The sequence below is a fragment of the uncultured Paraglaciecola sp. genome (assembly GCF_937123705.1).
Lineage (GTDB): Bacteria > Pseudomonadota > Gammaproteobacteria > Enterobacterales > Alteromonadaceae > Paraglaciecola.
This window is the reverse complement of the sequence record NZ_CAKZKO010000210.1, coordinates 1-51,966: the sequence shown is the minus strand read 5'-3', so window position 1 is coordinate 51,966 and position 51,966 is coordinate 1. Positions and strand designations below refer to the sequence as shown.

Genomic DNA, 51,966 nt, shown 5'->3' with positions numbered 1-51,966 from the left:
CAAAATTTACCCTCGCGTTTTCTCTTAACTTCTGTATAATTCGCGCCCTGCCCAGTTGCCCCCGCTTTGGGAAAGCGGATGAATCATACGACTCGAAGGGGTCAAGGTATTGATTTTTAGCGGTTTTGTGTAGCAGTCGGTAGTAAAATATCGAGCGCAAAACTAAGTAACGATTATTTATATATTTCGGGTATTTTTAAATGAAAACTTTTGTTGCAAAGCCAGAAACGGTAAAACGTGAATGGTACGTGGTTGACGCCACAGACAAAACTCTTGGTCGTTTAGCGACTGAGATTGCTAGCCGTTTACGCGGAAAGCATAAGCCAGAGTACACACCTCATGTAGACACTGGTGATTACATAGTTGTGATCAACGCTGAGAAAGTCACTGTTACTGGCAACAAAGCCAAGGGCAAAATTTACTATTCTCACTCTGGTTACCCAGGTGGTCTTAAAGACACTACGTTTGAAAAGCTTCAAGCTTTCAAACCAGAGATGATCATTGAAAAAGCGGTTAAAGGTATGTTGCCTAAAGGTCCACTTGGACGCGATATGTTCCGCAAAATGAAAGTCTTCGCTGGTCCTGAGCATAAGCATGCTGCTCAGCAACCTCAAGTCTTAGACCTTTAAGGAGCATTACAGATGGCAGATAATCAATATTACGGCACTGGCCGACGCAAAAGTTCTACCGCTCGTGTTTTTCTTCGTGCAGGTAGTGGCAACATTGTAGTTAATCAACGTCCTCTTGACGTATTCTTTGGTCGTGAGACTGCACGTATGATCGTGCGTCAACCATTAGAATTAGTTGAAATGACTGAAAAGTTTGACCTTTACATCACCGTTGCCGGTGGTGGTATTAGTGGTCAAGCGGGTGCAATTCGTCACGGTATTACACGTGCCTTGATGGAATTTGACGAAACACTTCGTCCAGCATTACGTAAAGCGGGCTTTGTTACTCGTGATGCACGTAAAGTTGAGCGTAAGAAAGTGGGTCTTCATAAAGCACGTAAACGTCCACAATTCTCAAAACGTTAATTGTACGGCGTCAAGCTTTTTTCAAAAACCCAGCTTTTGCTGGGTTTTTTATTGCCTATGTTTTGTACAAATTTCAACCTTCTTAGAAATATTTAGAAAAAACCTTGTTAAGTCTCGGTATTTATTCATTTTATTGATGATTTCCTTGTCTTTTACATGGGTTTTCTTTTATCATTTTCGGTTAATAGCAAAACTTTATTTTTTAGCTCTTGTACCAGTCACATGAACTATTAAGTGTTAGTCAAAAATTAACCCTCGGAGAGTAGTGGATGAGCAATGTATCTTTAGATGCCCATGATACGTCTGTGACCGAAAACCAACCCGTTAGTAGTAATAGACGCCGATTCTTAACGGTGGCGACTTCTGTAGTGGGTGGTGTCGGTGTAGTCGGTGCTGCGGTGCCTTTTATCGCCTCATGGAACCCAAGTATCAAAGCGAAAGCGGCTGGTGCTGATGTTGAAGCGGATATCAGTAAAATCCAACCCGGTCAGCTGATCAGAGTGATCTGGCGCAGCAAGCCTGTGTGGATCGCCCGTAGAACCCCTGAATTACTTGCCTCATTATCTAGTGTTGAAGATCAACTTAAAGATCCAAACTCCGATGAAGAACAACAACCCGCTTTTGCGAAAAACCAATATCGCTCTCTCAAAGAAGAGTATTTGGTGTTAGTTGGCATTTGTACGCATTTGGGTTGTTCACCACAACATTTAAAAGACGGTGCCTTTGCCGAATACGTTGAAGGTGTGCCAGAAGGGTTTTTCTGCCCTTGCCATGGTTCTAAATTTGATATGGCAGGTAGGGTTTTTCAAAATGTACCCGCTGGTTTGAACTTAGTGGTACCGCCTTATATGTTTTTAGACGACAACACTATTTTGATTGGTTCCGAAGAAGGGGCAGCATAAGATGTGGAAAAATTTGATGGACTGGGTTGAGTATCGTCTCCCCATAATGCGCGTTGCTAATATGCACGCAATCCAATATCCGGCACCACGAAACATGAACTTTTGGTACATGTTCGGCTTTTTGGCCACCATAGTATTAGTGAACCAAATTGTAACAGGTGTGTGGCTCACCATGAGCTACAACCCAACAGCTGAAGGCGCTTTTGCTTCAGTTGAATATATCATGCGCGATGTGGAATTTGGCTGGTTGCTGCGTTATATGCACAGTACTGGTGCTTCAGCATTCTTTATTGTGGTATATCTACATATGTTCAGAGGCATGATTTACGGTTCTTACCAAAAACCTCGTGAGTTATTGTGGTTGTTTGGCATGTTTATTTACCTTGCCCTTATGGCAGAAGCCTTTATGGGTTACGTATTGCCTTGGGGTCAAATGTCATACTGGGGTGCACAAGTAATCGTTTCTTTGTTTAGTGCTATTCCTGTCATTGGTCCTGATTTAGTGATTTGGATCCAAGGTGACTATGTTATCTCGGGTGCTACGCTAAACCGCTTCTTTGCATTACATGTTATTGCGCTACCCCTAGTGATAGTGATTTTAGTGTTCTTACACATAGTGGCACTACATGAAGTAGGCTCTAATAACCCTGACGGCACTGATGTTAAGCGCAAGAAAGGTTCTTTAAGTGAAGATGAAAAAACTAACTTCAAAATTCACGAATATTACACTGATAAATACGACATCGTTGACGATATCGTGCCTTTCTTCCCGCACATAGTGTTAAAAGACTTAGTCGGCTTTAGCTTCTTCTTGTTGGCTTTCTGCTACATCATGTTCTTTAACCCGGAAATGGGTGGTTACTTCCTTGAGCATCCTAACTTTGAGATTGCTAACCCATTGAAAACCCCAGAACATATCTTCCCAGTGTGGTACTTCACGCCTTTCTATGCGATTTTGAAAGCCGTACCTCATAAGTTAGGTGGTGTTATAGCGATGTTTGCAGCCATTATTTTCTTAGCGTTACTACCTTGGCTTGACCGCGGTAAAGTGAAGTCTTGGCGTTATCGTTGTGGCCTGCACAGATGGAACCTGATTGTTTTTGGGATAGTGTTTGTTTTTCTAGGTTACTTAGGTGGCACACCACAAGAGTCGTGGAAAATTGTTGCATCGCAAATCGCCACTATCATGTATTTTGGTTTCTTTGTGTTGTTGTATATATACAGTAAAAACGAACGCACTATGCCAGTTCCTGCGAGGATTACAGAATGAAGAAGTTAATTTTTGTATTGGCGTTTTTGCTACCTATGGGCGCTATGGCCGCAGGCGGTAACGTGCATCTTGATAAAGCTGAATATGACTTAACAGATAAAGCCTCTTTGCAAAACGGTGCAAAGTTGTTTATGAACTACTGCTTAGGTTGTCACCAAACTCAATACCAGCGCTACCAACGCACTTTTGAAGACTTAGGGATCCCTGTAGATCTGGGTCAAGAAAACTTGCAATTTACTGGTGAGAAGCCTGGCGAGCATATTAAAAATGCGATGCCTAGTGAGTCTGGCGCTAAGTGGTTTGGTGCGCCGCCTCCCGATTTAACACTCGTTGCCCGCGTACGTGGAGCCGATTGGATCTATACCTATCTGAGAAGTTTCTACGCTGACGAAAAATCTACTTTTGGGGTAAATAATTTAGTGTTCCCAGATGTGGGCATGCCTCATGCGCTTGAAGAGTTGCAAGGTGTACCCCGTAAAACCATGGAAAAAATGCTCATTGACGGTGAGATGGTTGAGCGTTACGTGGGCATAAAAGCCGATGGTAGCGGTGAATTAAGTGCAGCCGAGTACGACACCGCAGTGTTAGATTTAGTTAATTACCTGGTTTATATTGGTGAACCATCACGTTTACAGTCTGAGAGCATCGGGCGCTGGGTGATGGTATTTTTACTAGTATTATTGGTATTGGTATATTTACTTAAGAAAGATTATTGGAGAGATGTACACTAATTCAGCAAAACTTTATGTAGAATTTGGTGTATAATCCGCAAAATTTTTGAAAGGGGCTATATATTTTTATATATGCCCCTTTCTTTTCCGTTTTTAGCTAGCTGATTACCTGTGAATAGCTAATAAAAGCACTCAGCATAGCTGCTAAGCTTAATGCGATTATGTACGACATTTAGGAGAAATATAGATGGCTGTAGCCGCCAATAAACGTTCAATCATGACGTTGTTTTCAGACACAATAGATATATACAGTCACCAAGCGCGAATAGTGTTAGCCGAGAAAGGTGTAGGCGTAGAAATCAGCTTTACCGATCCTGCTGAATTGCCTGAAGATCTACTCGAACTTAACCCCTACGGCACTGTACCTACACTCGTGGACAGAGAGTTAGTGTTATATAACTCTCATATCATTATGGAATATTTGGACGAGCGTTTTCCGCATCCACCTCTTATGCCGGTTTACCCTGTATCCCGTGGTCAAAGTCGTTTGACTATGCATAGAATTCAAAATGACTGGTATGTCTTAGCCGAGCAAATTTTGGCTAATAAGGGCGATTTAGATGCGGCTCGTCAAGAGCTTCGTGAAGCCTTCTTATCCTTAGCACCTTTATTTGCTGAAACCCCTTACTTTATGAGTGAAGAGTTCAGCTTAGTCGATTGCTATTTAGCGCCGCTATTATGGCGTTTACCTGCTTTAGGCATCGAATTGACTGGTGCAGGAAGCAAAGACGTAAAAGCCTACATGAAGCGTATGTTTGATAGACCATCTTTTATTGCGTCTTTGACTGACCAAGAACGTGAAATACACAACCCACTATAACGGGCAGCAGTGATATGACACCAAATCAGCCATATTTATTCCGTGCGTTTTACGACTGGATTGTAGATAACGATCTCACCCCATATATAGTGGTCGATGCGCATTATGCAGGCACACAAATTCCTCAGGAGTTTGTTCAGGATGGTCAAATAGTGCTGAATATATCGCCAAACTCTACAGGAAATTTACAACTGGGTTTAGAACACATCATGTTTGATGCCCGCTTTGGCGGTGTACCCAGAAATATAGTGGTGCCTTGCCCAGCGGTATTAGCTATTTATGCTAAAGAAAATGGCGCGGGTACGGTATTTACCGTAGAGGAAAACATCGGTTCAGATGAAATTGAAGAATCGCCGTTACCTGAAGCACCGCCTAAACCTAAGAAAGGTAAACCAAGGTTAACGGTTGTTAAGTAGTCACTTCTCTGGATAAATAGTTAAATATAAAAAAAGCGCAGTAGCGCTTTTTTTGTCTATTAAAAATGTCGGGTCAAGTGATTAATTGTTAGGATGAATTGGTATAAGCACTTATTTATGGAGAATGGTATTACGTCATTCCCGAGTGCTTCTATCGGGAATCGCTTTTAGCTCCACGAAATTCGAAATTAAAACCTAGTCTATCACTTCAACCCCATTATCACTGCCAACCAGCACTATATCTGCGCCGCGATCGGCAAATAAGCCATTAGTTACCACGCCGACTATGGCGTTAAGTTGCCTTTCAAGCTCAACGGGATTGAGTATGGTTAAGTTATGTACATCCAAAATTACATTACCGTTGTCGGTAACTAGGCCCTGACGATATACAGGATCGCCGCCCAGTTTGACAATTTCTCTGGCCACATAAGAACGTGCCATAGGGATCACTTCAACAGGGAGTGGAAACTTTCCTAGCATTGGGACTTGCTTAGTATCGTCGATAATACAAATAAACTTCTCAGCTACTGCGGCAACGATTTTTTCGCGGGTTAAGGCAGCGCCTCCGCCTTTAATCATATGTTTATGCTTAGTTATCTCGTCAGCCCCATCAACATAAATATCGAATTTGTCGACTGAGTTTAAATCGAACACTTCAATACCTAAGGCTTCTAAACGTTTAGTCGACGCTTCAGAGCTAGAAACCGCACCTTGAATTTTGTGTTTCATGACTGCCAGAGCATCGATAAAGTAATTAACAGTTGAACCTGTGCCAACGCCAACTACGGCTCCTGCTTCTACATATTGTAATGCTGCTTGAGCGGCAGCTTGTTTCTTATCATCTTGTGTCATCTGTGAGGATCTTTAAAACGCTGTGGGGGCCATAGTGTAACCTATGGGCTAGGTGACATGAAAATATTGTTCAGGAGTCGCAATGCCATTGAGTGGAATATCCCAACTATCGGTATTCAATAGCGGTGCTTGTTGACAGCTATGGGCTAATCCAATTAGCCGGGTAGGTAATACATCTCGAACAATTGGCGCTAAGGTTCGGTCGTAATATCCGCCACCCATGCCTAGTCTATTGCCAGTCTTATCGAAGGCAACCAAGGGAGTAAATAGCAATTCAATAGTGGCCAAAGGACAAATATTTGTGGTGGTGATAATGGGTTCGTCGATCCCGTAGCGGTTCTTTCTCATGGGCGAATGGGCGTGATATTCAACAAATAACAAATGCCCTTTGCTAAAAGGGTGTAATACCGGTAATAACACCCTTTTGTTGTGCTTCCAGCAATAGTTAATAATGGCCCTTGGATCAACTTCACCATCGTTTGCGATATAACAAGCGACTGTGGTTGCTTGAGCTAAGGAAGAGGTCTCAAGACAAATCGATAGTATGTGTTGCGCCGCACTGCATTGTTGTTGCTTGGTTAGTGCTTGACGCTTTTTACGGAACGCTGAGCGAATGGTTTGTCGATTCATACACATTATGAATTGGCCTTGCTTAGGGCAAGGCCAAAGCAGACTAAAGGCTGTAAGTGTCTAAGTACAGCTGAGTGAGACGCTCATTGTTAACCTTAGTGGCTACATTGATGGTTTGTGCTTCAAGCCAATCTGGGCTAGTTGTGGTATTAGGCAAAGCAACAGTTGTTTGACCTATATTAAGAGGATCCGTAGATACTCTGGCATGACCGTTTTTTAACTCAAATAAGCTAGGGTCAATTAGGTGCGCAATAGGCATGGCATCGTGGAAGAAACACACATCTTCTTCGCGATTTTGCGAGTAAAATTCCACGTAAAATTGCGCCGCATCATGTACAAACCCACCTAACTTAGGGTTGCCTTCTTTCAGTTGAGTTAAGAAGTTTGGAGTGAATGGGCAAGAGTTAGTGACATCGAGTCCAAACATATTTAGCTCCCAAGAGGCGCCAAATACAATTTCGGCGGCGTAGGCGTCATTCCAAATATTGGCCTCGGCAACAGGAGTCACATTGCCGGGAACAAAAGCAGCACCGCCCATTATAGATACTGCTTTAAGTAACTTAGGTAACTCGGGCTCAAGGCGTAATGCCAAGGCCAAATTACCTAAGGGCCCAATAGCCACTACTGTGATTTCACCTGGATATTGGCGTGCCATATCCACAATAAATTGCGCCGAACTGCGCGGGTCGAGCTCGCCTTTAGCGGCCGGAAAGTTGATATTGCCAAAACCATCATCGCCGTGTACGAAATGGGCGTAACCCGATTCTTTACCTACCCAAGGCATACCCACACCTTTACAAACTGGGATATTTTGCTCTGCTAGAGCGCATAACGTAATGGCATTTTTAGCGGCCATTTCAACAGGTACGTTGCCATATACAGTAGTTAACCCTAGTACTTCAATTTCGGGATGTTGAAAGGCAAAGAAAATTGCCATTGCATCATCAATGCCGGGATCAGTATCTAGTATTATTTTGTGGCTCATGTAAGGTCTCCCGAATAAGTTATTGTTTAGCAAGAAAACGGTTTACGTCTTCTTCTTTAGGTATTGATTGCGCCGCGCCTTCTTGCATTACTGCTAATGCTGAGGCCGCACAGGCCCGTGATAGTGCAGTTTTTGAATCCACGTGATTACTATAAGCAGATAAAAAATACCCAATAAAGGTGTCACCTGCTGCTGTAGTATCAGTTGCGTCAACTGTAAATGCCGGCACGTCAATAGTGCTGTCTTGTTTTAGCATACGTACCCCAGCTTTACCCAAAGTGATAAGCACTTCGGCATGTGACCACTGATTGCGAAAATAATCTTCCATTTTTTCTATATCTTGCTGCCCAGATATTTCTTCGGCTTCAACTTCATTCACAATTAGTAAATCAATACATTGATGTGGTAAGTGCTTGACTGATTCAGTCATAGGCGCTGGGTTAAACGCGACTTTTAGACCTTTATCTTTTGCTTGGGTTAATACTTGGTCAATATTACTGGTCTCATTTTGCGTTAAGACCCAATCGGCAGGCTTAGTATTATCTAATGCTTTTATGATGTCCTTTGAGGTCATCTCATGGTTGGCACCGCCAAACAAAACGATGGCGTTTTCTGCAGAAGGGGTGACTTGAATAATGGCATGTCCGGTAGCTACTTCGCTACAAGTTACGTACTTACAATCAATGCCGTCGCGGATCATGCTTTGCTTAAAAGACACATCCGTTTCATTAATTTTACCAACATGTCGCACTTCAGAGCCTGCTCTAGCTAAGGCGATAGACTGATTTGCACCCTTGCCACCTAATAAACATTGGTAGTTGGATGATGCAATGGTTTCACCAGGTTGAACAAAGTGCTCTACTTGATAAACATGATCGATGTTGATTGAACCAAAGTTGATAACGGCCATAATGCGCTGCTGTGCCTCTCGTTTTAACCTGATGACGTGAAATTTATTCTAGCTGAATAAATTTCAATAAGAACCTCTAATTTAAAAGCTGACCATTTGGTCTGGATGTGATTATAGGGATTTTTATCCTTTGGGCAAATTTATCTACGCAAATAGGCGAGTGAGCTTATGGATAATGCCTGTTTTAGCAACATAAGGAGCGGTGTTGGTTAAAAATAACCTTACGGAAACCGTTGCCCCATGGCCCCATGGCCACCAAGCAGCCATCACTGTTGGCTGATACTCAATATTAGTGCTGAATAACTTTTGCTGCTTAACGAGTTTCGAAAACACACCTGCATAATGCCTGACTTCGTCAGGTGCTTTTTTAATAGACTTAGCATCCCATTGCATTGGGAGCACCTGTTGTAAGGCGATTAATACTTGGTCTTGCTTATCTACTGAAAATTCAGCTAGCATCACTTGATGAAAGTCATCGTATTTCCATTTAACAATAGGATCCAAGGCATCTACTACATCTTTTCCTTCAGCTTGTATTTGTTCTTCTTGACTCATATGACTGCTACGCTTAATCCATTATTGATAGTTTGGGCGCCTCCCAAAATGCCGCTGTTCGGTGTAAGCCCGTGAACCGAAAGTTCAGGGCGGAAGTGTCATCGCTACCTTAGGCTTCTTGATACTAGCCAAGCTTGCGCAATAGTAGTGGAATCAACTCCCTAAGTAAAAAGCATCGGCCAGGGACATAACTAAACTGGCAAACACCCCAGGAGGCAAAAACTGTTTGCAGTTTCGCTTACGAATAAGTAGACAACAAACAAAGCCATTATAATCTGTTACTAGGCAGATATACTAGCGCTATCGTTCACACTAATATGTATTTGCCTACTTGACAGTGGTAGCATTGTTTTGAATAACAATTGAGAGATCACTTTGAATACATCAAGCAACCATTTCGATACCATCACTACGTTACTTGAACGTAACGATATTTTAACCTCTGCTGCCGAAATTCAGGGGATGTTTTGCGGCATGTTAGGGGGTGGAATGCCTTTGGAATGTCAAGATTGGTTAGAGCCATTGTCTGACTTTATTAATCAGGGTGAACCCTTTTCTAAAGAAGTTATAGACTCATTCCGAACCCTATTTGACAGTACATGCCAGCAGTTAGTTGAAAGTGACTTTGCCCTAGTGTTGTGTTTGCCAGAAGACTCCACACCCATTAATGAACGAGGCCAAGCATTATTAAACTGGGTACAAGGCTTTATGCTCGGATTTGGCTTACATCAAGACGATTTAACTGGCTGTTCTGATGACGTTAAAGAAGCATTAGAAGACTTTGCTGAAATTGCCAGAATGGACGATGAAATGGCCGAAGACGAAGAGTCAGAGCAAGCGCTATTTGAAGTGATGGAATATGTAAGAGTGACCGCAATGTTATGTTTTAACGAACTAGGCAAGTCACCCGAGCAGCAACAAAGTGAGCCTAAAACCGTTCATTAATCAATTTAGCTGAATCCTTTTGTTAAATACTTAGAGTGAGTCACATCCTTGCCTTTAGATAATACTGAATTTTTAACGCGCCAAAAGCATGTACTGCAATCCATGCAGCCCAATAGTATTGCCATAGTTCCAGCATCTAGCTTAGTCACCCGAAGTAGCGATACTGAGTATCCTTTTCGGCAAGACAGCTATTTTCATTATTTATGCGGTTTCCCAGAGCCAGATGCGTGGCTGCTGTTAACGAACCACCAACGATATTCAAATGGCATGGGTATTTTATTTTGTTTAGATAAAGATCCAACAATGGAAATTTGGCATGGTAGACGAATCGGTCCTAAACAAGCCAAGGGAGATTATGGGGTAGATTTAACTTTTGCTGTTGATGAATTAGAACAGCGACTAGAAGATATTATTGATGGTCATCAACATTTGTATTTTGCAGCTGGGCATAACCGCCACGCCGATGAAGTGGTTTCAACAGCACTGCAAAGCTTGCGAAATGCGCCTAAACAAAGTAAACAGGCACCGGCTAGCAGCATTGACTTGCGATTAATTTTAGATGAAATGCGTTTAATTAAATCTGCCGCTGAAATAGATTTGATGCGCCGTGCTGCAGCTATTTCTACCCAAGCTCATATTCGTGCTACGAAATTTGCCACTTCGGCTAAAAATGAATACCACCTCGAAGCAGAAATTCATCATGAATTTGCCATGCAAGGAGCAAAATATCCGGCTTATGGCACTATTGTTGGAGCAGGGGACAATAGTTGCATTTTGCATTACACCGAAAATAATCAAGAACTGAAAGACGGCGACTTAGTCTTAATTGATGCAGGTTGTGAATGGCAAGGTTATGCATCGGATATTACCCGTACATTTCCAGTTTCTGGACAGTTCTCAGTTGCGCAGAAGCAACTTTATCAATTGGTATTAGACGCGCAATTAGCGGCCTTTGAGGTGATCAAACCGAATAATACTATTGCCCAAGCTAGCGAAACGGCTATTGCCGTGATCACTCAAGGCTTACTTGAACTAGGTATTTTACAAGGAGAATTGGCTGATAATATTGAACGGCTAACGTATCGTGAATTTTATATGCATGGGTTAAGTCATTGGTTAGGTCTAGATGTACATGATGTAGGACATTACAAAGTAGATGGGCAAGATAGACCCTTGTTAGCAGGTATGGTACTAACAGTTGAGCCGGGCATTTATATTGCCCCCGATGCAGATGTTGAAAGCAAGTGGCGAGGTATTGGCATTCGCATAGAAGATAATTTGCTGATCACCAGCAACGGGTTTGAAAATTTAACCGAGGCCGCGCCAAAAACCATTGATGCTATTGAAGCGCTGATGAAAAAGAGTCACTAAGGGTATGCAAACATTCGATATTGTTATTGTAGGCGGCGGCATAGTAGGTTTAACCCAAGCTCTCGCATTACAACAAAGCGGATTGTCAGTTGCAGTGGTTGATAGCCATGTAAGTCAAGGTATGCCTAGCGGCGACCCTCAGTTGCGGGTTAGTGCACTAACTCTAGCCACAGAAAATATTTTATCAAATCTAGGGGCTTGGCAGAACGTCGATCTGAACAGGTTATGCAGTTACCAAGAGATGCTGGTTTGGGATCAAGACAGCTTTGGTAAAATTGAATTTTCGGCAGCTCAAGTTCAACAACAGCAACTAGGTCATATTGTTGAAAACCAAGCCCTAAGGCATAGTCTATGGACTCAAGCGCAAAATTGCAGCCATATTGCCTTGCTTGCCCCTAAAAAAATCAAACAATTGGCTTTTGGTCAGCACGAGTGTTTTATTACTTTAGACGATGATCTTCAAATAAGTGCTAGATTGGTTATTGGGGCAGATGGCGCTAATTCTATCGTTAAAAAGCAAGCAAACTTAGCGCAAACATTTTGGGACTATGATCAACATGCCATAGTCGCAACCGTTAAAACAGAATACCCACACCAACATACTGCACGGCAAATTTTTACGCCGACTGGCCCATTAGCATTCTTGCCACTATGGGATGACCATCTTTGTTCTATTGTTTGGTCACAAGATGAGCCTAAAGCCAGCGAGCTGTTGAAATTACCGAAAGAGGAATTTAACAAGGCTCTTACAGCTGCTTTCGATAGTACTTTAGGGATGTGTGAGCTTGTGAGTGACACAAAAAGCTATCCCCTTAAAATGCGTTACACTCGGCAGTGGGTAGCTAATAGAGTCGCCATTATTGGAGATGCTGCCCATACGATCCATCCATTAGCAGGGCAGGGTGCTAACTTGGGTATATTAGACGCTGCGGCATTGGCTGAACACATTATTAAGTTAGTCAAACAAAACAAGGATTTTGGATTGGCAAAAAATCTACGACCCTTTGAGCGCTGGCGTAAAACCGAAACGGTCAAAATGGTGGCGGCGATGGAAGGATTTAAGCGTTTATTTGCTGGAGATCAAGCGGTTAAGAAATTAATTAGGGATACTGGTTTACGTTTGGCTAATCGCTCATCATTTGCCAAACAAAAAATAATTCAACATGCTATGGGTATTGAAGGCGAACTGCCAAAACTAGCTAAGGTACTTAAGACGGGTAAGTTTAGCTAATGTTTTACGCCTAAACGGCTATGCTATGTATTTGCAAAAAGGAATATTCAATGAATCAGATTATTATTAGCATTTTTACTCTCTGCCTTGTTGCTTGTAGCGCGCATCAAGCTTCTGCTCCCGAAGATAGTAAACGGCCGCATAAACAAGACAGTTACTCGGGGATTGAAGGATCAATTCAAAAGCAAAAAGATCAACTATACAAAACCAATCAAGCCAATAAGCTCAAATGTCAAGACGCGCGTTTGGATTTAGTGAATGCCGAAGCCGAAGGCGATCTTAATCTCATTCGCCAGGTCAAAGCTAAGGTGCAAAAACTCTGTGTAATAGAGAAGTAGTAAGGAAAACCTATAGTGACCCCAGCTGTTAATAGCGTTAAGCAAGCTAAGATTACATTTAAATTGCATCAGTATGAACATGATAATGCTCACGATTCTTTTGGAATGGAAGCGGCAGAAAAACTAGCTATTGAGCCTGCTCAAGTGTTTAAGACTTTAGTGGTTAAATTGGACGGGAAAGAGTTGGTGGTGGCAATTTTACCGGTTAATACTATGTTAAGTATGAAAAACTTGGCTAAGGCTTGTGGTGCCAGAAAGGCTGAAATGGCCGAAAAAACCGAAGTGCAGCGCAGTACCGGCTATGTGCTAGGTGGGGTAAGTCCCCTTGGGCAGAAAAAATCTCTGAAAACAATCATCGACCAATCCGCAAAACAGCATCCTACAATTTATGTGAGTGGCGGTCGTAGAGGATTAGAAATAGAGTTATCGGCGCTAGACCTAGAAACCCTCACTCGCGCATTATTTGCACCTATTTCTCAAATAAGCTAGTTTTCAATGCAAGTTGACGTTTTGAACCTTCATTATCAAGAAGATCGACAGGCCCAGTATCTATTGTTTTTACTCGACAATTACGTACTTTATCTTATGAATAAAGCGCGGTAATCATGTTGGAGCTATTTGGTTATTCCCTTAGTTATTTGAGCCTGGCGCTGCTATTTTTAGTGGCGTTTTTTATTGGCATGGCAAAAACCGGTGTACATGGTATTTCAATGTTTGCGGTGCCATTATTGGCTATTATGTTTGGTGGCAAAGGCTCTTCAGGCCTTATGTTACCTATGCTAATTATGGCCGACTTATTTGCTGTTAAGTATTACCACAGGCACGCTAACTGGGGGTATTTATTCAAACTGTTCCCATCCGCAGCAGTCGGGATTGTAGTCGGTACTTGGGTAGGCAATGAAATTGATGACCAAGTATTTAAAACGGTCATGAGTGTCATCATTTTTATTAGTTTAGCCATAATGTTATGGGTGGAAAAAGACCATAAAGATGCTATTCCCGACTATTTATGGTTTGCCTTGCTGATGGGGTTATTAGGCGGCATTACCACTATGGTAGGCAATTTGGCTGGTTCGATTATGGCGTTGTATTTGCTGAGTATGCGTTTACCTAAAAATGAGTATATTGGCACTGCAGCGTGGTTTTTTCTGGCGATTAACCTTTTTAAAGTACCATTTCATCTCTTCAGTTGGCACAGCATTGATACAAACACATTTCTGCTTAACTTAATTTGTTTACCGGCTATAGCATTAGGAGCGTGGAGTGGTATTAAAATTGTTAAACGCATTCCCGAAAAATACTATCGATGGTTAGTGATTACTATGACAGGTGTTGCATCTATCTTTATGTTGATTTGATGTATACGAGCTACCTGATGTGTAATTTACTATTGGGTTAATGGCTTGAAGCCCAAAATAACAGACACTAACGCATAATCATTTTCAGTCGTCAAATTTCTGAAAAACGGTTTTATGATGACTATATAATTCCTAAGAAATTGGGACCGATCTTAACACTTTAGTTTTTATCGGCTTTGCTCCATAGTTAGCCGTAAATACTTTCAAATCTAACCAAAAACAACCCCCTTTTGTGTCGACTATTTTTACAATATCAATCTTGGTCCTTGATTGATTTGAATTTCAATTTTTTAACCTATTGTAAATAATAAGTTTTTATTTTCTGGTATAAAAATTGCCGTTTTTTCCTTGCTTAAAACATAACCGAACAATTCAATAAGGATTTTATTATGGCTTCAATAAAACTAGCGGTTATATCTGCATTAATGTTATTGACGAGTATAAACTTATATGCAACTCCAATTTACACATACTATACTCCAACCCTTACAGGGGTGGGCGGCTCAGTACAATATGAGTTTAATTTCAACGATGCAAGTAATGACTTATCTCTACTGTGGACTGAGTTGGACTCTATTAATTATTCTTTGGATGGTGGGGCATGGGCAAGTGCCACATTTCAACATTCCCTTGGCAATTTCGGTTTTAATATAAATAGCTCTTCAGAATTGGTGTCGTTTTCTGCTGGTTACATAAGCGTTGTGGGAAGTTCTGCTAATACTTCTTGGCAGATTGGTACAAGTGTTGATGGTAGTACTTCCATGCTTACTCAAGGATTTTGCTATTACAATGGTTGCCAAGAAGTGTTTGTAACAGACATTAATTTAGCATCCATAAATGTTCCAGAACCATCAGGACTAGCCCTTATGTCACTTGGTGTTCTGGGTTTTATGGTCACTCGTCGTCGTAAAACCAAACTTAATATTTGCTAATTCAACTTGGCAGTAACTTTGCTGCCATTTTAATTACCGGGGCGAAGCGATTGAACTCACAGTCGATTGCTTTGCCGGCTGTAAAATATCAAACATTATTGTTAAACAACCCAGCCAAAATCTTAAGTTTTTACCAAGCATCAAAATTATTTAAAACTTCTTTAGCCCAAATATCATATTGCAAATCGTTAGGATGCAGTAAGTCTGGCATCACTGACTCTAATAACGTGCCGTCTTCAGTTAGAAAATGATGATTGATGTCTAACCAGATTACTTGCTTGCCATCGGCAAATTCTTTGAGCAGTAAATTTGTCGCATCCACTCGTCGACGCATAGGTTTATTGGTATTGCGACTACGGGGAAATATCGCCATTAGGATAATTTTGCTATGGGGGAGGCGCTGTTTTAGTTCAGTTAAAATTGCCTCTACCCCAGCGGCAATGTCTTGTGGGGAGTCGAGGCGATGGCCGGCGTTGTTGGTGCCTATTAACAGCACTACAGTTTTTGCTTCTAGGTTGGCAATTTCACCTTGTTGAATGCGCCAAAGTAAGTGCTCGGTTCTATCGCCTGCATAGCCGAGATTACACACTTGAAGATGTGCAAAATGTTGTTGCCAGCTTTTTTCGCCTTCTACTTCCCATGCGTGGGTGATGGAATCACCAAGGAATAAAATATCCAAGGGCTGATGAATAATTTGGATCTCTGCAAGCTTTTGCTGGTGGCGGGTTTGCCACCAGTCTTCGTTTCTACTGGTGGCGATTGTCGCTAAAGGTTGAGTCACTCTTAGTTGGCTTTTTGAGTCGAAATCCAATCGTTAATTACGTCTTCTAATACAGCCATGGGTAAAGAACCTTGGCCAATTACCGTATCGTGGAAACTGTGTATATCAAACTTTGCTCCGAGTTGTTGTTCGGCTTTAGCACGCAACTGGCGAATTTTAATTTCGCCCATTTTGTATGAAAGGGCTTGCCCCGGCCAAGAGATATATCGGTCGATTTGGTTTTCTACCGATTTTTGAGTTAAAGCCGTATGTGCAGCTAAGTAGTCGATGGCTTGTTGACGACTCCAGCCAAACGCATGGATGCCGGTATCTACAACTAAACGCAAGGCGCGCCACATTTCGTAGCCTAAGCGGCCGAAATCGCTGTAAGGATCTTGGTAGAAACCTGCTTCTTTTCCTAAGCGCTCTGAGTATAATCCCCAGCCTTCACCGAAGGCCGAATGGCTTAATGTGCGTCTAAAGTCTGGTACGTCTAATTCCATGGCGATGGCATTTTGTAAGTGATGTCCGGGTACCGCTTCATGCAAGCTTAGTGCTTCAAGGTTGTAAAGGGGTTGCTCTGAAGGAACAGAGGTTAAAAAGTAAGTGCCGGGTGTTCGACTATCTGGTGGCGGCATATAAAATGCGCCTCTATTGGCCGTACCTTTTATGGTAAAAGTATTGCGGGGTAACTTGCCAAAAAAGCTGGGTAATTTTCCATACATTTGCATAGTGATAAAGGCGGTTTTCTCTAGTACGTCTTGTTTATCGACCGCGTAAAACTGTGGATCAGTCGCCAAAAATTGTAAAAAATCTGCAAAACTTCCTTTGAAACCTACTTGATCAATGATTGCCTGCATTTCAACTCGAATTCGTTTTACTTCACTCAACCCTAAATCGTGAATTTGTTTAGGCGTGTCTGCTGTGGTGGTGTAATAATTGGCGGTATAAGCGTAATAATCTAATCCTCCCTTAATGCTAGAAATTCCCGGTTCTTTACGACAATTCGCCATGTATTCATCGACAAAAAAGTCGTAAAAGTTTTGGTAAGCTGGGATGACAGCTTCTGAGATTAGTTTAATCGCCTTTTTGCTGTAATGGCTTTTTTGTTCATTGCTAAAAGTACTTGGATAACGGTTGAATGGTTCAAATATGGCGCTGTCTTGTGGATCGCTAACTATGTGGGCGCTAATCGTTTGCTGGTAATCCTTAAAACTTTCACAGTGATGCACATAGCCGGATTGTATTCCTGCTTTCATCAAGTTGATATTCTCTTGATTAAAGCGTGGATAGTCGGCCAGACTGACTAAAAAATTATCGTAATCGCTGCGCGACAAAAACGCCATATTTGCAGGTGCTTCAGCAAAGTAGGTATGCCAGCCACTTAAAAAATTTATCGGGAAATATTTATCTTGGTATTGGTGACTAAGGGCTTCAGTTTCTCGTTCATATTTAAACAAGCGGTAGTTCATAAGCTGATCTGGGTTTAGCGCTGTTGCATTAATATTTTCAAGCGCTTTTAAGACCTGTTTGTTGTATGTTTCGCGCCTTTCAATGGCTTGTGGGGTCCATTCAGCAAGTTTTCCATTGGGTTTCCAACCATCTGGGTCGGTGCGGAAAAAGACCTTCTCATGTTGCGCATTTTGCCAGTGTTGCTCGGTGATAGTTGCGAGATCTTTATTGGCATCTGCAAACAAAGTAAAGCTCAGTGCCGAGAGTGTTAATACGGCTAATATTTTTTTCATCAAATTATTCTCTTGGTTTTATTTTAAATAGGAAGTGGTGCCAATTGGCCTATAGGCGAGGACAACGAATCTGGTGGTATCGTAAACCATTTAATGCCTTTGTCTGTCATGTAAACACAATCTTCTAAGCGCACCCCAAACTCTCCGGGTAGGTATATACCAGGTTCATTAGAAAAACACATGCCTGGTTTTAAGGTTTCGGTTTCGCCATGAACAAAATTTACCGGCTCATGACCTTGCATGCCTATGCCGTGCCCCGTTCTGTGGGATAAACCTGGCAAGGTATAATCTGGACCTAAACCTTGTTTGACATAATAGGCGCGCACTGCGTCGTCGATTTTTCCGGCTGGAGTGCCTAGAGTGGCTGTTTCAAAGGCAATTCGCTGGCCTTGTCGTACCATATTCCAAATTTTATGTTGCTTTTTGCTTGGTTCACCAAACACAAAAGTACGACTAATATCTGATTGATAACCTTGTACACTACAGCCGCAATCCATCAGGACAATCGAGCCTTCGCGAATGGTTTGTTTTTGCTTAGTGCCATGAGGATAGGCACTGGCTTCATTAAACAGCGCCATATTCCAAATGCCACTGCCGCCTAAGGCTGATTGTGCTGAAGCCATTAGGTTTTTCACCTCACTCTGGCTCATACCGAGTTCGAGCTGTGCGTAAACATGGGCATAAGCTGCCAGAGTGATTTCGTTGGCCTTGTGCATCAGTTGCAGCTCGTGAGCAGACTTAAACATGCGGCAGCCTAAAGTAATAGGTTCGGCGCTGGTATCTTGCATACTAGGCAATAACGCCATAGTGCCGCGCTGTACAAAATAACGCACTGTATCTTCAAATGCGATGCTGCCATGCTTGATCTTTCTATCGGCTAATATTTGTTTAATGCGTTCAAAAGGGCTTTCATGCTCTTGCCACACGCGTACATCTTTACCCACTGCTAGACTTTCGCGAATGCTTGGCTCTTCAAAAAACGGGCAAACTACTGCAATCTCGCCTTCTTTAGGAATAACTACAGCGGTAAGCCTTTCACTGCGCCACCATTGAATGCCAGTAAAATAATCCATTGCGGCACCGGGTTCTAAAATTAAGGCGGCGATATTGTGCTGTTGCATCAATGACTGAGCTTTGGCAATGCGTGCATTTCGCTCAGTTGCTGAGATAGGAACCACATCATCTGTTAGTTTTTTTAAAGGTGCGCTGATACTTTTATTCGCTGCGGCTGACGCAATTGCTCCATGACCTAATGGCAACACCGCAAATGCTGCGCCAGAGGCTTTTAAAAACTGTCTTTTACTAAATTTCATGGTTTGGCCTTTAAGTAGATTGCTTTAAGTCAATGCGCTTAGTAGCTTAGTAGCTTAGTATGCTTGCACTCCAAATTTCAACAGTAAGCGCGGTAAGATATCATCCAAATTTTGTACATCTTCTGGGTGTAATTCAATTAGCTTTAAGCCATATTTTTTATAGATGGCGTGTTTTATTTCTTTGCGGGCTAGATACTTAGGATCATCATCATTATCCCAGTACTCAATATAAACATTGCCTGTTGGAATATAGAAATCGCAGTATATATCCTCTGCTATAGGTAACTTGCGTTCATAAGCGTGGACAATTTCTGCCATATATAGCCAGTTATCTATCAGCTTTTCTGCCTTGCAGCGTAACTTATGCCCGTCGGTTGCACTATATATGGCCTGAATTTTTGTCCTGATATCTATTGCAGAGGCTAGCTGGTGGCTGTTTTCTGTTGATACGGATAATCGAGTGCTGGCGCCGCTAATATCATTAATAGAGCTTAGTAATAATGTGGACTGAGAAATGGTTGCTGGCCACTTTACATAGGGGATACCAGAACGAGAATCTTCACTTTGGATTGCGCCTTGCTTGGCTCCTTGTTCAGTCATGATCCATCCTTTTAAACTCTTGCTGATCCATCCAAGCTCTGAAAAGAGATGATTTAATTTGTTTGCCGAGATATCAAATTCTTTAGCTATCTTGGTTGAACTGATTAAGGCTACCGGCACATCGGGGCTTTGGTGAGTAGGCAATTGCCTAAGGTTAAAGTCTTCTGGCCACTCAATGTAATCCCCCAATTTTGTTGAGGATTTGATCCTGCCACCCGCCAGCTTGCCTTTAGCCGTTAACGCCCATTTATCTGACTCGCGCACAATAAAGTTAACTTCTTTAAGTTTAACGAAAAGTGCTTTTGGCTCAAGCTCAAGACGTTTGGCCGTTGCTGTAGTCGAAAAATATTTGATGGTTCAGCCTGTTATCAAAATGTGGAACAAATAGTGTATCCGAATAGATTACATTAAGGCAGTAAAACTCATCTTGGGCTGAGTGGTCACTTCGTTATACGTATTAATGGTATAACCATCATTATTCTATTGTTGTGATGTCATGGCATAAACCGAACGATAAGTGTGAAGTTTGTTACCATGGTGTTTTGTCTCTTGTTCAGCCGCGCGTTCGGCGGCTTCTTTTATCATCTCGGCCAACTTTTCAGTTAACATTTCTAGACGTTCTTTTTGCTGTTTTGTGGGAGTCTCTAGGCTTTGCAGTGCTTCAATATCTTTTTTGAGTTCATCGAGTTTCTCTTTGTCAACGCCGATTTTATTTGCCAGTAATTGCTCCATAACATCAGCTAAGAAATCATGAGTGCTGTGAGTTGAGTTTTCTGCCACTTGGCTAGTTTTTGCCGCCAGTTTGGCATTGTCTTGCACCGCCGATTGTGTTTTTACCTGCTCTGTTTTTTGCCCTTGGTACGGATGAGATATGGCTGAACCCGTGTTAATTTGCATAATTAACTCCCTATAAACTGAGTGGTAACAAAGCTGCGAACTTATATTGCAGCAATTTTGATACCAGAAAGTACCGAATGAGATAGGCATGAGAAGTGCATTGGTTTTATTGGCACGGCCAAAAAAAAACCGGCTGTCGCCGGTTTCTCAATTATCTTTTAAAAGCTCGAAGCCTAAACCCTAAACTGCTGTACTGAGCTTTGGAGTTCTTCTGCAAGCTTCGCAACTTCATGGCTAGACTCAGAGGTTTGATTGGCGCCTATTGTGGTTTCTTCAGCAATATTCACAATATTTTCTAATTTTTCACTGATTTCTTGTGATACCACATTTTGCTCGCGAGCAGATTGTTCTATTTGGGTGCTCACATCAAACGCTTGGTGCACGGCTTCTGTAATAGATTCTAGAGCAGAAGTGGCATTTTCTGTTTGCTCTACACAAATTGTAGTTTGTTCTTTACCTTGATTCATTACTGCTACAGCTTTTTCGGCGCCGCTTTGTAATACTTCAATCATAGCGTTAATTTCTTGGGTAGACTGTTGCGTACGACTTGCTAGTGTTCTCACTTCATCTGCCACAACCGCAAACCCGCGGCCTTGTTCACCTGCTCTAGCCGCTTCTATCGCCGCATTGAGTGCTAGCAAGTTTGTTTGATCGGCAACCCCTCGGATCACATCTAAAATACCGCCTATGCTAGCGCTGTCTTGGTGTAACTTGTTAATCACCTCAGCTGCTTCTTCCACTTCTTTAGCTAATACCAAAATAGTACTCTTGTTTTCTTCTGAAATTGCTTTGACTTTTTCAGCTTCGGTATCAGCATGCTTTATTTGGTTTAGGGTGTCTTCGGCACTTTGAGTCACAATTTGTGAGGTACTGTGCATTTCAGTAGTGGCGGTAGCAACTTGCGCAACTTGTGATTTTTGATCTTGAATCGACTGGGTTGTTTGTGCTGTTACCGCAGAAGTTTGTTCGGCTGCAGCCGCTAATTGCGCCGCTCGGGAACTGATACCTGAGATCAACGATTTTAAGCTGTCGATAACATTGTTGCAGTTTTTGGCTAAGTCCCCAAATTCATCCTGTGCAGAGTCATCAAGTTTACGGGTTAGATCACCCGTAGACACGATATTGAGCATTTCGTTTACTTTGCGTAGTGGGTTGATTATGGCCAGTACTGTGCCATAGGCAATACCTGCAGAAATCAGTACTGAAATTAAGCCAATAATAATAGTGGTGTTTTCTCCCGTACTGACCGCACTTGCTACATCTTGTTTTGCTTGTTGCGCGACAGTGTCGGCTAATTCTAATAAATCATTAAGCTTTTCGGCAGCATTTTCTATATTTTTTTCTGACGCGGTGTAAGCAATACTGGCCTGCTGGCGGCTGTTTAAACGGTTAATCTGCGATTGGAGCAGACCGTTAGGTGAGGACATGGAATCGGTGACATCTGCAATGAGTTCATCCAATTCGCTTAATGTACCGCTGCCGTCTCTGTCGCCTGCAGTCGTTTTGATCCGATCCATTTTGTCTTTAATTTGCCCAATTACAATTTCAACTTCATTGCCTATGGTATCAGCTCTGACTAACGTTTCTGTCTTAACGTATTCTGCACCTACTGTTAGCAGAGACATAAGATTAGATTCAAGACTGTTGGCGAGATTAGATGCTTGATACAATTGATTATCATCTTGTACTTCGTCTAAATCTGCAAAATCAACGATTAATGTAGAGCCGTCGTCGGCGTTATCTTCGATATTACTAAGGACGTCTAACACTTTATTTCCAAATTCTAAGTAGGCCCTTTTGTTGTCGAATAATGCATTGACATTTTCAATGTATTGTCGATAAATATTTTCAGACTCAACCAAAGACTCTCGTAGATTTCTTTCTTCACTGACGACACTTGTGAGGGTGCGTAATTCGTTATCGAAATTACTTTGGCTTTCATCAAAGGCCGCTTTTTTGGTTTTCAATCCTTGTAGTGTAGTTTCGTAATAGGCTTCTGTGGTGAGACGCCCCATATTCAAAAACGACACTTTTAATTGACTGCTACCACTAACGGTAGGTAAGGCTAAAGTATTAACTTCATCTGTTGCACTATCTATCTGGTACAAGCTTGATACTGCCACTACTCCTAAAACTATTAATAGCAGTGTAATAATCCCAAATCCACCGACGATACGTGTAGCTACAGTAATTTTCATATAATGGCCTTAAATCAAGTTAGCAGTATTGTTACTACTTTAAATATTTCTATAAATTGACAGCTAACAGCAACCAATTGGTAAAATCAGTGCTCACTATAACTGACTGAGCATCAAATTTGCAGTGCCTCAATAATTTATATCGCTTTAACTTATCGACAAAGGCTGTTTAATCTTTATAGGGGATGCTTTGTTGTTTGCCAGTGGATATATCCATCAGAGTCATACTATTTCCCCATACATAACCGGTATCTAGCCCACAAAACTGTTGATTGTGGGTGTTTCCATGTAAAGCCGCCCAATGTCCAAACACGACTTTTTGGCTTGCTTTAAGTTTTTTATTGGTCACGTTAAACCAAGGTGTTAAGCCTTCCGGTGCCAGTTCTGGAGGGGCTTTGCACTGAAAATCAAGGGCGTCCTGATTCTCTATGTAACGCATCCGAGTCATAGCGTTAACGATAAAACGTAAACGTGTTGTACCAGATAATGACTTATGCCAAATTGAGGGCTGATTGCCATACATTTCTGATAAAAATACTTTCCAATCTTTGGCTTGCAATTGATCACTGACTTCTTGGCTGAGTTTCAGAGCTTTTTTAACTGACCATAGTGGGTATAACCCCGCATGGGTGATTAATGTGTCTGGATTAGCCATTAACGCTAGGGGTTTAGTTCTTAACCAACTAATATGGGATTTGAACTTAGGGCTATCAATTAAAGTATCGAGCTTGTCACTAGATTTTGCTTGGCGAATGCCCGCGTAAATGGCCAATAAATGCAAGTCATGATTACCTAAAACTGTATCAAAACTGCTGCCTAAGGAATGCAAGTAATTCAGAGTATCGAGAGGTTGGGGGCCGCGACCAATTAAGTCGCCAACTGCTATTAATCGGTCTTTTTTAGCCGTAAAAGCAACTTTTTTAAGTAACCGCTTTAATCCACTAAGACACCCCTGAATGTCTCCAACAATATAAGTGGCCATAGTTCAGGTTAATTAACAAGGTGTGGTACAGCTAAACTAAACATATCTATCGCGGTTTGGAATGTTTCGCCGTTTTCTAGCCTCATCTCGTAAAACCCCTCCATTGTTCCCACTGGCGTATCGAGAATGGCACCACTGGTATACTGAAATGCTTGACCTGGCAAAATATGGGGTTGTTCTCCTACTACGCCAGCACCTTGTACTTCTGTTTTCTTGCCGTTGCCATCGGTAATCAGCCAATAACGATTGAGTAGCTGAGCAGATTGCAGCCCAGCATTGTGGATAGTAATTTTGTAAGCAAACGCAAATTTGTCATCATCGGGTAGCTGATTTTTCAGATATTGCGTTTCAACATTAACGTTAATTTTATTTACTTGTTTCATGGGGTCGTTGCTATAGCTAACTTCTGGGGGCTATTCAAAAGAGTCTACCGCATTGGCGATACGTGCATACTGTTCTAAAGACAAATTTTCGGCTCGTAATTCTGGGTTGATATCTAAGTCGATAAGTTGCTGTTCACTTATGCTTTCTTTTAGGCTGTTGCGGATGGTTTTCCGTCTTTGGTTAAATGCCTGAGCACAGACTTTATGTAGGGTATCTTCATTCTTCAATGAGACAGGCTTTTGTTGGTGAGGTATAAGCCTTACAACCGCTGAGTCAACTTTTGGTGGGGGATTAAACGCACCTGGTGGCACCTGTAATACTGGAATTATCTGGCAGTGATACTGGGCCATAACAGACAAGCGTCCATAATTTTTGTTGCCTGGACTGGCTGCTAAACGATTCACCACTTCTTTTTGCAACATAAAATGCATATCTTGTACTTTATTGGCAAATGAAAATAAGTGGAACATTAATGGCGTTGATATGTTGTAGGGTAAATTGCCGAAGATGCGCAACGGTTGCTCATCCCTTAACAATTGAGAAAAATCGTATTTTAAGGCGTCGGTTTCAACTATTGTCAACTTCTTAGCGATAAAAGGATGGGTTCTTAACCTTGCAGCTAAATCTCTATCAAGTTCAATGACAGTCAATTGCTCTATTAACTCACAAACAGGCTCGGTTAACGCCCCTAGTCCTGGGCCAATCTCAACCATGTGTTGATTTTGTTGCGGTCCTATGGCGGTGACTATTTGATCGATCACATAGTTGTCATGTAAAAAGTTTTGACCAAAACGTTTTCTGGCTGTGTGTCCTAAATGTTGTTTACTCATTGTTTTTTCGCCGCTATTGATATGGCTTGTTTGATGGCAAGGTTAAAACTGCCAACATCTGCCTGGCCTGTACCAGCTAAGTCTAACGCCGTCCCATGATCGACAGAGGTACGAATAAAGGGTAGACCTAAGGTAATGTTTACTGATGCACCAAAGCCTTTGTATTTTAATACGGGCAGTCCTTGGTCATGATACATGGCTAAAACAGCATCTGCTTGCTCTAGGTATTTGGGGTTAAAAATAGTATCAGCCGCTAACGGCCCAGTGATGTTTAGTCCTTCGGCTCGCAACGCATCTAAGGCAGGATTAATGACAAGAATTTCTTCCTTACCAATATGGCCATTTTCACCGGCATGGGGATTTAAACCACACACAAAAATACGGGGTTTTTTGATACCAAACTTCAGCATTAAATCGGTATTAACTATGTGCAGAACTTTGTGCAAACGTTCAAAAGTAATGGCTTTTGATACATAGGCCAAGGGAATATGAGTAGTGGCAAGCACAACTCTAAGGCCTTCTGTTGCTAGCATCATAACCACATCATTGGTATTAGATTCGTAAGCAAAAAACTCAGTATGTCCACTAAAAGAAATACCCGCTTCATTAATAATGCCTTTGTGCACCGGGCCTGTGACAACTGCATCAAACTCACCGTCTAGATTTTTCTTACAGGCTTGGCGCAAAGTTTCCACAACATAGTGACCATTTTCGCTATCTAGTTGGCCGCAGATAACCTTTGCCTTAGTTTTAATATCCACCAAAAATATATGCCCAGCCGGTAATGTGTGCTCAAGGCTCTCGTCATAGGGAACAAAGGTAATATTTAACTGCAGCTGCTCAGCTCGTTGTCTGAGCATGTCGCCATCCGCAAAGACAACGAGCTGCGCTGGCCACTCTTGCTGGGCGACAGTGATAAGTAAATCAGGGCCTATGCCCGCAGGTTCACCAGGGGTTATGGCTAATTTTAATGGTTTCAATTACTTGCCTTGCTGGGGGAGAACTTCAATATAGGCACTGGCGCGTATTTCCCGTATCCAAACATCAGATTCTTCTGCAAATTTACGTTGAAATAATAGCTGGTAGGCTTTGTCTTGTTTACGCTGTTCGGTTGCATCCCCGATGCGTTTACCGGTTAATTGCATAAGATGCCAGCCGTGTACTGATCGCACTGGCTGGCTGATTTCATCGATCTCTAGTTGAGCTAGGGTGTCTTTGAATTCAGGCACATAAATATTGGGGTCTGCCCAGCCCAAGTCTCCGCCTTTCAGTGCTGAGCCAGGATCCGCTGAATGCTCTTTGGCTAAGGCCGCAAAGTCTAGTTCCCCCGCTAAAATTTTCTCTCGAAAATCCTTAAGCATATTCTCCGCTTTTTCGTCACTTAAAATAACAGTGGGCTTAATTAAGATATGTCGTGAATTAACTTCGGCCACTTCTATTTTCTCTATGCCTCGGAGATCTTTAATTTTCAGGATATGAAAACCGGCGCCACTTCTAATGGGTCCTATTAAGTCATCTTTAGATTTTTTCTGTACTGCTTCGGCAAATAAGGTCGGCATAGAGTTAATATTCATCCACCCTAAATCTCCCCCTTCTAAAGCCCGAGAGCCTCCCGAGGAAGCTGTGGCTATTTTTGCAAAATCTGATCCATTAGTGAGCAGTTCAATTACTTTCTCAGCACGGGTTTTCGCCTTTTGGATGTCGTCATCCGTAGGCTCGGGTGGAAATTCTATTAAAATATGCCCCAAATTAAATTCTGCTTGCTGGTCGCCTTGTTCATCAATGAGTTTGACAAGATTATTGATCTCCTGTTCGGTGATGTATACACGGCGACGTACATTGGCTCTGCGTACTTCTCCAAGAATAAGTTCTTTGCGGATTTCTTCTCGGTAGGTGTCGTAAGTGACGCCTTCTTTAAGAATTTTGGCTCGAAATTGGGTCATGTCCATTTTCTCGCCTCGAGCAATGTTTGCTATGGTTTGTTCTAACTGAGGATCGCTTACCTGAATGCCCATACGTTCAGCCAACTGCATTTGTAAATTGTCAATAATAAGCTTTTCAATTGATTGAGTGCGCAACACGCGATCTGAAGGCAGGGTTTGCTGGTTAAGCGCTGCGTTTCGTTTTACAACAGAAATTAATTCTTCAATTTGGCTTTCTAACACAACACCTTGATCAACGATCACAGCGACGCTGTCTAACAATTCAGGGGCTGCTGCTGTCTTGAATGATAAGATAGAGCTGATTATAAAGGCGACGACTAATACTTTCATGGTTATCTATACTTTTTTAGTTATTGGCGTTTTTACATACGCCCGTGAGTGTGTCGAAAAGGTTTGCAACGATTAGTTGGTTGAAACCCAAATTAGTTCAATAAGTAGGGGCGTCTGTATCCAAACAAACCTTCTCTCAATAAGTTTCGTGTGGTGAAGTATACATGAAAGCCCGATTCAAATTCATTGGTACTTTGCGCCCCATTTACATCGAAACGGTTGCTTAAATTTCGCTGCGCCACAAGGCTAACAGTCCAGCAACAGGATTCATATTGCAGGCCAGCGTAGCTTTCTACTGTTCGATTGCGTTCTAAATCATGGTACCAGCGACCTACCCATTGCCAATTAGTACTAAGGGGCCAGCTGGCCGTGATGCCTACTTGACTAATTTTTTCAGCAGATAAATCTCTGACATAGCGGTGGTTTATTTGCATGATTTTATTTTTAGCAAGTTGATATTCTAGAGACAAACTACTGCGTTCAATTTTATCAGTGACAGTCGATACTTGTGCTTGAGTGTGCACATACCACTTACTGCCAATTTGCCAGTCCAGTTCGGCAGCGAGTGCTGAACGATCATCATCTTTAGTGGCGTCAAGCACTTGATTATCTTCTAAATAGAATATTTGTCCAAGGCTAAGCTTAAATCGTTCTTGGTTATTTTTATCGATGAATCTTGAGGTCATACCTAAGGTTATTTGATTATTGTCGCTGATGCGATCAAGGCCAGTAAATTCTTGGCCTCTGAATAACCCTGAAAAATCATTGAATAAACGGGTGGTGTCGTATTGACCAATGTTACTTTGATCTTTGAAGCTGGTATACAAATATTGGATTTTGGGTTCAAAGGTATGAGTAGCTTGCGCGCCAAACCAAGTTGCCGCTCTTTCGAATGCTAGTGAGCCAAAAATCTTGGCTTGACCTAAGGTGCGTGATACGTCTTCTTCAAGGGCTAAGTTTTGGATGTTCTTTTGTTTGTAACGTGTATGCAATACAGTGGCTTCTGCTAAAAATTCGCTCCACTGATTTTGAAATGGGTAGCGCACTGTGGGCGCAATATGAAAACGTGTTGCTGTAGGGCTATCGGTTTCACTATTTTCAAAATAGGCGAGTTCGGAGTGGATTTGAAATTCTGCACCTAAGCCAATTGGGGTTAAATAATTCAGTCTCACTTCGGGTAAGGCGCGATAACTATCTGGATGGTCACCTAAAACTTCAAAGTCTCTAAATTGCGCTGTGACATCTAATTTTTGTGAAAAATAGCTTAAGCCTAAGGTTTTATAGAGATGAGTATCGGCCCGATTGTAATAATCTGAGCCAAGATCAACTATGTAATTATCGTCACTTAATCCATTAATATCGGCGTTAACGCGCCAATTTTGACCCACTTGACCGCTATGAACTAATCGATAAAAATAACGTTCGCTGTTGTCGTTTAGATCCTGATCATTTGGTAAATATTCAACATTTGCTTGCCCTGAATGTTGTTGAGTTAAATATCTGAATTCAGTTTTAAGCTGTAGTCCTCGGTCAGTCATTAATCTTGGGGTAAAGGTTAAATCATAATTGGGGGCAATATTCCAATATACCGGCTGTTCAATGCTCACGCCGGTGGAGCTATTGCTGGAAATCGACGGGTACAAAATGCCTGACTGTCTTTGATCGTTTATAGGAAAGGAAAAATAAGGTAAATACAGTACAGGTACGTCTTTAATATAAAATCGCGCGTGCTTCACTACGCCTCTAGATTGATTAGGTGTGATTTCAATATTACTGGCCTGAATACGCCACACTTCGTCATCTACAGGGCAGGTTGTAAAACTGGATTCAATAAGATTAATACCTGTACTTTCACCCAAACTAATTTTATCGGCTTTGCCGTGACCTTGAACATTATTTAGCTGGTATAAAGATCCTTCAATAAGTAGTTCATTTGACAGCCTATTGAGCTGTACATTTTGGCTGGAGACAGTGATGTTGTTGTCTTGAAAGCTGACGTTACCTGTGGCGCTTAATGTTTGAGTTTGACTATTAAGTAATGCATCATCAGCTTTGATTCTTGCATGGATGCTGTCAATTTCTACTTTGCCTTTGAATTGCGCAAAGGTATCTTGATTAATTTCGCTATATTCAGATTTGACTTGAATTTGCCCTTCAACTAACGAATTTTTAAAATTCGGCCCCACTAAGGGTACAAAACAGGCTTCTTGAGCATCGGCTAGCCCAGTCGTCATCAATAGAAGACAAATAAGTAAGCATTGTTTGTTTTGTATACTAGACAAGTACAAAGTGACCTAAAGTTGCATTTAAAAGAGGCAGTAAAAGCATAATTTTAAAGGTTTCAATGGGATTTACCAGTAAACTTGCAAAAAAAGCCATATTTCGCCATTCTTGAGTTTCATTCAACGGCCAACAATGCGTAATCATAAGAGATACCTTTGAAAAAACAGTTATCAAGTAAGCAACTTCGCCAACAACAATTACGCACTTGGATTAACCAAAGTACAGACTATGACTGTGATGTGCTTGAAATAGTTGCAGGCGATGCGGGGTTTCGTCGGTATTTTCGATTTGCATCGAATAACCAAACATTTATTGCGGTTGACGCACCTATAGAGTTTGAAGATGCCAGCAAGTTTATTGCCGTAGCACAGAGCTACCGAGAAAAAGGTGTGAAAGTACCTCAAGTATATGCTTATGATTTTGCTCAGGGTTTTTACATTCAACAAGACTTTGGTAATCATATGTTTAGCGACGTATTGTCAGTGGACTGCTGTGATCAGTTGTATCCAAAAGCACTCGCTAATATTCCTATAATACAAAGCTGTGTATTGACCCAGTCGGGCCCATTGCCAGATTTTGATGCTGAGTTTATAGACAGGGAGCTGAGTATTTTTCCCGAATGGTTATTGGATAAATATTTGCAGTTAAGCCTTACTCCTTCAGAAAAATCTATGCTGAGTCAGGCTTTTGAATCCATCAAGAATGCTTGTTTAAGTCAACCAAAGGCGGGGATGCACCGAGATTATCATTCACGCAATTTAATGCTGCTAGAAAATGATGAGATTGGTGTGATTGATTTTCAAGATGCGGTAGTTGGGCCCATTACTTATGATGCGGTATCGCTTTTAAGAGATAGTTATCAAGATTGGCCACAACCCAAAGTGCTGCAGTGGCTAAAAAATTGGCATGGTGAATATTACTCTCAGTATTCTTGGGCCGAATTTAAAAAATGGTTTGATTGCGTGGGAATACAAAGGCACACCAAAATTGCAGGTATTTTTGCCCGTTTGTATTTACGTGATGATAAATCAAGTTATTTGTTTGATATCCCCCACACCCTAAATTATTTGATTGCTGAAACGGTTCAGTATCCAGAATATGGTGATTTTAGCTATTTTGTTCAAGAGCGAGTGTTACCCAGTGTGTTGCAAAAATTGCAGGTGAGTAAGCATGAGACTTAATACCGCTATGATCCTTGCAGCTGGAAGAGGCGAGCGTATGCGGCCTTTAACCGATGCAGTGCCTAAACCTTTGTTAAAAGTCAGAGGGAAATCATTAATTGAATACCACCTTGAAGCGCTTAAGCAAGCTGATTACCAGCGAGTGATTATTAATCATGCATGGCTGGGTCAACAAATTGAAAGTGCAATTGGTACAGGGAAACGATTTGGCCTAGAGATAGTTTATTCTCCTGAAGTTGCAGCACTTGAAACCGCTGGTGGGATTATCAATGCTTTGCCCTTATTATGTCCGAACGACCATCATGAGGTCTTTACTGTGGTCAACGGTGATATTTTTACTGACTTTGATTTTGATAAACTCCCCGCACATTTTCCAGATGGTATTGAGGCGCACTTGGTTATGGTAAATAACCCTCAGCATAATCCTGATGGGGATTTCTACTTGGATAACCATAGGCTGCATCCTACGTTGGGTTGCAAATTAACCTTTAGCGGTATTGCTATGTATCATAAACGCTTTTTTAGCCAACAAAGCATTGACGTAAAACCTTTACCACCTATGTGGCGAGATGCCATAAAGCGTGAAAAAATAAGCGCTCAGTATTTTACTGGGCAGTGGACAGATGTAGGTACGCCGCAACGATTGGGCGAATTAAATACAATAAAAGTTAATGGAAAAAATGATAGGTAGAATTTTAGGTACTATTTTTGGCTTTATGTTTGGCCGTATTCTAGGTGCAGTTTTGGGCTTTTTTGTTGGATATATGTTTGACAAAGGATATAGCCAAGATTTTAACCAAAACGGTGGGTTTGGCCGTTTTTCAATGGGGCAAGATGATTTCAAGTCCCAAGCTATCTTTTTTCATTGCTTGTTTTCAGTGATGGGGCATATTGCCAAAGCTGATGGTAAGGTAAGTGATGTGGAGATCCGCATGGCCAGTGCCCTGATGGATCAAATGAACCTAGAAGCCGACATGCGCAAAGAGGCGCAGCAAGCGTTTAGAGACGGCAAAGCGGAAGAGTTCCCGTTGAAACAGACTGTGAAGGAATTTAAAGAGTCTTGCCATGGTCGTCGCGACATATTGCAGGTGTTTTTAGAAATACTTATTCAAGCAGCTTACGTAGACGGCAAACTAGACAAAGCCGAGCAAGCAATTTTGGAAGCTGTCTCTCAGTACTTAGGTTTTAGTCAAAGGGATTTAATGTATCTTATGTCGGCGTTTGAGGCAGAAATGCGTTTCAGAGCCGGTACTAAGCAAGGTAGCAATGGACAGAAATACTCTTCACAACAATCACTGAATGATGCTTATAAAATCCTCGGCGTGACCAAGAGTGAAGATAATAAGACTATCAAAAAGGCCTACCGCAAATTGATGAGCGAACATCACCCCGACAAACTAGTGTCAAAAGGCTTACCTAAACAGGCGCTAGAGCTCGCAAAAAATAAGACCCAAGATATTCAATCTGCCTACGAGTTGATTAAGGAAAGTCGCGGTTTTAAGTAGGGCGTTTATAGCGAAGTACTCAGTGATATTGTCACTATTTATACTATGGTTTACTACTATTAAGTTCCTCTTCAGTTTTTGTTCATGTATCGCATTCCACACTAATAGCCATTGAAAAAGAGAGTAGGCATAACGCCAGTTTGAAAAGGAAAACTAAATGAAAAATGTCGCATGGTTAGTATTAAGTAGTTTATTTGTATCGAATATAGTGTGGGGCGCAGAAGCGGGTAGTTGGAGTGCTCAATCTACTGAAACTCAGTTTGAAAAAACTAGTGCTGAGGTCTTTACCACCTCACAGCAGGGCCAGGCTAACATGAGCCCAATGGCTCAATCAACAACCGCAAGGTCAGTAAAAAGTAAGCCGCAAACATATGCCAAAATGTTAACGGCGCGACCGAGCGAGCAGAGCGTTAATCACGAGTTTTGGGTATTTGATGCTTGGGTATCTTTTCAGGGTGATGAAGACAGAGACGGTTATTTTAATCACTTCTCAGTGGAATTTGATGTGGACACCGACTACCACACAGCTCGTGTCTATGCGGTATTATATTTAGGTGTAGATGAGGTGTTTAAGGAATACCATACCACTTCAAACTTTAGTGTTTTCTCAGATCACAGTAACGATAGCTTTGTAGTAGAAAGTAAATTAGTGACTGGTTTTTCGCCGGACGATTACGAAGTACTTATTGAAGTGTATGATGCCGATAATGACGAATTAGTGGCTGTGTATGATGGAAACGATGATGCTGATTTATACTTATTACCACTAGAAAGTGCGGATTATGCACAAAGCCAGGTTGTGGTGGTTCGTGAGCATGGCGGTAGCTTAGGTTTCTGGGGAGTGATATTACTACTTCCTATGGTTCTAGGTAGGTATTTATACCAATCCATCCTAACAATTGATCACTCAGCGAGATTTAAAAGCACCTAATCAAGGCGCTAGTTCCTAGTAAACCTGAAGTTCTTTCATAACCCAAGTGCAATTGTTGTACTTGGGTTATTTTGTTTTCGCTGCTTTTACATCGACAACTTCAGTGGTTGTTTTTTGCACGAGTTTAACGCGACCTTGTTTAACTAAAGCGTCTCTTAGCACATATTCAATTTGGGCGTTGACGCTGCGCAGATCGTCATCTGCCCAGCGTTGCATCGCTGCTAGTACATCGGCGTTTATTCTAAGAGGGAAAGCTTTTTTAGACATGGGATTAATATAAACTACCGCTATTCACTATAGGTTGTGCATTCTTGTCGCCGCATAATACCACCAACAAGTTGCTTACCATCATTGCTTTTCGTTCTTCGTCAAGTTCCACTACACCTTGAGATTTTAGCCTATCTAGCGCCATCTCAACCATGCCTACCGCCCCTTCCACAATTTTGCTACGAGCAGCAATAATGGCGGTGGCCTGTTGACGTTGCAGCATGGCACTGGCAATTTCTGCTGAATATGCAAGATGACTGATTTTAGCCTCATGAACGGTTAATCCCGCTTTACCTAAACGATCTTGGATTTCTTGTTTTAAGATCTCAGAAATATGCTGCGGATGACTGCGTAAGGCAATGTCAGCATTGTCATCGTCTTGTGGATCATAAGCATAACTGCTGGCCATATTTCTAAGAGCTGATTCGGTTTGAATGGTAACGTAACTTTCGTAATCGTCGACTTCGAACATGGCTTCAGCCGAATCCGTCACTGACCACACAACTATAGTGGCAATTTCGATGGGATTCCCTAAGTTATCGTTGACTTTAATTTTGGCCGATTCGAAGTTACGAATACGCAAGGACACAGTCTTGCGCATAAAAAATGGGATAGTCCAGCGCAGCCCATTACGTTTTTCAGTTCCCACATAACTGCCAAATAATGTCATAACTTTTGCCTGATTTGGTTGCACCATAAAAAAGCCAGCCCAACAAATAAGTACCAAAATTGAAAATGTAACACTGACCACTAGCAAAATTTTGTTAGCGACCATAACACCAAAACAAATCTGCAATATGGGTAAAACAACAAAAAATGCTAAGTACCCATTGATCGAAAAACCTTTTTTCTCTGTAATCATAATTAACTCCATAGTGATATCATAATGATATTTATTTGATTGTATTGGTGTTTTGCTTAAAAAGCAAACCTAGTGAACTATTTTGGGGAGGGGCGAGGTTTCTTCAGAACTTGAAAATATAGCGACTCAGCGTATCAATAGTGAGGAGGTTAACCAGTTGTTCTAACAGGAAAAACTGTCAGGATTTTTATCACTTCTGAAAATTGATAATTTGTCTTTTATCTAATATGTTGTTTTTTAAAGGTAAAATATTTTGGTGCGTTTTTTGCTTTCTAATTGGTTCTGGTGTAGACCAATAGGTCAAGTTTTCTTATTGGTTTTAATGTATTTCACTCACTGTCATATGGATGTCACAGAAGTTTACGAACATCATTCGCTATTAAAAATAATAATGATAAAAAGTCGACACATCGACCCTTTTAAATTTCAGGAGAAAATATGAGTATTAAGTATTCAGTTGCATTAGCACTGCTGTGTGCATCCTCTGCACAAGCGACTAATGTATTTATCAATGAAATCCACTATGACAATGCGAGCACTGATGTCGGAGAGTTTTTTGAAATAGCTGCTCCTATTGGGACAGATTTAACCGACTGGTCGGTTGCATTATATAACGGTAACAATGGTGGAACATATGGCACCATTGACTTGTCGACTGAAACGCTTGTTGAGAATGCTGGTTATGGGTTTGTTGCAATATCTCCAAGTAGCATCCAAAATGGTTCGCCTGATGGCCTAGCATTAATCGATAATCTAGGTGCAGTAGTTCAATTTCTGAGCTACGAAGGTGCAATGACTGCTACAAGTGGACCTGCTAGTGGACTGACAAGTGAAGATATGGGCGTTAGCGAAACTGGCGCTACACCTGTTGGTTTCTCATTGCAATTGGCTGGTAGCGGCAGCGTATACGCAGACTTCGCCTGGCAATCTCCAGCGGTTGCCACTTCAGGCGCTGCAAACAATGACCAAACCTTTGTTGAAGGGGGAGGCGGTGATCCATCAGAGCCAGATGTTATTAGTGGCAGTGTATGTACCAGTTGCCCAGATGTACCAATAATCAAAGATTTAAGTCTTTATGATGCTGCTGCTTATTACGCTGCTGCGCAAACAGAAGTAGACTTAGGCTCTTCTGCTGACGTTATTAAAACAGCTATCAACGATATCATTGCTACTGATCATAAAAACTTATCTTATTCAGATGTGTGGACCTCATTGACTTATACTGATGAAGATCCTGAAAATACTGACAATGTTATTTTGTGGTACAGCAACCGTTCTCAAGCTAAATCAACGAACGGAAGTGGACCTGCAAGTAATAACCCTGATAACTGGAATCGTGAACATTCTTGGCCTAGGAGCCATGGATTTTCAAGTGACTCATATGAAGCCCATAACGATATTCATCATCTTAGAGCCACAGATATAAGTATTAATGGTTCTCGCGGCAACTTAGATTTTGATAACAGCGACAGCCCGCTTTCTGAAAGCCCTAATAACCGCGTTGATGGTGATTCTTTTGAGCCAAGAGATGAAATTAAAGGCGATGTAGCCCGTATGATGTTTTATATGGATACCCGTTATGAAGCTTCAGGCTCTGATTCAACACCAGACCTAGTTCTGGTTAATCGTTTAACCTCAACAAGTGAAGATAAATTAGGCCTATTGTGTACCTTAGTTGCGTGGAGTGCGGCCGATCCTGTGGATGCGTCTGAGCAGTTGCGTAACAACAGAATTTACGAATTACAAGGCAACAGAAACCCTTTCATCGATAACCCTGCTTGGGTAGAAGTTGTGTACCCCGCTGCGGAATGTGATTCAAACGGCGGTGGAGATGACGGTGGTGGTGATGATGGCGGCGGAGATGACGGTGGTGGTGATGATCCAACTGCCACTTCTGGCGTTGTTTTTATCTCTGAATACATCGAAGGGAGTAGCTTCAATAAAGCAATCGAGTTGTATAACCCAACGGCTAACAGTATTGACCTAGCTGCAGGTAATTATGTGCTAAGTCGCTACTCTAATGGTGGCACTAGCCCATCAGCCATTAGCCTAACAGGAATTATTCCAGCTAACGGTACTTATGTTGTCGCTAATACTCAGGCAAATGCCGATATCCTAGATAAAGCTGACCAGATTTCTGGCAGTATTTCACATAATGGTGATGACGATTATGTATTGACCGCAGATGGCACAGTGCTTGATGCTTTTGGGCAAGTAGGTGTTGATCCAGGCAGTAGCTATGGAAGCGGCGAATTTGCTACGGCTAACAATACCCTGATCCGCAACCCAGACGTTTATTCAGGCGATACAGTGGTTGATGATGTATTTGATCCTTCAATTGAATGGACAGGTCGTGGTAACAATAATTCTGATGATCTAGGCATGCATACTATTACGCCTCAAGAGATATATTTCTCTGAATATATTGAAGGAAGTAGTAGTAACAAGGCCCTTGAAATATATAATCCTAGCGGTACTGAACTTGACTTAGCTGCAGGCAACTACAGTGTTGAGCTGTATTCAAACGGTAGAGAACTAAGCGAAGGTCCAACAAATTCATTAAATTTAACTGGCACTATAGCCGGTGGTGATGTGTATGTCATTGCCAACTCCTCTGCCGTTCAAGCTATTTTGGATGAGGCAGATACCACTTCCACTATTACCTTCTTTAATGGTGATGATGCATTAGTCTTGTTAAAAGATGGAGTGCCAATCGACTCTATTGGTCGTGTCGGTGAAGATCCTGGTAGTGCTTGGACAGGTAATGGTGTATCAACCGCCAATAATACCATCGTTAGAAAAGCAAGTATTACATCTGGTGATACAATATTAGACGATGTATTTGATCCTTCAGTTGAATGGGAAGGGTTCCCTAGTAACACTTTTGACAACCTAGGAAGCCATAATGGTGGCTCAGACGATGGTGGAACAGGTGTTTGTTGTGATGAAGTAACCTTTATCCACGACGTACAAGGAAGTGGCGATACTTCTTCTTTAGTCGGTGAAATGGTTAAAGTTGAAGGTGTTGTGACGGCGTCTTTAACTGATATCAGTGGATTCTTTGTACAAGAAGAAGATGCCGATGCCGACGCCGACCCAGCCACCTCGGAAGCTGTTTTTGTTGCATACTCTGGTGACCTACCCGCGGTTGGAAGTCTTGTAAGTGTAATAGGTTCTGTATCAGAAAATTTTGCTCGCACCCAGTTGACCGCTTCTGAAGCACCTGAAATATTGAGTACAGGAAACGCTGCACCAGCAGTATCTGCACTTACTTTACCTTTTGCAAATTCAGCAGAGGCCGAGACAATGGAAGGTATGTTAGTTGCTACGGCGCAAGCGTTAGTGGTGACTGATAACTATGCGTTAGGTCGTTATGGTGAAGTGACCTTATCGTCAGAGAGACTGTTTACTCCGACTAATGTCTTCGCTCCTGGCTCAACCCAGGCCAGCGAATTAGAAGCCGCTAATGCCCTTAACCGTATCTTGTTAGATGATGGTAACAGTGCTGGCAACCCAGAAGTTGTGGTCTATCCTACAGGCGGATTGTCTGCTGCTAATACCTTGCGTTTAGGTGATACAGTTGCGTCTCTCACTGGTATTATGGATTATAGCTTTGGTAATTACCGCGTCATACCGACTCAGGATCCAACCTTTGTAGCTACCAATGCGCGTACCGCAGAGCCTGATTTAGCTTTAGGTAATCTAAAAGTTGCCAGCTTAAATGTGTTGAATTACTTTAACAACATCGATGGCAATGGAAGCATTTGTGGGCCCACCGCAAGCTCTAGCTGTCGTGGTGCCGATAGCGAATTGGAATTTGAACGCCAAAAAGCAAAAACAGTAGCGGCAATTGTGGCAATGGATGCTGATATTGTTGGCCTAATGGAAATCGAAAATAACGGTTTTGCAGCAGGCTCGGCGATTGATGATTTAGTCACTGCCATCAATGCCATTATGGGTGAAGGTACGTACTCTATCGTTAATCCAGGCGCGCCTATTGGAACAGATGCCATTACTGTTGCCTTTATTTATAAATCCAGTGTTGTATCACTAAGCGGTGCCGCGCAAATTTTGGATAGCAGTAATTCTATCTCTGATGAAAATGGTCCGCTATTTAAAGACAATAAAAACCGTCCAGCACTAACCCAAGAATTTGCTTTGCTTGAAAATGGTGAATCTCTAGTGATAAGTGTTAACCACTTAAAATCTAAAGGTTCAGGTTGTGGTGCCGGTGACGATTCTACTAACGGTCAAGGAAACTGTAATCTGACTCGTACGCGAGCAGCACAAGCACTGAGTGCATTCTTAGCGGCGCAATTCCCTGAAAAAGCCACGCTTATCATTGGTGATTTGAATTCCCACGCGAAAGAAGATCCTATCAATGCACTTGAGCAAGCAGGCTATACCAACCTTGTAGAGCAGTTTGGTGGTGATACTGCATATTCTTATAGCTTTAGCGGACTTTTAGGTTACTTAGATCATGCCTTAGGGAATGACCAAGCTTTAGATAAAGTGGTTGATGTGACCGAGTGGCATATCAACGCCGATGAGCCGATTAGTCTTGACTACAATGTTGAGTTTAAGGCTGAGGCCAATATCAGCAATTATTATGCACCTGACGCCTATCGCATGTCTGATCATGATCCTGTGCTAATTGCGCTGCAACTTGAAGCAGAAACACTAGTAGGAGACTGGGACAGTGACGGTGATGTCGATATAAATGATATTCGCGCACTAACTAGGGCTATTCAATTTGGCCAAGTGATAGACCTAAGTTTTGATTTTAATAATGACGGTATTGTGAATATTCGAGATGTTCGCGGTATGTCGGCCCTTTGTACGCGCACTCGTTGCGCTGCCTAATTAAATTAGTAATAGGATAAATAACATGAAAAAATTTATTGCAGTATTAACATTATTTGTTGGTTTAAGTGCTAACGCAGGTTTGATTTCGATAGAGTTAAGCGAACCAAGTGTGGCAGTTGGTGAAACTGTTTCTATTAATCTCGTTGCCACAGGTTTTGGTGAGTTTGACACATTCGATCTCGACTTTGATTTTGATACTTCAGTTTTTAATTATGACCCAACGTCATTAGCAAGTGATCTAGACTTAGGTATCCTTTTTGAAGTGAATCAAGTTGGTGAAGGTATGGCATTAAGTTTCTATGACTTTTCGCCAGTAAATGGTGATTTTCTGTTGGCAAGTTTTGATTTGGTAGCTGTAGGTGAAGGGCAATCTACTTTTGCATTTAGCGATGTATTGTTTACTGATACATTATTTGACACGGATTTAATTGTCGACACATCTGATATACAAACAGGTGAAGTAGTAACTGCAGTTTCTGCACCGGCTACTTTAGGTTTATTCACCATTTCCTTGTTAGGTTTGGTTGGAGTGCGCCGTAAAGCGTAATCTTAACATTACTCAAAAACTATAAAAGGCGGTTGATATCTCTATCAACCGCCTTTTTTATTCATAGCTAGTCTCTAGCCACTCTTATTTTAACTCCCATGCACAAATGCTGAATTGCCATTTTTATACCCAGCTAGGTACGGTTTCTTGATAGCTGCTGCGGCATTTTTTGTCTGTCACCATTTTTCAAATAGAAGCTCTTCGGCGAGGTAAAGCCACTGGGTCTCCGATCAAAAGATCTCGGAGACGACGATTTTGTTATCTTTAAAAATGCCGTCACCCCGGCAGTCTTTTGAGCCGGGGTCCAGCGCCTTGCTCTTTTAGCATGTAGCTCGTCGCTAGTGTTTAAAGTCACTAGGTCCCCGATAACAACATTCGGGAACCACAGAATATGCCATCATACTCGCGAAAGCGGGTATCCAGTGCCTTTAGCTTGCAGCTAGTCACTCTCTACTGATAATCAAACTCACTATCGGTAAATTCCACTAAATCATCAGCGCCATTAAACAGGTTTGTTTTGAACAGTTCTTTTCTTGGAAGTAGGCGCTTAATGTAAAAATCGCAGGTGTTCTTTTTACCAGATTTAATGCTGGCAACCTTAGATTTTTCCGCAGTATCGGCCATGCTTAACCAAATCACTCCTAACAAACAATAGGCACTGTAATGCATAAAGTCGTAGGCGCAACCGGCTAAGTCCACGGTATTTTGCTGCTTAAGTGTGGTGGCGGTCTCTAGCCATTCTGCCAGTAATTCTGTGGCTTGAGCTTTGGCCTGAGCATTGGTCATTGGTGCAATTTTACTGCTAAACAAGGCAAAGGTGTCGGCAAGCATATTGTTTTTATCGCGGGCCAGTTTTCTGGAGATTAAATCCAGCGCTTGAATGCCATTGGTGCCTTCATACAATTGAGTGATTCGGGCATCTCGTACTAATTGTTCCATGCCCCATTCTCGAATAAAGCCATGACCGCCGTATACTTGTACCCCAAGATTACTCATCTCGGTGGCCATATCTGTCATAAACCCTTTCACAATAGGGGTTAAGAATGAAATAACATTTTTGGCTTGGTGTTTATCCGTATCTTCGCCAAAGCGCTCGATATCCATTTGTTGTGCATACAGTAGCGCCAAAGCGCGGCAACCTTCTGCTATGGCTTTTTGGGTGAGTAACATTCTGCGTACGTCAGGCTGGTGGATTATCGGATCTGCCTTCTTATTTTGCTCTTGAATGCCTTGGGGGGCACGTGATTGCAAACGCTCTCGGGCATATTCCAATGCTCCTTGGTAAGATGCTTCTACCACGCCTAATCCCTGTAAACCTACTTGGAAGCGCGCGTCATTCATCATAGTAAACATGCAAGCTAAACCGTTATTAGCTTCACCCACTAAGAATCCCTGTGCGCCATCAAAGTTCATCACACAAGTGGGGCTGGCTTTAAGCCCCATTTTTTTCTCAATACTGCCTACAGTTACTGTGTTTCTTGGGCCTAAACTGCCGTCCTCTTTAGGTAAAAATTTAGGGGCTAGAAATAAGCTAATGCCTTTAACCCCTGCAGGTGCATCGGGGAGCCTTGCTAATACCAAATGCAAAATATTATCGGTCCAATCATGATCGCCAGAGGAAATAAATATTTTGTTGCCGGTGATGTTATAACTGCCATCATCATTTGGCACAGCCTTAGTACTCAATAAGCTTAAGTCGGTACCGGCGTGAGGCTCGGTTAAACACATAGTGCCTGTCCATTCGCCGGAAATAAGTTTGGCTAGGTAGGTTTTTTTTAATTCATCATTGGCATGTTTAGTGATTGCTAAAATGGCGCTTTCGTTAAGCATGCCGGTTAAGCGCCAACTTAAATTGGCGGAATCGAGCATCTCATGTACGGGCACGGCCATAGTGTTGGGTAAATCCTGCCCATCATAGTCTGGGCTTCCTAACATGGCATTCCAGCCGTTTGCTACGTATTCCTGATAAGCATCTGCAAACCCGTCGGGGGTAGTGACTGCGCCATCAATGAGTTTGGCACCTTGTTCGTCACCTTCGCGATTCAATGGAGCGATGACTTCTGACGCAAATTTTGCACCTTGAGTGAGGATTTCGTTGACCAATTCTTGATCGAAGTCTTCTAATCCTAAGGATTGATAATGTTGTGAAAGGTTTAACCAATCATGCAATACAAATTGCATATCGTTTATTGGGGCAGTGTATTGAGGCATTGCAGAGATCTCTAAAAATAGAATATGTTGGGATTATACCGTTATTGGCTGCCATTAGTGGCTAAAAGTCTCATTATGACTATTAAAAGTACTGATATCCTTTATTGTTTTTATGAATGATCGCGACTTTTAGCCGAAGTTTAACGATATTACTCTAATTCTGTATAGGCTTGGCGCACTTTTATAAGGTCGATATTGTCTTCCCATTGATGTTGCTGGGTATCAAAAGGGTCAACAAGAGAAATGTAACGAGTTTTGCGTTTTGCCCAAGGTGGCACAGTAAATTTTTGTAGTTGACTTGAATAGTCATCGGTAAGTTTACAGGCAAAATAGTGAGTTTGGTTTTCACCGGTAAACAATAATTTTCCAACTTCAACATTAAGACCTGTGGTTTTCCAAACCGCTTGATGAGCTGTACATTGGGCGCTGATAGATTTTTGCTTTTTATAAGTGGGTAAATTCCACGCATCACTGTCATGATTTTTTATAGCAAGTAGCTGAATGTCTGATTTTATAAGACAGGCTGCAGCAGAGGATTGTGTTTCTGTATATAATACACTGGTCCGACACATAGGGTCGGCAGGGATGTCTCTACTGCACCCAAATGCAAAAATTGTTGTGATAACTAATAATCTTTTTAGCAAAATATCTCGTACAATAGCGGTGATAGAAAGGGGTATTATCACATCAATTTTCTGATTCTCCATAATTAATTGTAATGACAGCTGGTTATTTTTTGCTGCATTGTCCTTATTCAAAACTAGATTTAAATAGGTTATCTCATGTCCAAAGGATTAAAATTTTCTCCTCTGCTAATTGCAGTTATGTTGTGTATTGGGCTAGTGGTGTATTTGTACATGCCAAAAGAAGAGCAAGAACAGGTTAAGCAACATAATGCTACCAATGTAAAGGTTTACCACACTGATGAGTCTGAGTTTGAGGTCTTGGTAGAAGCATTAGGCACAGGCAAAGCAAATGAATCTGTGGTGATAACCACGCAAACTTCAGATATTGTCCAAAAAATTCACTTTAAAGACGGTGATAGGGTCAAAGCAGGACAAGTGTTATTGACGCTAATCGATTTAGAAGAAAAAGCCCGTTTGGCTGCCTTAGATGTAGATCTACAAGAAGCAAACCGCCAATTGAAACGTGTGTTTAACCTAGCTAAAAATAATGTCACCTCAGAACAATTGTTAGACGAGCAGCAAGCGAAAGTAAACGCTTTGAAAGCTGAAATGAATGTTTTAAAAACACAGATGTTAGCCCTTAAGGTACGAGCGCCGTTTGATGGTTTGCTGGGACTGCGTCAAGTCAGTGTAGGTGCCTTAGTCAGGCCTGGAGATGCGATTACCACCTTAGATGACCTATCTATTATCAAGGTTGACTTTAATATTGCCGAGGTGCATTTACCGAGTGTGGCTATAGGTCAAAACATTCGTGCAACTTCTATAGCTTATCCAGATAAAACCTTTGAAGGTCAGATAGTGAGCATAGGTTCACGGGTTGATCCCAATACTCGAGCAATTCAAATTCGAGCCAATATTAACAATCAAGACTTCAAATTACGCCCAGGTATGTTGTTACAAGTTAATTTACAGAAGCGCTTATTAACAACAATAGTACTGCCTGAAGCAAGCTTAGTGCCTATCGAAGATAAACATTATGTGTATGTTGTGAAAGATGGCAAGGCATCTAAAAAACAAGTACAGGTAGGTCAGCGTAAACCTGGCAAAGTGCAAATTGTATCGGGTTTAGATATAGGTGAATTAGTAGTAGTTGAGGGAGCGTTAAAATTATTGGATGGCTCAAAAGTTAAGGTTCTCAAGGCTGATGGGGTAGGGGAGTAATCTATGATCCTATCTGATTTAGCGGTCAAACGACCGGTTTTTGCTTCTGTTGTTAATTTGCTATTGGTAGTTTTTGGTGTTGTTTCCATCAGTTTGTTGTCATTACGTGAATATCCAGATATTGATCCACCTATTGTTTCCATTAATACCAATTATCCTGGTGCTTCAGCTTCTATTATTGAAACCCGTATTACGCAATTAATTGAAGAGCGTATAAGTGGCATTGAAGGCATTAAAAACATTGAATCGAGTAGTCGTAATGGCCGCTCTTCTATAAGTGTTGAATTTGATTTATCCAGAGACATAGATGCCGCATCTAATGATGTGCGAGAAAGGGTAAGTAGAGTGCTCAACAATCTGCCCGATCAAGCAGAGCCTCCGGAGGTGTCTAAATCCAGCTCTGATGAAGACGTTATTGTTTGGTATAACCTGCGTAGTGACAACCTTTCAGTGATGGAGCTAACCGATTATGCCGATAGATTTGTTGTGGACCGCTTATCTGTTGCAGAAGGGGTGGCTAGGGTTCGTTTAGGAGGCGGACGCAGTTACGCCATGAAAGTATGGCTAGATAGAAATGCCATGGCTGCCAGAGAAATCACTGTGACCGATATTGAGAACATCATACGCTCTGAAAATGTTGAGTTACCTGCCGGAGAAGTGGAGTCAGTCGACCGCGATTTTGAGGTGAGAGTGGCGCGCAGTTTTCTCAGTCCTGAAGACTTTGGTAACCTCACCATCAAAGTCAGTGCCGATGGCTATTTAATTAAATTAAAAGAAGTGGCGCGTGTTGAGCTAGGTGCTGAGGATGATGAAACAGAGTTCCGAGGCGGCGGGGTAAACATGATTGGTTTAGGTATTGTAAAACAATCCAAAGCCAATACCTTGGAAGTTGCAAGAGCCGCAAAGGCTGCTATCACACGTATTGAACAGACCCTTCCTGATAATATTTTTATTGTGCCAAGTTACGATTCGTCGGTGTTTATTGAAGCATCAATCAATGAAGTTTATGAAACTTTAGCGATCGCAATATTGATGGTGGTGTTAGTTATATATGTGTTTTTAGGCAATATTCGTGCGACGTTGATCCCCGCAGTGACTGTGCCAGTGTCCTTGGTTTCAGCTTTTATTGTAATGAATGCATTGGGTTTTTCTATAAACCTACTTACTTTATTAGCCTTAGTTTTATCAATTGGCTTAGTGGTAGACGACGCCATAGTGGTACTAGAAAATATTTCTAGGCGCATAGAAATGGGTGAACCTCCCATTTTGGCAGCCTACAGAGGGGCAAGAGAAGTTGGCTTTGCAGTCATCGCCACCACCTTAGTGTTAATTGCGGTTTTTGTTCCTTTGGTCTTTTTACAAGGAAATATTGGTCGCTTGTTTACGGAATTTGCGTTGGCCATTGCAGCAGCTGTGGCGTTTTCAAGTGTGACCGCCTTAACATTGTCGCCCATGATGTGTTCTAAGTTATTAAAAAAGCGTGCTCAACCAACAGGGTTTGCACATTGGGTAGACACTAAGTTTAAAAAGATTGAAAAAAGTTACTTTAATGGTCTTGGCACCACCTTGCATCAACCTGTGTTGATGGGATTGTTAGTGGTTGGAAGCATAGTCGCCTTGATTCAATTGGTACAAATTATTCCCAGTGAGTTTGTACCTAAAGAAGACAGAGGTAACTTTTTTATTAGCGTGCAAAGTGCAGAAGGATCGAGTTTTGAGAGAAATGCTGCTCATTTGAAAAAAATAGAAAGTATATTGTTACCCTACGCAAAATCGGGCGAAGCGGAACGGATAATAGTACGTACTCCAGGTTTTGGAGGTAGTGCTGGCATAGCCATAGTCAGTACGCCTATCGGCCCTGATAAACAAGGGTCAACCTTTGATTTGATGGATGAAATTAGCGACAAGTTAGCTGATATTCCCGATGTTAAAGCCTTTGCCATTATGCGTAGCGGTATTGGTGGGCGTGGGTTAGGCCGACCGGTGCAATTTGTGTTGCAGGGTAATACCTATGAAGAGTTAGTAAAATGGCGAGACATAGTGCTTGCTAAAGCCAGAGAAAACTCAAACTTAATGCGCATTGATTCTGACTATAAAGAGACCTGGCCGCAATTGTTAGTCAATATAGATAAAAACCGAGCTGCAGATTTAGGGGTGTCAATTCGCGATATAGGTCGAACCCTTGAAACCATGTTGGGGCAAAGAAGGGTCTCTACTTTTCTCGATAAGGGGCAAGAATATGATGTGATCATGGAAGGAAGAGCAGAAGACTATCGCAGCCCTTCAAGCATTGAGAATATTTATGTACGTTCCTCACAATCTAATCAGTTGATCCCTTTAGACAATTTATTAAGCGTGAGTGAAAATGCCACATCTTCAAGGCTCAACCGCTACAACAGAATGCGCAGTATAACAATCAGTGCCAATCTAGCCGATGGTTACACTGTGGGAGAAGCATTAGCTTATCTTCGTCATATAGTGGATACCGAGTTACCCGAAGAAGTCGCGATTGATTATAAAGGTCAATCACAGCTTTATCAGGAGTCTGGTAGTTCAATCTTGTTTATTTTCGCCTTGGCTTTGGCCGTCACCTATTTGATATTAGCGGCACAATTTGAAAATTGGATCCATCCCCTAGTGATAATGCTAACGGTTCCCTTAGCCTTAGTAGGCGCCTTTATTGGTCTGTACTTTTCAGATATGACCTTGAACATATACAGTCAGATTGGCTTAGTGATGTTAATTGGTTTAGCCGCTAAAAATGGTATCTTAATTGTTGAGTTTGCCAATCAATTACGGGATGCCGGTATAGAGTTTGAAGAAGCCCTACGTAAAGCTGCGACTCAAAGACTACGACCCATAGTAATGACAGGATTTACCACCATTTTTAGTTCCCTGCCACTGGTACTAGCAACGGGAGCTGGGGCTGAGAGTCGCACTGTTATTGGTATGGTGATTTTTGCCGGTGTAACAGTATCGGCTTTTCTTACTCTATATATTGTACCAACCGCCTACTACTTGTTAGCACGGCATACAGGATCACCTAATAAACGCGCCAATCAAATAACAGCCCTTGCCGCAGAAATCCCTTATCGCAAAGGTGAAAATTAAACAAAGAAGTAACCGTGTCCTACAGATGACTAACGTCGTCCTCGCATATGTGGGGACCCAGCGACTTTGCTGTTGCTTCAAATCAATTTGGTTGCACGTCACACCAACACAAAGTCACTGGGTTCCCGATAACTGCATTCGGGAATGACCTTAGTTGTTTTCATGGGTGTAGGTCGTACTCGTGCATGCATGGACCCAGCGACTTTGCCGTTGCTTTAAGCCAATTTGGTTGTACGTCACACCAACACAAAGTCACTGGGTTCCCGATAACAGCATTCGGGAAGGACGATCTTGGTAACCAAACTAAAGCCAATGGAATCGCATACATAAAAAAGCCCCAGTAATCTATATTATCGGGGCTTTTGCTGTACTTAACTTGAGGTTCGGATTACTCGTCTAGGAAACTCTTAAGTTGTTCTGAGCGGCTTGGGTGACGCAACTTGCGCAACGCTTTTGCTTCTATTTGACGAATACGCTCGCGGGTTACATCAAACTGCTTACCCACCTCTTCGAGGGTATGGTCGGTGTTCATATCGATACCAAATCGCATTCTTAGGACTTTGGCTTCACGAGCCGTCAACCCTGCTAAGACTTCTTGAGTGGCATCTTTTAAGCTGCCACCTGTCGCCGAATCCAAAGGCTGAGTAATAGTGCTGTCTTCGATAAAATCACCTAAGTGCGAATCTTCGTCATCACCGATTGGGGTTTCCATTGAAATTGGCTCTTTGGCGATTTTTAATACCTTACGAATTTTGTCTTCAGGCATGAGCATGCGCTCAGACAATTCTTCAGGCGAAGGTTCGCGGCCCATTTCTTGTAGCATTTGACGTGAGATACGATTTAACTTGTTAATGGTTTCAATCATATGCACTGGAATACGGATAGTACGGGCCTGATCTGCAATCGAGCGCGTAATAGCCTGACGTATCCACCAAGTGGCATAGGTAGAGAACTTATAACCACGACGGTATTCAAATTTATCTACCGCTTTCATCAAACCGATATTACCTTCTTGAATCAGATCCAAGAACTGCAATCCACGGTTAGTGTATTTTTTCGCAATTGATATAACCAAACGTAAGTTGGCTTCCACCATTTCTTTTTTGGCACGGCGGGCTTTGGCTTCACCAATGGACATGCGGCGGTTGATATCTTTGATATCCGCAATAATCAATCCAGTCTCATCTTCAACCGCATTCATTTTGCTGATGGCGCGTTCAAGCTCTTCTTGATGTTCACGCATCGCTTCTGCATAAGGTAATGCAGAGTCGAGGATTTTAAATAACCATTCGGTAGAGGTTTCGTTGCCAGCAAAAGCTTTAATAAAGTCTTTCTTAGGCATTTTTGCAGAGATAACACAGTGTTTCATCACTATGCGCTCTTGTACTCGAATACGGTTCATCATACTACGCATGTTTTTAACCATGCGATCGAATTGCTTCGGAGTGAGCCTGAATTCTTTAAAAACTTCGCTTAGCTCATTAATTTCTTTGCGGGCTTCCTTATGTGAACGACCCTTTGCATCGATAACATCACGGGCTTTTTCGTATTGAATACGCAGTGCGGTGAATTTTTCGCGAGCAAGTTCAGGATCGGGCCCTGTATCTTCTTCTTCCTCGTCTTCGTCATCATCTTCGCCGTCAGCTTCTTCCATTTCTTCTTTGGATAATTCAGAACCAACATGGGTAGCAGTAGGTGCTACGTCTTGTTCGTTGGGATCAACAAAGCCGATAATAATATCGCTCAGGCGAATTTCTTCTGCCTCGAACATATCCCATTGGTCAAGCAAGTGGGTAATAGCTTCAGGGTATTCAGCAACGGAGCATTGAACCTGATTGATGCCTTCTTCGATACGTTTAGCGATGACTATTTCGCCTTCACGGGTGAGAAGTTCAACTGTTCCCATTTCACGCATATACATACGCACTGGGTCGGTTGTGCGACCAATTTCACTTTCTACTGTAGCAAGGGCGGCGGCTGCGGCTTCAGCGGCTTCTTCGTCAGTATCACTTTCTTGCATCAAAAGTTCGTCTTTATCAGGCGCTCTTTCAAATACTTTGATACCCATGTCGTTGATCATGCGGATAATGTCTTCCATTTGATCTGAATCGACAATATCCTGAGGAAGATGGTCGTTTACTTCCGCGAAGGTTAAGTAGCCTTGTTCTTTACCTTTAGCAATGAGGAGTTTTATCTGCGACTGCTTGCTTTGCACCATATAACTTACGCTTCTCGAATTAGTTGAATATTCATCAAAACCCCTCACTAGAAAGGATTTACGCTGTAACTGCTTTATTTACCCAGTAAGTTACTTGAATTTACTGCGGGCTTAGCGAATTAGCCAGTATAGCAGACTCACTAGGTGTAGGGCTAGATGTTGGGTCATTTTTGTTCTTTTACAAGGCTATCTTTGTTCTTTTACGAGAAGATTTAGCTCTTGTTTTTCTGCATCACTTAATTTGCTTACGCGAGACTTAGAAAACAACTCGTCCATACGACTTTGTAAATGCCAATCAAGCAACTTGGTAAAGCTATCTGAAAATACTTCTGCCTGATTGTGCTCTGCGTATTCCCACATCATTAATTTGGCCAGTTGAGCACTTTGTGGGTGATGGCGAAAATGTTCTAACACTTGTGCTGTATTCGCTTGAGGTTTGCTAAAGCAAAATTGATAAAGTTCTATTAACATCTTGATACCGGGCATATCTATACCCGCTAAAGGAGATGGGTTAGCGGCTGGACACTGCGTGGCTAAACTCGGATCGTCTAATAGTAATCGTATCATCATCCTAATAGGTGATATGGTGCTTTTGTTAGGGGTGTTAAAGTCCAGCTTTTTAGGCGTTTTTCTAAGATTGGCTTGGGCTACATCTCGTTCGTATTTATGCTTGTTTTGGTCGCCCATGAAGTTGCTGAGATCAGATAACAGTGTTTCTCGAATATTGTCGCCAATTATTTGTTCAATCAGTGGCATGGCTTGGGTTTTTAATGCCGCCTTGCCTTCATTGCTGTTAATGTGATGTCGTTGCAATAGATTATCAAAAAAGAACTTAGATAAAGGTACCGCATCTTGAATTAATTTATGTTCGAAACTTTCTTTGCCAATTTTACGTACTAGAGTGTCGGGATCTTCACCATCAGGTAAAAACAAAAACTTCATTTCTACCCCATCTTTTAGATAAGGCAGGGCGTTTTCTAAAGCGCGCCATGCGGCCTCTTTACCGGCGCGATCACCATCGTAACAACAAACCACTTCACTGGTTGCACGGAATAACATCTGAATATGTTCTGGTGTAGTAGCTGTGCCAAGGGATGCCACCGCATAATCAATACCAAATTGTCCGAGCGCCACCACATCCATATAACCTTCGACAATCATCACGCGGGCTAAATTTCTATGGGCTTGCTTAGCTTGATAGAAACCATAGAGCTCATGGCCCTTATGAAAGATGCGGGTTTCGGGGGAGTTCAGATATTTTGGGCCGCCATCTTCTAGTACCCTGCCGCCAAAGCCAATGACACGGCCACGTTTATCACGAATAGGAAACATGATCCGGTCGCGAAAAAAGTCGAAACGGCGTCTGTTGTCATTCTCGGTAATAAGTTTTAAGTCGAGCAACTGCTCTTGATAAATGGGGCTTATACCAAAGGTTTTTAGCACAGAATCCCATTCGGGCGGGGCGTAACCCATGTCAAAGGCTTTAACAATTTCGCCACTTAGGCCACGGTTCTTTAGGTAACTGACTGCCTTGTCTTTTTCTGGGTGAACTCTGAGTTGTTTTGAAAAATACTTGGCGATTTTTTCCATTAAGGCGTAATCGCTTTCTTTTTGTTGTTTTTGTTCGGCCGATGGGGCTGGGGTGCCGCCTTTTTCTCTTGGTACTTCAATACTGTGATATTGCGCTAATTCTTCGATAGCTTCCGGAAACTCTAATCTATCAAATTCCATTAAAAATGAAATAACATTGCCGTGGGCGCCGCATCCAAAACAATGGTAAAACTGCTTGTCTTGGCTAACAGTGAAAGAAGGGCTTTTTTCGTTATGAAAAGGGCAGCAGGCTTGATGATTACGACCCGCTTTTTTAAGTTGTACTCGGCTGTCAATCAACTCAACAATGTCGGTACGAGCAATAATGTCATCAATAAATTCGCGGGGGATACGACCAGACATTGTTACCTTCTTATTTCACAAATTAGCTAAATATAATACCAAACCACATAAATCTCGCTGACTGGTCACTTATTTATGTGGTTTAGTATAATGCCACAGAGTTTTAAAAACTGAGAGGTAATAAACAAAAAAACCGCAATCATTGCGGTTTTTATAAATGGAGCCTTGTGTCGCTTTATACTAGGCGTTAAGTTTGGCTTTTATTTTGCCACTTAACTGCCCCATATCGGCACGGCCTTGAACCTTAGGTTTAAGCCAGCCCATCACCTTGCCCATATCCTGCATTCCAGCGGCGCCTGATTCGGCCATTGCCTGTTCAATCAAAGCATCTAGCTCATCTTCGCTTAGAGCTTTAGGTAGGAAGTCGTGCAAAATATCAATTTCAGCAAGTTCAATATCAAGTAAATCTTGACGACCTGCGGTCTCATATTGACTGGCAGCATCTTTGCGTTGTTTTACCATCTTAATTAAAATGGCAAGGACCCCATCATCGTTAAGCTCAACGTAGTTGGGATCAAGACGACCATCGATTTCATGCTGCTTTACAGCAGCCAAGGCCATACGAATAGTACCAAGACGGACTTTGTCTTTGGCTCGCATTGCTTCTTTTTGGGCATTTTTTAAATCATCTAATAAAGACATGGAATGACTCAATGAAAACGGAAAAAGGACAGGTGATAAAACAACATAAAACGCGTCATAGTTAACTTAATAACCAATAACGCGTTTCAGAAGAGACTTAGTACAATCTGATGCGACGAGCGTTTTCGCGAGATAACTTCTTCAAAAGACGTTTCTTAGCGGCAGCTTTCTTACGCTTACGTTCCCAAGTAGGTTTTTCAAAAAATTCGCGACGACGAACTTCAGAAAGTACACCTGCTTTTTCACATGAACGTTTAAAACGACGCAATGCAACATCAAA

47 protein-coding genes and 1 other RNA gene are annotated in these 51,966 nt (G+C 41.9%); 22 read left to right on the top strand and 26 right to left on the bottom strand.

Features of this window, described 5'->3' with window-relative positions; genetic code table 11:
• Nucleotides 1-200 precede the first annotated feature (200 nt).
• From rplM to Q0688_RS26205, 7 genes are all read left to right on the top strand, one after another.
• Entirely contained in the window at nucleotides 201-629 is a 429-nt protein-coding gene (gene rplM, locus Q0688_RS26235; RefSeq protein WP_299084601.1) for a 50S ribosomal protein L13, read from the top strand.
• Nucleotides 630-641: 12 nt separating this feature from the next.
• Entirely contained in the window at nucleotides 642-1,034 is a 393-nt protein-coding gene (gene rpsI / locus Q0688_RS26230; protein ID WP_215927513.1) for a 30S ribosomal protein S9, read from the top strand.
• A gap of 269 nt (nucleotides 1,035-1,303) precedes the next feature.
• Nucleotides 1,304-1,936, top strand: a complete 633-nt coding sequence (petA, locus tag Q0688_RS26225) for a ubiquinol-cytochrome c reductase iron-sulfur subunit (protein WP_299084598.1) — start codon at nucleotides 1,304-1,306, stop codon at nucleotides 1,934-1,936.
• A 1-nt stretch (nucleotide 1,937) separates the two neighbouring features.
• Nucleotides 1,938-3,206 carry a cytochrome b N-terminal domain-containing protein gene (locus Q0688_RS26220; RefSeq protein ID WP_299084595.1) on the top strand — a complete coding sequence of 423 codons (1,269 nt, stop codon included), beginning with the start codon at nucleotides 1,938-1,940 and terminating at the stop codon, nucleotides 3,204-3,206.
• Nucleotides 3,203-3,937, top strand: coding sequence for a cytochrome c1 (locus Q0688_RS26215; protein ID WP_299084592.1), 735 nt, complete (start codon nucleotides 3,203-3,205; stop codon nucleotides 3,935-3,937). The genes Q0688_RS26220 and Q0688_RS26215 overlap by 4 nt, the downstream gene beginning before the upstream one ends.
• 187 nt (nucleotides 3,938-4,124) lie before the next feature.
• A complete protein-coding gene (gene sspA, locus Q0688_RS26210; protein ID WP_299084590.1) occupies nucleotides 4,125-4,757 on the top strand; it encodes a stringent starvation protein SspA in 633 nt (210 codons plus the stop codon).
• 14 nt (nucleotides 4,758-4,771) lie between these two features.
• The gene (locus Q0688_RS26205) at nucleotides 4,772-5,173 is read left to right on the top strand and encodes a ClpXP protease specificity-enhancing factor (RefSeq protein ID WP_299084587.1); all 402 of its coding nucleotides are present in this window, start codon (nucleotides 4,772-4,774) and stop codon (nucleotides 5,171-5,173) included.
• Nucleotides 5,174-5,368: 195 nt separating this feature from the next.
• Here the strand turns inward: Q0688_RS26205 and rpiA are convergent, their stop codons facing one another.
• The 6 genes from rpiA to ssrS form a co-directional block, all read right to left on the bottom strand.
• Entirely contained in the window at nucleotides 5,369-6,025 is a 657-nt protein-coding gene (rpiA, locus tag Q0688_RS26200) for a ribose-5-phosphate isomerase RpiA (RefSeq protein WP_299084584.1), read from the bottom strand.
• A 48-nt stretch (nucleotides 6,026-6,073) separates the two neighbouring features.
• A complete protein-coding gene (locus tag Q0688_RS26195) occupies nucleotides 6,074-6,661 on the bottom strand; it encodes a 5-formyltetrahydrofolate cyclo-ligase (protein WP_299084581.1) in 588 nt (195 codons plus the stop codon).
• Nucleotides 6,662-6,698: 37 nt separating this feature from the next.
• Entirely contained in the window at nucleotides 6,699-7,640 is a 942-nt protein-coding gene (locus Q0688_RS26190; protein ID WP_299084578.1) for a nucleoside hydrolase, read from the bottom strand.
• Nucleotides 7,641-7,659: 19 nt separating this feature from the next.
• Complete coding sequence (locus tag Q0688_RS26185) at nucleotides 7,660-8,550, bottom strand: ribokinase (RefSeq protein WP_299084575.1); 891 nt, start codon at nucleotides 8,548-8,550, stop codon at nucleotides 7,660-7,662.
• A 144-nt stretch (nucleotides 8,551-8,694) separates the two neighbouring features.
• Complete coding sequence (locus tag Q0688_RS26180; protein WP_299084571.1) at nucleotides 8,695-9,105, bottom strand: hypothetical protein; 411 nt, start codon at nucleotides 9,103-9,105, stop codon at nucleotides 8,695-8,697.
• A 36-nt stretch (nucleotides 9,106-9,141) separates the two neighbouring features.
• A non-coding RNA gene (ssrS, locus tag Q0688_RS26175) (6S RNA) lies at nucleotides 9,142-9,323 on the bottom strand.
• A 157-nt stretch (nucleotides 9,324-9,480) separates the two neighbouring features.
• Here ssrS and Q0688_RS26170 point away from each other — a divergent pair.
• From Q0688_RS26170 to Q0688_RS26140, 7 genes are all read left to right on the top strand, one after another.
• Nucleotides 9,481-10,050 carry a UPF0149 family protein gene (locus Q0688_RS26170; protein ID WP_299084568.1) on the top strand — a complete coding sequence of 190 codons (570 nt, stop codon included), beginning with the start codon at nucleotides 9,481-9,483 and terminating at the stop codon, nucleotides 10,048-10,050.
• Nucleotides 10,051-10,098: 48 nt separating this feature from the next.
• Nucleotides 10,099-11,421 carry a Xaa-Pro aminopeptidase gene (pepP, locus tag Q0688_RS26165; RefSeq protein WP_299084565.1) on the top strand — a complete coding sequence of 441 codons (1,323 nt, stop codon included), beginning with the start codon at nucleotides 10,099-10,101 and terminating at the stop codon, nucleotides 11,419-11,421.
• Nucleotides 11,422-11,425: 4 nt separating this feature from the next.
• Nucleotides 11,426-12,652: an FAD-dependent oxidoreductase gene (locus Q0688_RS26160; RefSeq protein ID WP_299084563.1), complete on the top strand. Its 1,227-nt coding sequence runs from the start codon at nucleotides 11,426-11,428 to the stop codon at nucleotides 12,650-12,652.
• 50 nt (nucleotides 12,653-12,702) lie between these two features.
• Nucleotides 12,703-12,990, top strand: coding sequence for a hypothetical protein (locus tag Q0688_RS26155; RefSeq protein ID WP_299084560.1), 288 nt, complete (start codon nucleotides 12,703-12,705; stop codon nucleotides 12,988-12,990).
• Between the two features lie 15 nt (nucleotides 12,991-13,005).
• Nucleotides 13,006-13,479, top strand: a complete 474-nt coding sequence (gene ybaK, locus Q0688_RS26150) for a Cys-tRNA(Pro) deacylase (protein ID WP_299084557.1) — start codon at nucleotides 13,006-13,008, stop codon at nucleotides 13,477-13,479.
• Between the two features lie 116 nt (nucleotides 13,480-13,595).
• A complete protein-coding gene (locus Q0688_RS26145) occupies nucleotides 13,596-14,348 on the top strand; it encodes a sulfite exporter TauE/SafE family protein (RefSeq protein ID WP_299084554.1) in 753 nt (250 codons plus the stop codon).
• 389 nt (nucleotides 14,349-14,737) lie between these two features.
• Nucleotides 14,738-15,280 (top strand): PEP-CTERM sorting domain-containing protein, encoded by a 543-nt coding sequence (locus Q0688_RS26140; protein ID WP_299084551.1) that lies wholly within the window; start codon nucleotides 14,738-14,740, stop codon nucleotides 15,278-15,280.
• Between the two features lie 130 nt (nucleotides 15,281-15,410).
• Here Q0688_RS26140 and Q0688_RS26135 read toward each other — a convergent pair whose 3' ends face one another.
• From Q0688_RS26135 to Q0688_RS26080, 12 genes are all read right to left on the bottom strand, one after another.
• Complete coding sequence (locus Q0688_RS26135; protein ID WP_299084548.1) at nucleotides 15,411-16,061, bottom strand: GDSL-type esterase/lipase family protein; 651 nt, start codon at nucleotides 16,059-16,061, stop codon at nucleotides 15,411-15,413.
• Nucleotides 16,062-16,063: 2 nt separating this feature from the next.
• A complete protein-coding gene (locus Q0688_RS26130) occupies nucleotides 16,064-17,785 on the bottom strand; it encodes a DUF885 family protein (protein ID WP_299084545.1) in 1,722 nt (573 codons plus the stop codon).
• A gap of 23 nt (nucleotides 17,786-17,808) precedes the next feature.
• Nucleotides 17,809-19,098, bottom strand: coding sequence for a Xaa-Pro peptidase family protein (locus Q0688_RS26125; RefSeq protein ID WP_299084542.1), 1,290 nt, complete (start codon nucleotides 19,096-19,098; stop codon nucleotides 17,809-17,811).
• Nucleotides 19,099-19,152: 54 nt separating this feature from the next.
• On the bottom strand, nucleotides 19,153-19,962 hold the full coding sequence (locus Q0688_RS26120; protein ID WP_299084539.1) for a glycerol kinase: 810 nt from the start codon (nucleotides 19,960-19,962) through the stop codon (nucleotides 19,153-19,155).
• Between the two features lie 216 nt (nucleotides 19,963-20,178).
• Nucleotides 20,179-20,595, bottom strand: a complete 417-nt coding sequence (locus Q0688_RS26115) for a hypothetical protein (protein ID WP_299084536.1) — start codon at nucleotides 20,593-20,595, stop codon at nucleotides 20,179-20,181.
• Nucleotides 20,596-20,768: 173 nt separating this feature from the next.
• Complete coding sequence (locus Q0688_RS26110) at nucleotides 20,769-22,793, bottom strand: methyl-accepting chemotaxis protein (protein WP_299084533.1); 2,025 nt, start codon at nucleotides 22,791-22,793, stop codon at nucleotides 20,769-20,771.
• Between the two features lie 169 nt (nucleotides 22,794-22,962).
• Nucleotides 22,963-23,775 (bottom strand): symmetrical bis(5'-nucleosyl)-tetraphosphatase, encoded by an 813-nt coding sequence (locus Q0688_RS26105; RefSeq protein WP_299084530.1) that lies wholly within the window; start codon nucleotides 23,773-23,775, stop codon nucleotides 22,963-22,965.
• A gap of 8 nt (nucleotides 23,776-23,783) precedes the next feature.
• Nucleotides 23,784-24,158 carry a Co2+/Mg2+ efflux protein ApaG gene (gene apaG / locus Q0688_RS26100; protein ID WP_299084527.1) on the bottom strand — a complete coding sequence of 125 codons (375 nt, stop codon included), beginning with the start codon at nucleotides 24,156-24,158 and terminating at the stop codon, nucleotides 23,784-23,786.
• 30 nt (nucleotides 24,159-24,188) lie between these two features.
• Nucleotides 24,189-24,989: a 16S rRNA (adenine(1518)-N(6)/adenine(1519)-N(6))-dimethyltransferase RsmA gene (gene rsmA / locus Q0688_RS26095; RefSeq protein WP_299084524.1), complete on the bottom strand. Its 801-nt coding sequence runs from the start codon at nucleotides 24,987-24,989 to the stop codon at nucleotides 24,189-24,191.
• A complete protein-coding gene (gene pdxA / locus Q0688_RS26090; RefSeq protein ID WP_299084521.1) occupies nucleotides 24,986-25,969 on the bottom strand; it encodes a 4-hydroxythreonine-4-phosphate dehydrogenase PdxA in 984 nt (327 codons plus the stop codon). Before pdxA ends, rsmA begins: the two co-directional genes overlap by 4 nt.
• Nucleotides 25,970-27,262, bottom strand: a complete 1,293-nt coding sequence (gene surA, locus Q0688_RS26085) for a peptidylprolyl isomerase SurA (protein WP_299084518.1) — start codon at nucleotides 27,260-27,262, stop codon at nucleotides 25,970-25,972. It abuts the gene before it with no gap.
• A gap of 92 nt (nucleotides 27,263-27,354) precedes the next feature.
• The gene (locus Q0688_RS26080; protein WP_299084515.1) at nucleotides 27,355-29,544 is read right to left on the bottom strand and encodes an LPS assembly protein LptD; all 2,190 of its coding nucleotides are present in this window, start codon (nucleotides 29,542-29,544) and stop codon (nucleotides 27,355-27,357) included.
• A gap of 156 nt (nucleotides 29,545-29,700) precedes the next feature.
• Here Q0688_RS26080 and Q0688_RS26075 point away from each other — a divergent pair, with 156 nt between their 5' ends.
• From Q0688_RS26075 to Q0688_RS26060, 4 genes are all read left to right on the top strand, one after another.
• Entirely contained in the window at nucleotides 29,701-30,726 is a 1,026-nt protein-coding gene (locus tag Q0688_RS26075; protein ID WP_299084512.1) for a phosphotransferase, read from the top strand.
• Nucleotides 30,716-31,417, top strand: coding sequence for an N-acetylmuramate alpha-1-phosphate uridylyltransferase MurU (gene murU / locus Q0688_RS26070; RefSeq protein ID WP_299084509.1), 702 nt, complete (start codon nucleotides 30,716-30,718; stop codon nucleotides 31,415-31,417). The genes Q0688_RS26075 and murU overlap by 11 nt, the downstream gene beginning before the upstream one ends.
• Nucleotides 31,407-32,231 (top strand): co-chaperone DjlA, encoded by an 825-nt coding sequence (gene djlA, locus Q0688_RS26065; protein WP_299084506.1) that lies wholly within the window; start codon nucleotides 31,407-31,409, stop codon nucleotides 32,229-32,231. Before murU ends, djlA begins: the two co-directional genes overlap by 11 nt.
• 157 nt (nucleotides 32,232-32,388) lie before the next feature.
• On the top strand, nucleotides 32,389-33,162 hold the full coding sequence (locus Q0688_RS26060) for a choice-of-anchor H family protein (RefSeq protein WP_299084504.1): 774 nt from the start codon (nucleotides 32,389-32,391) through the stop codon (nucleotides 33,160-33,162).
• Between the two features lie 66 nt (nucleotides 33,163-33,228).
• Here Q0688_RS26060 and Q0688_RS26055 read toward each other — a convergent pair whose 3' ends face one another.
• The gene (locus Q0688_RS26055; RefSeq protein ID WP_299084502.1) at nucleotides 33,229-33,429 is read right to left on the bottom strand and encodes an Arc family DNA-binding protein; all 201 of its coding nucleotides are present in this window, start codon (nucleotides 33,427-33,429) and stop codon (nucleotides 33,229-33,231) included.
• Nucleotides 33,430-33,433: 4 nt separating this feature from the next.
• Nucleotides 33,434-34,288, bottom strand: a complete 855-nt coding sequence (locus tag Q0688_RS26050; RefSeq protein WP_367179844.1) for an SPFH domain-containing protein — start codon at nucleotides 34,286-34,288, stop codon at nucleotides 33,434-33,436.
• Nucleotides 34,289-34,729: 441 nt separating this feature from the next.
• On the opposite strand from Q0688_RS26050, the gene Q0688_RS26045 reads away from it, so the two are divergent.
• A complete protein-coding gene (locus tag Q0688_RS26045) occupies nucleotides 34,730-39,154 on the top strand; it encodes an ExeM/NucH family extracellular endonuclease (protein ID WP_299084496.1) in 4,425 nt (1,474 codons plus the stop codon).
• Nucleotides 39,155-39,179: 25 nt separating this feature from the next.
• On the top strand, nucleotides 39,180-39,704 hold the full coding sequence (locus Q0688_RS26040; RefSeq protein ID WP_299084493.1) for a hypothetical protein: 525 nt from the start codon (nucleotides 39,180-39,182) through the stop codon (nucleotides 39,702-39,704).
• Between the two features lie 450 nt (nucleotides 39,705-40,154).
• Here Q0688_RS26040 and Q0688_RS26035 read toward each other — a convergent pair whose 3' ends face one another.
• Nucleotides 40,155-41,915, bottom strand: coding sequence for an acyl-CoA dehydrogenase family protein (locus tag Q0688_RS26035; RefSeq protein ID WP_299084490.1), 1,761 nt, complete (start codon nucleotides 41,913-41,915; stop codon nucleotides 40,155-40,157).
• Between the two features lie 149 nt (nucleotides 41,916-42,064).
• The gene (locus Q0688_RS26030; RefSeq protein WP_299084488.1) at nucleotides 42,065-42,622 is read right to left on the bottom strand and encodes a hypothetical protein; all 558 of its coding nucleotides are present in this window, start codon (nucleotides 42,620-42,622) and stop codon (nucleotides 42,065-42,067) included.
• 75 nt (nucleotides 42,623-42,697) lie between these two features.
• On the opposite strand from Q0688_RS26030, the gene Q0688_RS26025 reads away from it, so the two are divergent.
• On the top strand, nucleotides 42,698-43,762 hold the full coding sequence (locus Q0688_RS26025) for an efflux RND transporter periplasmic adaptor subunit (protein WP_299084485.1): 1,065 nt from the start codon (nucleotides 42,698-42,700) through the stop codon (nucleotides 43,760-43,762).
• 3 nt (nucleotides 43,763-43,765) lie between these two features.
• Entirely contained in the window at nucleotides 43,766-46,873 is a 3,108-nt protein-coding gene (locus Q0688_RS26020) for an efflux RND transporter permease subunit (RefSeq protein ID WP_299084482.1), read from the top strand.
• Between the two features lie 388 nt (nucleotides 46,874-47,261).
• Here the strand turns inward: Q0688_RS26020 and rpoD are convergent, their stop codons facing one another.
• The 4 genes from rpoD to rpsU all read right to left on the bottom strand — a co-directional run.
• Complete coding sequence (rpoD, locus tag Q0688_RS26015) at nucleotides 47,262-49,139, bottom strand: RNA polymerase sigma factor RpoD (RefSeq protein ID WP_299084479.1); 1,878 nt, start codon at nucleotides 49,137-49,139, stop codon at nucleotides 47,262-47,264.
• 138 nt (nucleotides 49,140-49,277) lie between these two features.
• The gene (dnaG, locus tag Q0688_RS26010; RefSeq protein WP_299084476.1) at nucleotides 49,278-51,044 is read right to left on the bottom strand and encodes a DNA primase; all 1,767 of its coding nucleotides are present in this window, start codon (nucleotides 51,042-51,044) and stop codon (nucleotides 49,278-49,280) included.
• Nucleotides 51,045-51,224: 180 nt separating this feature from the next.
• The gene (locus tag Q0688_RS26005) at nucleotides 51,225-51,686 is read right to left on the bottom strand and encodes a GatB/YqeY domain-containing protein (protein WP_299084472.1); all 462 of its coding nucleotides are present in this window, start codon (nucleotides 51,684-51,686) and stop codon (nucleotides 51,225-51,227) included.
• 97 nt (nucleotides 51,687-51,783) lie between these two features.
• A partial coding sequence (rpsU, locus tag Q0688_RS26000) for a 30S ribosomal protein S21 (protein WP_299084470.1) occupies nucleotides 51,784-51,966 on the bottom strand: 183 nt, incomplete at its 5' end.

Bases quoted from the DNA above. Each gene is read 5' to 3' on its own strand.
- rplM (WP_299084601.1), top strand. From the start codon at position 201: ATGAAAACTTTTGTTGCAAAGCCAGAAACGGTAAAACGTGAATGGTAC.
- rpsI (WP_215927513.1), top strand. From the start codon at position 642: ATGGCAGATAATCAATATTACGGCACTGGCCGACGCAAAAGTTCTACC.
- petA (WP_299084598.1), top strand. From the start codon at position 1,304: ATGAGCAATGTATCTTTAGATGCCCATGATACGTCTGTGACCGAAAAC.
- Q0688_RS26220 (WP_299084595.1), top strand. From the start codon at position 1,938: ATGTGGAAAAATTTGATGGACTGGGTTGAGTATCGTCTCCCCATAATG.
- Q0688_RS26215 (WP_299084592.1), top strand. From the start codon at position 3,203: ATGAAGAAGTTAATTTTTGTATTGGCGTTTTTGCTACCTATGGGCGCT.
- sspA (WP_299084590.1), top strand. From the start codon at position 4,125: ATGGCTGTAGCCGCCAATAAACGTTCAATCATGACGTTGTTTTCAGAC.
- Q0688_RS26205 (WP_299084587.1), top strand. From the start codon at position 4,772: ATGACACCAAATCAGCCATATTTATTCCGTGCGTTTTACGACTGGATT.
- rpiA (WP_299084584.1), bottom strand. From the start codon at position 6,025: ATGACACAAGATGATAAGAAACAAGCTGCCGCTCAAGCAGCATTACAA.
- Q0688_RS26195 (WP_299084581.1), bottom strand. From the start codon at position 6,661: ATGTGTATGAATCGACAAACCATTCGCTCAGCGTTCCGTAAAAAGCGT.
- Q0688_RS26190 (WP_299084578.1), bottom strand. From the start codon at position 7,640: ATGAGCCACAAAATAATACTAGATACTGATCCCGGCATTGATGATGCA.
- Q0688_RS26185 (WP_299084575.1), bottom strand. From the start codon at position 8,550: ATGGCCGTTATCAACTTTGGTTCAATCAACATCGATCATGTTTATCAA.
- Q0688_RS26180 (WP_299084571.1), bottom strand. From the start codon at position 9,105: ATGAGTCAAGAAGAACAAATACAAGCTGAAGGAAAAGATGTAGTAGAT.
- Q0688_RS26160 (WP_299084563.1), top strand. From the start codon at position 11,426: ATGCAAACATTCGATATTGTTATTGTAGGCGGCGGCATAGTAGGTTTA.
- Q0688_RS26155 (WP_299084560.1), top strand. From the start codon at position 12,703: ATGAATCAGATTATTATTAGCATTTTTACTCTCTGCCTTGTTGCTTGT.
- Q0688_RS26145 (WP_299084554.1), top strand. From the start codon at position 13,596: ATGTTGGAGCTATTTGGTTATTCCCTTAGTTATTTGAGCCTGGCGCTG.
- Q0688_RS26140 (WP_299084551.1), top strand. From the start codon at position 14,738: ATGGCTTCAATAAAACTAGCGGTTATATCTGCATTAATGTTATTGACG.
- Q0688_RS26130 (WP_299084545.1), bottom strand. From the start codon at position 17,785: ATGAAAAAAATATTAGCCGTATTAACACTCTCGGCACTGAGCTTTACT.
- Q0688_RS26125 (WP_299084542.1), bottom strand. From the start codon at position 19,098: ATGAAATTTAGTAAAAGACAGTTTTTAAAAGCCTCTGGCGCAGCATTT.
- Q0688_RS26115 (WP_299084536.1), bottom strand. From the start codon at position 20,595: ATGCAAATTAACACGGGTTCAGCCATATCTCATCCGTACCAAGGGCAA.
- Q0688_RS26110 (WP_299084533.1), bottom strand. From the start codon at position 22,793: ATGAAAATTACTGTAGCTACACGTATCGTCGGTGGATTTGGGATTATT.
- Q0688_RS26105 (WP_299084530.1), bottom strand. From the start codon at position 23,775: ATGGCCACTTATATTGTTGGAGACATTCAGGGGTGTCTTAGTGGATTA.
- apaG (WP_299084527.1), bottom strand. From the start codon at position 24,158: ATGAAACAAGTAAATAAAATTAACGTTAATGTTGAAACGCAATATCTG.
- rsmA (WP_299084524.1), bottom strand. From the start codon at position 24,989: ATGAGTAAACAACATTTAGGACACACAGCCAGAAAACGTTTTGGTCAA.
- surA (WP_299084518.1), bottom strand. From the start codon at position 27,262: ATGAAAGTATTAGTCGTCGCCTTTATAATCAGCTCTATCTTATCATTC.
- murU (WP_299084509.1), top strand. From the start codon at position 30,716: ATGAGACTTAATACCGCTATGATCCTTGCAGCTGGAAGAGGCGAGCGT.
- djlA (WP_299084506.1), top strand. From the start codon at position 31,407: ATGATAGGTAGAATTTTAGGTACTATTTTTGGCTTTATGTTTGGCCGT.
- Q0688_RS26060 (WP_299084504.1), top strand. From the start codon at position 32,389: ATGAAAAATGTCGCATGGTTAGTATTAAGTAGTTTATTTGTATCGAAT.
- Q0688_RS26055 (WP_299084502.1), bottom strand. From the start codon at position 33,429: ATGTCTAAAAAAGCTTTCCCTCTTAGAATAAACGCCGATGTACTAGCA.
- Q0688_RS26045 (WP_299084496.1), top strand. From the start codon at position 34,730: ATGAGTATTAAGTATTCAGTTGCATTAGCACTGCTGTGTGCATCCTCT.
- Q0688_RS26040 (WP_299084493.1), top strand. From the start codon at position 39,180: ATGAAAAAATTTATTGCAGTATTAACATTATTTGTTGGTTTAAGTGCT.
- Q0688_RS26035 (WP_299084490.1), bottom strand. From the start codon at position 41,915: ATGCCTCAATACACTGCCCCAATAAACGATATGCAATTTGTATTGCAT.
- Q0688_RS26030 (WP_299084488.1), bottom strand. From the start codon at position 42,622: ATGGAGAATCAGAAAATTGATGTGATAATACCCCTTTCTATCACCGCT.
- Q0688_RS26025 (WP_299084485.1), top strand. From the start codon at position 42,698: ATGTCCAAAGGATTAAAATTTTCTCCTCTGCTAATTGCAGTTATGTTG.
- Q0688_RS26020 (WP_299084482.1), top strand. From the start codon at position 43,766: ATGATCCTATCTGATTTAGCGGTCAAACGACCGGTTTTTGCTTCTGTT.
- dnaG (WP_299084476.1), bottom strand. From the start codon at position 51,044: ATGTCTGGTCGTATCCCCCGCGAATTTATTGATGACATTATTGCTCGT.
- Q0688_RS26005 (WP_299084472.1), bottom strand. From the start codon at position 51,686: ATGTCTTTATTAGATGATTTAAAAAATGCCCAAAAAGAAGCAATGCGA.